Origin of the sequence: Rhizobium sp. BT-226, from assembly GCF_025847085.2 — a bacterium.
In the GTDB taxonomy this organism is placed as follows: Bacteria; Pseudomonadota; Alphaproteobacteria; order Rhizobiales; family Rhizobiaceae; genus Rhizobium; species Rhizobium sophorae.
The window spans coordinates 171850-228388 of sequence record NZ_JAOYTI010000006.1 but is presented as its reverse complement, the minus strand read 5'-3'; the positions used below and the strand labels follow the sequence as shown (position 1 = coordinate 228388).

52 protein-coding genes and 1 tRNA gene (2 of these 53 running past the window's edge) are annotated in these 56539 nt (G+C 61.8%); 35 read left to right on the top strand and 18 right to left on the bottom strand.

The genetic code is table 11. The annotated features are described in order from the left end of the window. The 6 genes from OIU37_RS30270 to OIU37_RS30245 all read left to right on the top strand — a co-directional run. On the top strand, positions 1-75 hold the end of the coding sequence (locus OIU37_RS30270; protein WP_180696315.1) for a 5-(carboxyamino)imidazole ribonucleotide synthase. The gene continues 1002 nt to the left of window position 1, outside the view; only the last 75 of its 1077 coding nucleotides appear in the window; its start codon lies beyond the left edge, outside the window; the stop codon is at positions 73-75. Positions 76-238: 163 nt separating this feature from the next. Further along, on the top strand, positions 239-364 hold the full coding sequence (gene ykgO / locus OIU37_RS30265) for a type B 50S ribosomal protein L36 (protein WP_003566454.1): 126 nt from the start codon (positions 239-241) through the stop codon (positions 362-364). A gap of 112 nt (positions 365-476) precedes the next feature. Continuing rightward, positions 477-1112, top strand: coding sequence for a hypothetical protein (locus OIU37_RS30260; RefSeq protein ID WP_180696314.1), 636 nt, complete (start codon positions 477-479; stop codon positions 1110-1112). 116 nt (positions 1113-1228) lie between these two features. After that, positions 1229-2305 (top strand): alpha/beta fold hydrolase, encoded by a 1077-nt coding sequence (locus OIU37_RS30255; RefSeq protein ID WP_180696313.1) that lies wholly within the window; start codon positions 1229-1231, stop codon positions 2303-2305. A 239-nt stretch (positions 2306-2544) separates the two neighbouring features. Next, positions 2545-4281: a gamma-glutamyltransferase gene (gene ggt / locus OIU37_RS30250; RefSeq protein WP_264259616.1), complete on the top strand. Its 1737-nt coding sequence runs from the start codon at positions 2545-2547 to the stop codon at positions 4279-4281. A gap of 156 nt (positions 4282-4437) precedes the next feature. Continuing rightward, complete coding sequence (locus OIU37_RS30245; protein ID WP_180696311.1) at positions 4438-5412, top strand: threonine/serine dehydratase; 975 nt, start codon at positions 4438-4440, stop codon at positions 5410-5412. A gap of 57 nt (positions 5413-5469) precedes the next feature. On the opposite strand, the gene OIU37_RS30240 is transcribed toward OIU37_RS30245, so the two are convergent. Further along, on the bottom strand, positions 5470-6267 hold the full coding sequence (locus tag OIU37_RS30240) for an SDR family oxidoreductase (protein ID WP_180696310.1): 798 nt from the start codon (positions 6265-6267) through the stop codon (positions 5470-5472). A 127-nt stretch (positions 6268-6394) separates the two neighbouring features. Here OIU37_RS30240 and OIU37_RS30235 point away from each other — a divergent pair, with 127 nt between their 5' ends. Then, positions 6395-7339 carry a GlxA family transcriptional regulator gene (locus OIU37_RS30235; RefSeq protein WP_168308533.1) on the top strand — a complete coding sequence of 315 codons (945 nt, stop codon included), beginning with the start codon at positions 6395-6397 and terminating at the stop codon, positions 7337-7339. Between the two features lie 141 nt (positions 7340-7480). Here OIU37_RS30235 and OIU37_RS30230 read toward each other — a convergent pair whose 3' ends face one another. After that, positions 7481-8287: a phytanoyl-CoA dioxygenase family protein gene (locus OIU37_RS30230; protein WP_180696309.1), complete on the bottom strand. Its 807-nt coding sequence runs from the start codon at positions 8285-8287 to the stop codon at positions 7481-7483. Between the two features lie 229 nt (positions 8288-8516). Beyond that, positions 8517-9413, bottom strand: coding sequence for a LysR substrate-binding domain-containing protein (locus OIU37_RS30225; RefSeq protein WP_171605547.1), 897 nt, complete (start codon positions 9411-9413; stop codon positions 8517-8519). 117 nt (positions 9414-9530) lie between these two features. Here OIU37_RS30225 and OIU37_RS30220 point away from each other — a divergent pair, with 117 nt between their 5' ends. Then, the gene (locus tag OIU37_RS30220) at positions 9531-9950 is read left to right on the top strand and encodes a tautomerase family protein (protein WP_180696308.1); all 420 of its coding nucleotides are present in this window, start codon (positions 9531-9533) and stop codon (positions 9948-9950) included. A 31-nt stretch (positions 9951-9981) separates the two neighbouring features. Then, complete coding sequence (locus OIU37_RS30215) at positions 9982-10539, top strand: DUF4865 family protein (protein WP_180696307.1); 558 nt, start codon at positions 9982-9984, stop codon at positions 10537-10539. Between the two features lie 2 nt (positions 10540-10541). Here OIU37_RS30215 and OIU37_RS30210 read toward each other — a convergent pair whose 3' ends face one another. The 3 genes from OIU37_RS30210 to OIU37_RS30200 all read right to left on the bottom strand — a co-directional run bounded on the left by OIU37_RS30210 (position 10542) and on the right by OIU37_RS30200 (position 13232). Next, positions 10542-11177, bottom strand: coding sequence for a LysE family translocator (locus OIU37_RS30210; RefSeq protein ID WP_180696306.1), 636 nt, complete (start codon positions 11175-11177; stop codon positions 10542-10544). 130 nt (positions 11178-11307) lie between these two features. Further along, on the bottom strand, positions 11308-12747 hold the full coding sequence (gene pyk / locus OIU37_RS30205; RefSeq protein ID WP_171605544.1) for a pyruvate kinase: 1440 nt from the start codon (positions 12745-12747) through the stop codon (positions 11308-11310). Continuing rightward, positions 12747-13232, bottom strand: coding sequence for a DUF1036 domain-containing protein (locus tag OIU37_RS30200; RefSeq protein ID WP_020051593.1), 486 nt, complete (start codon positions 13230-13232; stop codon positions 12747-12749). Before OIU37_RS30200 ends, pyk begins: the two co-directional genes overlap by 1 nt. Before the next feature lie 201 nt (positions 13233-13433). Here OIU37_RS30200 and OIU37_RS30195 point away from each other — a divergent pair, with 201 nt between their 5' ends. The 3 genes from OIU37_RS30195 (at position 13434) to OIU37_RS30185 (ending at position 14915) form a co-directional block, all read left to right on the top strand. Then, a complete protein-coding gene (locus OIU37_RS30195) occupies positions 13434-14222 on the top strand; it encodes an N-formylglutamate amidohydrolase (protein ID WP_129419593.1) in 789 nt (262 codons plus the stop codon). Positions 14223-14254: 32 nt separating this feature from the next. Then, positions 14255-14560 carry a DUF1244 domain-containing protein gene (locus OIU37_RS30190; protein ID WP_003542852.1) on the top strand — a complete coding sequence of 102 codons (306 nt, stop codon included), beginning with the start codon at positions 14255-14257 and terminating at the stop codon, positions 14558-14560. A gap of 91 nt (positions 14561-14651) precedes the next feature. Then, on the top strand, positions 14652-14915 hold the full coding sequence (locus OIU37_RS30185; protein WP_003542853.1) for a DUF2312 domain-containing protein: 264 nt from the start codon (positions 14652-14654) through the stop codon (positions 14913-14915). Positions 14916-15068: 153 nt separating this feature from the next. Here the strand turns inward: OIU37_RS30185 and OIU37_RS30180 are convergent, their stop codons facing one another. Together OIU37_RS30180 and OIU37_RS30175 are read right to left on the bottom strand one after the other, a co-directional pair. Beyond that, the gene (locus OIU37_RS30180) at positions 15069-16919 is read right to left on the bottom strand and encodes a DUF882 domain-containing protein (RefSeq protein WP_180696304.1); all 1851 of its coding nucleotides are present in this window, start codon (positions 16917-16919) and stop codon (positions 15069-15071) included. 178 nt (positions 16920-17097) lie between these two features. Next, entirely contained in the window at positions 17098-18639 is a 1542-nt protein-coding gene (locus OIU37_RS30175; protein WP_171605541.1) for a sigma-54 dependent transcriptional regulator, read from the bottom strand. A 325-nt stretch (positions 18640-18964) separates the two neighbouring features. On the opposite strand from OIU37_RS30175, the gene OIU37_RS30170 reads away from it, so the two are divergent. From OIU37_RS30170 to OIU37_RS30145, 6 genes are all read left to right on the top strand, one after another. Then, positions 18965-20818 carry a M3 family oligoendopeptidase gene (locus tag OIU37_RS30170; RefSeq protein WP_180696302.1) on the top strand — a complete coding sequence of 618 codons (1854 nt, stop codon included), beginning with the start codon at positions 18965-18967 and terminating at the stop codon, positions 20816-20818. Positions 20819-21153: 335 nt separating this feature from the next. Continuing rightward, positions 21154-22308, top strand: coding sequence for an aminodeoxychorismate synthase component I (locus OIU37_RS30165; RefSeq protein WP_264259612.1), 1155 nt, complete (start codon positions 21154-21156; stop codon positions 22306-22308). Then, positions 22305-22934 (top strand): aminotransferase class IV family protein, encoded by a 630-nt coding sequence (locus OIU37_RS30160; RefSeq protein WP_264259611.1) that lies wholly within the window; start codon positions 22305-22307, stop codon positions 22932-22934. The genes OIU37_RS30165 and OIU37_RS30160 overlap by 4 nt, the downstream gene beginning before the upstream one ends. Positions 22935-22936: 2 nt before the next feature. Beyond that, positions 22937-23221: a YciI family protein gene (locus OIU37_RS30155; RefSeq protein WP_171605537.1), complete on the top strand. Its 285-nt coding sequence runs from the start codon at positions 22937-22939 to the stop codon at positions 23219-23221. Positions 23222-23238: 17 nt separating this feature from the next. Then, a complete protein-coding gene (locus tag OIU37_RS30150) occupies positions 23239-23604 on the top strand; it encodes a DUF4440 domain-containing protein (RefSeq protein WP_171605536.1) in 366 nt (121 codons plus the stop codon). Positions 23605-23801: 197 nt separating this feature from the next. After that, on the top strand, positions 23802-25253 hold the full coding sequence (locus OIU37_RS30145) for a homospermidine synthase (protein WP_180696299.1): 1452 nt from the start codon (positions 23802-23804) through the stop codon (positions 25251-25253). Here OIU37_RS30145 and OIU37_RS30140 read toward each other — a convergent pair. Beyond that, on the bottom strand, positions 25250-25492 hold the full coding sequence (locus tag OIU37_RS30140; RefSeq protein ID WP_180696298.1) for a hypothetical protein: 243 nt from the start codon (positions 25490-25492) through the stop codon (positions 25250-25252). The two genes, OIU37_RS30145 and OIU37_RS30140, sit on opposite strands and share 4 nt — an antisense overlap. A gap of 54 nt (positions 25493-25546) precedes the next feature. Between OIU37_RS30140 and omp10 the strand changes: the two genes are divergently transcribed. The 6 genes from omp10 (at position 25547) to OIU37_RS30110 (ending at position 31264) form a co-directional block, all read left to right on the top strand. Further along, complete coding sequence (omp10, locus tag OIU37_RS30135) at positions 25547-25915, top strand: outer membrane lipoprotein Omp10 (RefSeq protein WP_012758937.1); 369 nt, start codon at positions 25547-25549, stop codon at positions 25913-25915. Between the two features lie 27 nt (positions 25916-25942). Further along, positions 25943-26263 carry a hypothetical protein gene (locus tag OIU37_RS30130; RefSeq protein WP_264259610.1) on the top strand — a complete coding sequence of 107 codons (321 nt, stop codon included), beginning with the start codon at positions 25943-25945 and terminating at the stop codon, positions 26261-26263. 173 nt (positions 26264-26436) lie between these two features. Further along, positions 26437-28425, top strand: a complete 1989-nt coding sequence (locus tag OIU37_RS30125; RefSeq protein ID WP_264259609.1) for a 5'-nucleotidase C-terminal domain-containing protein — start codon at positions 26437-26439, stop codon at positions 28423-28425. A gap of 124 nt (positions 28426-28549) precedes the next feature. After that, positions 28550-29584, top strand: coding sequence for a ferrochelatase (hemH, locus tag OIU37_RS30120; protein ID WP_264259608.1), 1035 nt, complete (start codon positions 28550-28552; stop codon positions 29582-29584). A gap of 180 nt (positions 29585-29764) precedes the next feature. After that, the gene (locus OIU37_RS30115; protein WP_180696295.1) at positions 29765-30805 is read left to right on the top strand and encodes an SPFH domain-containing protein; all 1041 of its coding nucleotides are present in this window, start codon (positions 29765-29767) and stop codon (positions 30803-30805) included. Positions 30806-30808: 3 nt separating this feature from the next. Next, positions 30809-31264: an NfeD family protein gene (locus OIU37_RS30110; RefSeq protein WP_168308555.1), complete on the top strand. Its 456-nt coding sequence runs from the start codon at positions 30809-30811 to the stop codon at positions 31262-31264. Between the two features lie 14 nt (positions 31265-31278). Here OIU37_RS30110 and OIU37_RS30105 read toward each other — a convergent pair whose 3' ends face one another. Next, complete coding sequence (locus tag OIU37_RS30105) at positions 31279-32274, bottom strand: SIS domain-containing protein (RefSeq protein ID WP_182209223.1); 996 nt, start codon at positions 32272-32274, stop codon at positions 31279-31281. Between the two features lie 159 nt (positions 32275-32433). Here OIU37_RS30105 and OIU37_RS30100 point away from each other — a divergent pair, with 159 nt between their 5' ends. Then, positions 32434-33975 carry an outer membrane beta-barrel protein gene (locus tag OIU37_RS30100; protein ID WP_264259607.1) on the top strand — a complete coding sequence of 514 codons (1542 nt, stop codon included), beginning with the start codon at positions 32434-32436 and terminating at the stop codon, positions 33973-33975. Between the two features lie 69 nt (positions 33976-34044). On the opposite strand, the gene galU is transcribed toward OIU37_RS30100, so the two are convergent. Then, positions 34045-34932 (bottom strand): UTP--glucose-1-phosphate uridylyltransferase GalU, encoded by an 888-nt coding sequence (galU, locus tag OIU37_RS30095; RefSeq protein WP_003542870.1) that lies wholly within the window; start codon positions 34930-34932, stop codon positions 34045-34047. A gap of 204 nt (positions 34933-35136) precedes the next feature. Between galU and OIU37_RS30090 the strand changes: the two genes are divergently transcribed. Both OIU37_RS30090 and OIU37_RS30085 read left to right on the top strand, forming a co-directional pair. Continuing rightward, positions 35137-36360, top strand: coding sequence for a lytic murein transglycosylase (locus OIU37_RS30090; protein ID WP_264259604.1), 1224 nt, complete (start codon positions 35137-35139; stop codon positions 36358-36360). A gap of 181 nt (positions 36361-36541) precedes the next feature. Further along, a complete protein-coding gene (locus tag OIU37_RS30085; protein ID WP_180696291.1) occupies positions 36542-37780 on the top strand; it encodes an SGNH family hydrolase in 1239 nt (412 codons plus the stop codon). A gap of 130 nt (positions 37781-37910) precedes the next feature. On the opposite strand, the gene OIU37_RS30080 is transcribed toward OIU37_RS30085, so the two are convergent. Then, positions 37911-39365 (bottom strand): glutamate synthase subunit beta, encoded by a 1455-nt coding sequence (locus tag OIU37_RS30080; RefSeq protein WP_026188524.1) that lies wholly within the window; start codon positions 39363-39365, stop codon positions 37911-37913. A gap of 226 nt (positions 39366-39591) precedes the next feature. Beyond that, positions 39592-44316: a glutamate synthase large subunit gene (gene gltB, locus OIU37_RS30075; RefSeq protein ID WP_264259603.1), complete on the bottom strand. Its 4725-nt coding sequence runs from the start codon at positions 44314-44316 to the stop codon at positions 39592-39594. 539 nt (positions 44317-44855) lie between these two features. Between gltB and OIU37_RS30070 the strand changes: the two genes are divergently transcribed. Beyond that, positions 44856-45908, top strand: a complete 1053-nt coding sequence (locus OIU37_RS30070) for a low specificity L-threonine aldolase (RefSeq protein ID WP_240604486.1) — start codon at positions 44856-44858, stop codon at positions 45906-45908. 42 nt (positions 45909-45950) lie between these two features. Here the strand turns inward: OIU37_RS30070 and OIU37_RS30065 are convergent, their stop codons facing one another. Continuing rightward, on the bottom strand, positions 45951-46805 hold the full coding sequence (locus OIU37_RS30065) for a LysR substrate-binding domain-containing protein (protein WP_264259601.1): 855 nt from the start codon (positions 46803-46805) through the stop codon (positions 45951-45953). 45 nt (positions 46806-46850) lie between these two features. Here OIU37_RS30065 and OIU37_RS30060 point away from each other — a divergent pair, with 45 nt between their 5' ends. After that, on the top strand, positions 46851-47900 hold the full coding sequence (locus OIU37_RS30060) for a bile acid:sodium symporter family protein (protein WP_264259599.1): 1050 nt from the start codon (positions 46851-46853) through the stop codon (positions 47898-47900). Between the two features lie 60 nt (positions 47901-47960). Here OIU37_RS30060 and OIU37_RS30055 read toward each other — a convergent pair whose 3' ends face one another. After that, positions 47961-48431: an Hsp20 family protein gene (locus tag OIU37_RS30055; RefSeq protein WP_003542878.1), complete on the bottom strand. Its 471-nt coding sequence runs from the start codon at positions 48429-48431 to the stop codon at positions 47961-47963. A gap of 404 nt (positions 48432-48835) precedes the next feature. Between OIU37_RS30055 and OIU37_RS30050 the strand changes: the two genes are divergently transcribed. Then, positions 48836-49810: an alpha/beta fold hydrolase gene (locus OIU37_RS30050; protein WP_024322335.1), complete on the top strand. Its 975-nt coding sequence runs from the start codon at positions 48836-48838 to the stop codon at positions 49808-49810. A 65-nt stretch (positions 49811-49875) separates the two neighbouring features. Here OIU37_RS30050 and hisN read toward each other — a convergent pair whose 3' ends face one another. Continuing rightward, on the bottom strand, positions 49876-50649 hold the full coding sequence (hisN, locus tag OIU37_RS30045; protein WP_171605521.1) for a histidinol-phosphatase: 774 nt from the start codon (positions 50647-50649) through the stop codon (positions 49876-49878). A 270-nt stretch (positions 50650-50919) separates the two neighbouring features. After that, on the bottom strand, positions 50920-51801 hold the full coding sequence (locus OIU37_RS30040) for an N-formylglutamate amidohydrolase (RefSeq protein WP_171605520.1): 882 nt from the start codon (positions 51799-51801) through the stop codon (positions 50920-50922). A gap of 187 nt (positions 51802-51988) precedes the next feature. Between OIU37_RS30040 and cpdR1 the strand changes: the two genes are divergently transcribed. The 4 genes from cpdR1 (at position 51989) to OIU37_RS30020 (ending at position 55283) form a co-directional block, all read left to right on the top strand. Beyond that, the gene (gene cpdR1, locus OIU37_RS30035) at positions 51989-52351 is read left to right on the top strand and encodes a response regulator CpdR1 (RefSeq protein ID WP_003542883.1); all 363 of its coding nucleotides are present in this window, start codon (positions 51989-51991) and stop codon (positions 52349-52351) included. Between the two features lie 84 nt (positions 52352-52435). Continuing rightward, positions 52436-52510, top strand: a tRNA-Val gene (locus tag OIU37_RS30030). A 770-nt stretch (positions 52511-53280) separates the two neighbouring features. Continuing rightward, on the top strand, positions 53281-54324 hold the full coding sequence (locus tag OIU37_RS30025) for a porin (protein WP_180696284.1): 1044 nt from the start codon (positions 53281-53283) through the stop codon (positions 54322-54324). A gap of 464 nt (positions 54325-54788) precedes the next feature. After that, positions 54789-55283 (top strand): hypothetical protein, encoded by a 495-nt coding sequence (locus OIU37_RS30020; protein ID WP_264259564.1) that lies wholly within the window; start codon positions 54789-54791, stop codon positions 55281-55283. A 6-nt stretch (positions 55284-55289) separates the two neighbouring features. On the opposite strand, the gene OIU37_RS30015 is transcribed toward OIU37_RS30020, so the two are convergent. Beyond that, positions 55290-56003, bottom strand: a complete 714-nt coding sequence (locus OIU37_RS30015) for a hypothetical protein (RefSeq protein ID WP_264259562.1) — start codon at positions 56001-56003, stop codon at positions 55290-55292. 232 nt (positions 56004-56235) lie between these two features. Here OIU37_RS30015 and OIU37_RS30010 point away from each other — a divergent pair, with 232 nt between their 5' ends. Continuing rightward, positions 56236-56539, top strand: the 5' portion of a protein-coding gene (locus OIU37_RS30010; RefSeq protein WP_180696281.1) for an MgtC/SapB family protein. It continues 209 nt past the right edge of the window; 304 of the gene's 513 nt are visible here — the first part of the coding sequence; it begins with the start codon at positions 56236-56238; the stop codon falls past the right edge of the window.

Genomic DNA, 56539 nt, shown 5'->3' with positions numbered 1-56539 from the left:
AAGACCGAGTGGCGCCCCGGCCGCAAGATGGGCCATGTCACCACCTTGACGCCGAAATCGCCGGTTTTAGCCTGAGAAAACACCGCGACGCCTTGGGAAAAACACCTTCATGTGGTTGACACGGAAAAGGTGAAGAGGTATCTGCTCCCCACCTAAACAGCGCGCCCGATGGCGCGCTTTTGATTGTTAAAGATACGGGCGAATGTGAATTCCCCCATAGAGATCGCGGATCAGAAAAATGAAGATCAAGAATTCGCTCAAGTCGCTCAAGGCTCGTCACCGTGACAACCGTCTGGTTCGCCGCAAGGGCCGCATCTACATCATCAACAAGCTGAACCCGCGCTTCAAGGCTCGTCAGGGCTGATTTCGCGCGTCCGGATCGCCCTGCCGCGTGCGCTTGCGCCGGCGGATATATCCGGTGGGTCGCTGCGGTGATCACGTCAAATTTGTTTGATCTTCAGCGCTGGCGGGCTAATATGTCCGCCATGCGCTTTTTTGCTTTGACATTCGCGGCGCTGCCGCTCGCCCTCATTTTTCTCACCTCCTCCTTTCCGGCCGCCGCCGCGGAAGAGCCCGTTGCCGCCGCGAAAAAGGACGTCATCGTCGAGCAGGCGGATGCCAACTCTTCGCCGAAGCAGCACATCGACCAGCTCTTCAGCCAGCTGAAGCGCGAACGCGATCCCGAAAAGGCCAGCGGCATCGCCAATGAAATCCGCATGGAATGGAACGATTCCGGCAGCGCCACCATCAATCTGCTGATGCAGTGGGCCGACAAGGCGATCGAGGAAAAGCGCAACCCCGCGGCCCTCGATTTCCTCGACGAGGCAATCGCGCTGAAGCCCGATTATGCCGAAAGCTGGAACCGCCGCGCCACGCTGAATTTCGTCATGGGAAATTATCGCAAGTCGATGTCCGACATCGAACGTGTGCTCGATCTCGAGCCGCGCCATTTCGGCGCGCTCTCCGGCATGGCGGCGATCCTCAGCAATTCCGGCAACGATCAGCTGACCTTGAAGGCGTGGGAGCGTTTTCTCGATATCTATCCCGCCGAACGCACCGCGCAGGAACAGGCCAACACGCTTGCGGAAAAACTTGCCGGCAACCGCACCTGATTCTCGACCGGTAACCTTGATGTCGGATCGCGCCGCGCAATTTTGGAATATGGAGGGAAACGATGTAGCGGTCTGTCCGCCCGCAAGTGATCCCGCAATTATCGCTCGTTAAGATCATGCTTGCAGAAGTTTCCGCTCTTCTCGTCCCGCTCGCCGCCGCCATCGGTTACTCATCCTATAAGGCGCGGCAATTCGAACAGGCCTATCCGAATATCGGCGAACTGACGGATGTCGGCGGCTACCGCATGAATGCCGTCCACATCGAACCTCCCGAAAATGCGGATCTGCCGGCGCTGGTCTTCATTCACGGTGCCAGCGGCAATCTGCTCGACCAGGTCGTTGCCTTCCGCGCCGCACTCGAAGGCCGAGCGGAAATGCTGTTTGTCGATCGTCCCGGTCATGGCTATTCCGAACGCGGCGGCCCTGAGAACGCCGTCCCCTCCGGCCAGGCAGATGCGATCGCCAGGCTGATGGAGAAGCGTGGCATCGAGAAGGCGATCATCGTCGGCCATTCCTTCGGCGGCGCGATCACCGCCGCCTTCGGCCTGCGCCATCCTGACAAGACCGCCGGCCTGCTCTTCCTCGCGCCCGCCACCCATCCTTGGCCGGGCGGCATCGACTGGTACTATCACGTGGCGACAGTGCCGATCGTCGGCTGGCTCTTCAACCATGCGATCGTCGTGCCGCTCGGGCTGAGCCGGCTGGAGCGCGGCACGCTGAATGTCTTCCGTCCCAATCCTCGCCCGGCCGACTACATCGAAAAAACCGGTCCGTCGCTGGTGCTGCGCCCCAGCGCCTTCCACAACAACGCAGCCGACTTCAAAAGGCTGCTCGCCTATGTGAAGGAGCAGTCGCTGCTCTATTCGCAGATCACCGCGCCGACCGTCATCATAACAGGCGACCGCGACGAGATCGTCTGGGAACACCTGCATTCGCGCGGCCTTGCCCGCGATATATCAGGTTCCGAGCTCATTACCGTCAGGGGCGTCGGCCACAAGCCGGATTACCTCGCAACCGATGTCGCCATCGCCGCCATGGAGAAGATATCAGGCAAGCCGCGCGACCTGCAGGCAATCGCCCGCAACGCCGAAGAGAGGCTTGCCGCCGCCTCACGCGATCGGACGGTCGCAACCGCGCCGTCGTTGGCGCCTGCTGCGCCGCGTGTCTTTTCAGACGCGCAAAACACGCTGTAGCACGTTGAATTGTATCGCTATCCAGCCAAGGGCCGCATGTCCTTCGACCGCGGCTCTGACGACGACACCAACCGGAAACTCGCCGAACTCCTGACGCTTTAGTTTTTGTTTTTACGCATGTCGTCGTCGCAAGCCGCTGCACAGTTTTGCGCGACATGATTTAAAGCCAACCCCTTGCATTGCCTCGGGCCCAGGCAGTCCCATATGTTTTTCCATCATTGTCCATAGGAGGGGAAATCATGGGCCGCCTGCATATCGGGACGATCTCCGTCTTCACAGCACTTTCGCTGAGCTTGACTCCAGCCTTCGCCGCTTCGCCGGCGCCAGTCGAAGCCGAGCACGGCATGGTCGTCACCGCCCAGCATCTGGCGACCGATGTCGGCGTCGAGGTCCTGAAAGGCGGCGGCAACGCCGTCGATGCGGCGGTCGCCGTTGGTTATGCGCTGGCGGTGGTCTATCCCTCGGCCGGTAATCTCGGCGGTGGCGGCTTCATGACCATCCGCCTGAAGGACGGCACCAAGACCTTCCTCGATTTTCGCGAACGCGCGCCGCTTGCCGCAACCAAGGCCATGTATCTCGACGCCAAGGGCGATATCGTGCCCCGCGCCAGCCTCGACGGTTATCTCGCCGTCGGCGTGCCGGGTTCTGTCATGGGCTTGGAGACCGCGCGCGAGAAATACGGCACCAAATTGCGCCAGGATCTGATCGCGCCGGCACTTCGCTTCGCCAAAGAGGGTTTCACGCTGGAACAGGGCGACGCCGCAAGCTTTGCCGGCAGCGCCAAGCGCCTCGCCAAGGATGAGGCGGCGGCAAAGATATTCCTGAAACCGGACGGCAAACCCTATGCATCGGGAGAAAAACTCCAGCAGCCGGACCTTGCTTCGGTCCTGGCAGGCATCTCCGAAAAAGGCCCCGACGCCTTCTACAGGGCCGCGCCCGCTGAGGCGATCGTCAAGGCGAGCCAGGCCAAGGGCGGCATCCTCGCCAAAGAGGATTTCGAGCAATATGCCGTGCGCGAATTGAAGCCGATCGAGTGCAATTATCGCGGCTACGACATCATCTCCTCGCCGCCGCCCTCCTCCGGCGGCGTCATCATCTGCGAGATCCTCAATGTTCTCGAAGGCTATCCGCTCTCGTATCTCGGTTATAACTCGGCCGAAACCGTGCACATCATGGTCGAGGCGATGCGTTATGCCTATGTCGACCGCAATGCAGCACTCGGCGATCCCGACTTCGTCGAGAACCCGGTCACAAAGCTGCTCGACAAGAAATATGCTCTGGAAATTGCCGCCAAGATCGATCCCTACAAGGCCGGCACTTCGGCGAACCTGAAACCGCTCGGCGGCAAGGAAAGCAACGAGACGACGCATTATTCGATCATCGACGACGAGGGCAATGCGGTCGCCGTCACCTATACGCTGAATGGCTCCTTCGGTGCCGGCGTCGTAGCGCCCGGCACCGGTGTGCTGCTGAACAACGAAATGGACGATTTCACTTCCAAGCCCGGCGTGCCGAACCTCTACGGACTGGTGCAGGGCGAGGCCAATGCCATCGCCCCGAAGAAGACGCCGCTCTCCTCGATGAGCCCGACAATCGTCACCCGGGACGGCAAACCCTTTATGGTGATCGGCAGCCCCGGCGGCTCGCGCATCATCACCATCACACTGGAAGCGATCCTCAATGTCGTCGATTTCGGCATGGATATCAGCCAGGCGGTCAATGCCCCGCGCCTCCACCACCAATGGCAGCCCGACAAAGTCTTTCTCGAACCCTATGCGCTTTCGCCCGATACCGAAAAGACGCTTGCCGCCATGGGCTACAGCTTCGATGGCGGCAATGACGCGCCGCAATGGGGCCAGGCCGCCGGCATCCTCGTCGGCGGCAAAAGCCTTGCCGCCATCGAAAAGGGTGGCGGCGCCCGCTACAACGGCGCCATGGATAGCCGCGCAGTGGAAGGGTCGGCAAGCGGTTACTGACGCTTCGGGGATGGCCTGATCAAACTGTCGGCGGAAGCGCGACGCGGTTCAAGACGCAGCGGTGGCACCATTCATGTCACCGTGACAAAGTCGCCGTTCACAATTACCTTGCCTCGCCCTATGCATGGGCGAACCCGCAAGCAGAAAGATTCCCGAATGGCCAGCATTGAAATGATTGTCGCAGCCCGCGCCCGTCTGCGCGGTCATATCAGGCGCACGCCGCTTCTCTCCTCCCCCTTCCTCAATGAGATTGCCGGCCGGCGTCTCTTCGTGAAGGCGGAATGCCTGCAGCATTCCGGCTCGTTCAAGTTTCGCGGCGGCTGGTCGGCGGTCTCCGGCCTCGATCCGGCGGTGCGCTCGAAGGGCGTCATCGCTTTCTCCTCGGGGAACCACGCCCAGGGCGTTGCGCTTGCGGCCAAGCTGCACAATATCCCCTCCGTGATCATCATGCCGAGCGATGCGCCGAAGCTGAAGATCGACAATACCCGCGCCTTCGGCGCCGAGGTGGTGCTTTACGACCGCGTCAACGAGGATCGCGACGAGATCGGCGCGAGGCTTTCGGCCGAACGCGGCCTGACACTGATCAAGCCCTTCGACGAACCGCTGGTCATCGCCGGTCAGGGCACGACCGGTCTTGAAATCTCCGAACAAGCCGAAGAGGAAGGCGTGACATCAGCCGAAGTCCTCGTTCCCTGCGGCGGCGGCGGATTGACCTCCGGCATTGCGCTCGCCCTTGAAGCCAGCGCCCCCGGCTTTCGCGTCCGCCCTTGCGAGCCCAAGGATTTCGACGACACCACCCGCTCGCTCGCCTCCGGCAAGATCGAACGCAACGCGGCGGTATCAGGCTCGATCTGCGATGCGATCGTCACGCCGCAGCCCGGCAACATCACTTTCCCGATCCTCAAACGCCTCGCCGGCGCCGGCATCGTCGTCACCGACGAGGAGGCGCTGCGCGCCATGGCACTCGCCTTCACACGGCTAAAGATCGTCGTCGAGCCCGGCGGCGCCGTTGCGCTTGCTGCCGCCCTCTTCCATGGCGACGCCCTGGAAAGCGACACGATCGTCGCCGTCACATCGGGCGGCAACGTCGATGCCGATACTTTCTCCACCGCCTTGGAACGCTTCGGTTGAGGTAAGTGCCCCAACCATCCGCAGCATATGCCGCGGATGGTTTTTGTCAGCAAACCATTATGCCAGCTTGTAACGCTTGGCCGGCACACTGCGAGACAGGTTCGGAATCAATGCCTGGCGCGCCTGCTCGTAAGCAGAAAGCAAGCCTGCATCCTCAAGCGCCGGAATCGTTGCGAACTCACCCTGCTTAAGGCCGGCGAGCGAGGCATCGACCATGTCTTCGGCCGACATTACGATCTCGTTCGGCAGATGCTCTATCGGCGTGCCGGCAATGCCCCAGAATTCCGTCGCTGTGGCGCCCGGTAGCACGGCCTGTATACGGATGTTCTTCTCCGTCAGTTCATGCTTCAGCGACTGGCTGAAGGCGAGCACGAAGGCTTTCGTGGCGCCATAGACGCCGTTCAGGCGCTCTGGCGCGATCGCGACGATGGAAGCAATGTTAATGATCGTGCCACCGCCGCGGGCAACGAAACCGGGAACGGCGGCATAGGTCAGTCGCATCAGCGCCGTCACGTTGAGTTCGATCATCTTCTGCATCTTGTCGACATCGGTGGCGAGCAGCGGCGCCGTTCCGCCAACGCCGGCATTGTTGACCAGAAGCGTGATGCTCCGGTCTTGCTTCAGCACGCCTTCGACACGGGCGAGGTCGGCCGTGTTGCCGAGGTCAGCCACAACGGTCTCGACCGTCCTGCCCGTCTCCTCAGTCAGTCCGCTTGCCAAGGCCTTCAGCCGCTCACCGTTGCGGGCAACGATGATCAGGTCATAACCCTGCTTTGCCAGCCTGTGCGCATAGACTGCTCCGATGCCCGAGGATGCGCCGGTGACAAGCGCCGTGCCCATATGTTCCTGTATCATGATCTATCTCCTCGCATGCGCCGGCCCGATGCCTTGCGCTTGAGGAGAGTCTTACGCTCGATTGCGTGCGTCCTGAATGTCATATATACCACTTTTCAGGACATCCTCTTTTTCGAAGGTGATGATCGTGCAGCAAATCGGCTTTCTGCTCTATCCCGGCTTCCAGATCATGAGCCTGGCGGCCGTCTCCGCCTTCGAGTTCGCCAATCTCGAGCTTGAGGAAAAGGTTTACGAGATCCGCTACCTCTCCGAAAATGGCGGGCCGATTGCCAACTCGCTTGGCATGATGATGGAGACGGAAGCCTTTGGCGACCCCGAGCTCGACACGCTGATCGTGGCAGGAGCGCCCGGTATCAGGCTGCCGAATGCCGCAGAAGCCGACTTCATCCGCGCAGCCCTGCCGGCCGCGCGTCGTCTGGCCTCGATCTGCACCGGTGCCTTCTTTCTCGCTGAAGCCGGCATCCTCGATGGCCGCCGCGCGACGACGCACTGGTATGTCTCCCGCGAACTGCAAAGCCGCTATCCCAAGATAAAGATGGAAGAGGACCGGATCTTCATTATCGATGGTTCCATCTGGACCTCGGCCGGCATGACGGCCGGCCTCGATCTGGCTTTGGCGATGGTCGAGAAGGATCATGGTTTCGAGGTAGCGCGCGCCGTTTCCCGCAAGCTCGTCGTCTATCATCGCCGCGCTGGTGGCCAGTCACAATTTTCCGCCCTGCTGGAACTGGAGCCTAAATCGGACCGCATCCAGAAGGCGCTCGCTCACGCCCGCAGCAATCTGAAATCGGCGCTTTCAGTCGAGGAGTTGGCGGAAGCCGCTCATCTCAGCCCCCGCCAGTTCAGCCGCGCTTTCCGCGCCGAAACCGGACAATCGCCGGCCAAGGCCGTCGAGAATCTGCGGCTGGAAGCGGCCCGTCTGATGATGGAGCAGGGCCGCCACCCGATCGATATCGTTGCCCGCGAAACCGGCTTTGCCGATCGCGAGCGCATGCGCCGCGCCTTCCTTCGCGCCTTTGGCCAGCCGCCCCAGGCAATTCGACGTGCCGCCGTGCAGGAACAGCAGATCTGATGCACCCGGCCTGCTGCCTAATTCCTTAAATCGGATTGGATTTAAGGATAAAATTATGCAGCAATTCAAAGCGCTACAGCGTCCTTAGCGCGTCTGAAACGACGCGCGGCGCTGTCGGCGGCCGGATGCATCATGTCCCGACTACTGCTCCTGAAGCGCCCGGCGGATCGCGGTCTCGACCGGCGAATAGGCGCCGTCCTTCCGTTCAAGCCGAAGAGGTTCGGCGGGTGCAAGGCCGGGCTGCGCCATGAAACGCGGCTCCTTGCCGCGATGCATCTGCGCTGCATGGATGAGGAACGGATGGCACAGATAGACCGTGCCCGCCAGGCCCGTCGCTAACGCCAGCGGACGGTCTTCTCCCACATGCTCCAGCCAGAGATGCGCCATCCCCGCTTCCCCCGCCGGCGCTAGAAGACGAGCAATATCCTTGTGAGAACCGACGCGGATACGGGTCGGCGCATCCTCCTCTCCGACATCCGAAAACAGGAAGAGCATGAGGAGCGCCCGCCCGCGCGAGGTGATGTTCACCCGCCAGGCAGAAAAATCCCGCTGCTCGTCCGGATCGGAACCCTTGCCGGGAAAGCTCAGATCGACATGCCAACCGGCATCGCCGGGATCATCGGGATGGGGAAAGCGGACCGGGAAACTGCCAAGCCCACTGCGCGGCTCCCAGCGCCCGGTGCCGACGAGCTGATCGAAGGCCGAATGCAATACCGGCGTGTTGACGGCTTTCTCGAAAGGTCCGCCGCCATAACCGGCAAGCCGCACCACTGGCTGCGTCCACGTCCTTGGATCATCCGCATCGAAGGGAATATCGCGCCACATGATGGCACGAGCTTCCTTGGCCAATTCGCGGGAAAAAGCATCGTCGATCCTGACGAAACCATCCTCGATGAATCGCTCGATCTGCGCAGCACTCAGTGCCGGCGGGTAAACATTTGATGTCATGACATATCTCTCTATCGCCAAACCTGCCGGCCCTTTCCTTGGCCAGATGCAGGGTGGTTACATCCACGGCAACGCGCCAGCCACGACGGCTGGTCAGCGGCCGCATCTTCTGATGCCCGAAGGCAGAGCCTTAGAGGCTCAAGAAGAAGACCGAAGCGATATTGAGGGTGAACGTCTTCATAGCGGTTCGAGGCTACAGGCTTGCGCCCGAGGGGTCAATGCAGAGATGTCAAGCCAACACCTCGCGCAACGCGCCATGCACCGACTGAAGCACGAGCTCGGCAAGGCGGGCCGCAGCCGGTTGCGGTTCGGCTTCCGCCCGATGTAGAACCAAACCGAGCTTCGGCAAATCCGGCAAGCCGATTGTCTCCGGCGCGAGCGGCCGGACCTTCGCCGGCAGGCCGATCGGCGTGCGGATGGTGAGGCCGAGGCCCGCCGCCGCCGCGGCCCAGAGACCGCCGAGACTGGGACTGACGAAGGCGAGCCGCCAGGAAATGCCCGCCTCATCAAGTGCCTTGGTCGCCGCGCTGCGCAGCAGGCACGGCGCCTCCAGCGAAGCGAGCGGCATCGGCTCGCCGCTTGCGGCTTGCCAGCCCGGCTGCCCCTCGGAAGGTCCGATCCAGCGCATCGGCACTTCGCCGATCCGCTCGCAATGCGCCGTCAGTGTGCCGTCGCTCCAGGCAAGCGCCAGATCGAGCTTGCCTGATGTGACACGCTCGAGCAATTCGGCATTGCGCACCACCCGCGCCTCGATGCGGACCTTCGGATGGGCACGCGCGAAGCGGCCAAGCACCTCCGGCAGCAAGGTCTCGCCGAAATCCTCCTGCAGGCCGAGCCGCACCCAGCCTTCCAGCTCGACGCTGTTGACGGCCGCAGCCGCCTCGTCGTTAAGCTCCAGCAGCCGCCGGGCATAACCGAGCATCGTCTCGCCGGCATCGGTCAGCGCCAGCCCGCGCCCTGCCTTGCGGAAGATCGGCGTGCCGGCCTGTTCCTCCAGCTTCTTCAGCTGCGCACTCACTGCCGAGGTCGAACGCCCGAGCCGCTCGGCCGCCTTGGCGAAGTTGCCAAGCTCCATGCCGGTCGAAAAGGTTCGAAGCACGTCGAGATCGAAGTTCGTCCGTCGCATTTCATAATCCCGTTTTTAAGGATCATTAATCCATAAAATTCTGATTTTCAGCATCATCGTGCCGTGCGATGGTTCTGCTGTCAAGGCCGACCGACGGCCCGAACCATGGAGATTCCGATGCCCTTCGTTCGCATTTCCCTTCGCAAAGGCAAGTCGCCGGACTACCTCATGGCACTGGCCGACAACATTCAGCGCGCCCTGGTCGAGACCTTCGACGTGCCCGAAAGCGACCGCTTCCAGACCATCCACCAGCATGACGAGAACGAATTGATCTTCGACCGCAGCTATCTCGCCGGCCCGCGCTCCGACGATTTCGTCTATATCTCGATCACGATCGGCAGGCCTCGCACCGGCGAGATGAAGGCTGCGCTCTATCGGCGGCTCGCCGATCTCCTGGCGCAATCGCCGGGCCTCCGGCCTGAGGATGTGATGATCGTCATCAGCACCAGCGCACCGGAAGACTGGTCCTTCGGCGACGGCATTGCCCAGATGACCGACCCAGACTGGCGGCTTCGTGTGGCTGGAGGTAGGCAATGAGGAAACGGCTGCAGCCGGTGGAGGGACAGTCATGATCACCATGCAGTACGGCTTCACCCTGCCCGCCGATTACGACATGTCGATCATCGATCGCCGCATCCGCGACAAGGGGCCGATGCTCGACGGCTTTCCCAATCTCGGCTTCAAGGCCTATCTCAGCGCCCGCAAGGGGGAGTTCGGCAGCCACGACAATCTCTATGCGCCCTTCTATCTCTGGCGGAGGCCGGAAGGAGCAAGCGACTTTCTGTGCAGCCCAGGTTTCGAGGCTCTCACCAGCGCCTTCGGCTGGCCACAGGTGAGAACGTGGATCGTCTGGCAGGCAGAAATCTCGCCTGATATCGCCTCAGCCCGGTTCGCCACACGCCATATTCTGCAAACGGAGCGTTACGCGCCGCTTGCCGATATCCGCCGTACCGAAAGCGCAGAGGCCACAGCCGCCGTTGCGACAGGCGCCGCACTCGCCTCCGTCTCCGGCTTCGAACCGACGACCTGGACGCGGGTGCGCTTCAGGCTCTGGCGGGAGATTTCCGAGATCGGTGAACAAACGCAAGCCTATCGCGTCGGTCATCTATCCCTGGCTCGACCCTGAACTCAGACGGTCGCCCGGCGATAGAATGCGAGCGAGCCGGCAAGCGCCAGCAGCGCGCCACCGCAGGCCCGCTCCAGCCACATGGCGCCCGAGGTTTTCAGGAAACGCACCGCCTGCGAGCCGAAGAAGGCGTAGCCGAACATGATGAGGAAATCGAGCGCGGCAAAGACAAGGGCGAGCAGCATATATTGCATCGCCTGCGGCATGGTCGGATCGATGAATTGGGGCAGGAAGGCCGAGAAGAACAGGTAGCCCTTCGGATTGGTCGCCGCGACCATAAAACTCTTCAGTCCGATCGAGAAGGGCGATGTCGCACTCGCAGGCGCTCCGGACTTCAACGCCGCATCGATCGTGCCCTTCGAACGCAGCAGCATGATGCCGAGAAAAGCGAGATAGGCGGCGCCTGCCCATTTCAGCATCGAGAACCAGAATTCCGATGCCGCCAGCAGCGCACCAAGCCCGATCGCGACGGCGCCGATCAGCACGAAATCGGACAGCACCGCGCCGATCATGCCGGCAACGGCCCGGCGCAGACCGTGCCGAGAGCCGTTGGTCAGCGCCAGCAGCACCGTTGGCCCCGGCGTCGCGATGCCAACGAAGGAAACGGCCGCAAAAGCCAGAAGCGTGACGATATCCATGATGCTCCTCCGAACCCTGCCCTAGGGACCGAAACTTGCACGCGCCGCCAAGCTTGGCAATGCCGATCCGTCAACGAAAAAGCCCACCGCCTCTCCTCAGGCAGCGGGCTTTCGAAGGGATGCAATTGGATCAGACGCCGCTCTGGCCGTCGGAGCCGATATAGGCAATGCGGATCATGTTGGTGGCGCCGGGCGTGCCGAGCGGCACACCGGCCGAGATGATGATGCGATCGCCCGGCTTGCCGAAGCCTTCGTCCGCGACGATGCGGCAGGCGCGGTTGACCATGTCGTCGAGGTCGGTCGCGTCATGGGTGACGACGCAATGCAGGCCCCAGACGACGGCAAGACGGCGCGCCGTCTTGATGATCGGCGACAGCGCCAGGATCGGCACCTGCGGACGCTCGCGCGAGGCACGAAGGCCTGTCGTGCCCGACGAGGTGTAACAGACGATCGCCGACAGCTTCAGCGTTTCGGCGATCTGGCGGGCGGCAAGCGAGATCGCATCGGCGCCGGTCGCTTCCGGCTGGGCACGCTGGGCATAGATGATGCCGGGGTAATGCGGCTCGCGCTCGATGGCGGTGGCAATCGACGCCATCGTCGAGACGGCTTCGACGGGATAGTCGCCCGAGGCAGATTCGGCCGAGAGCATGACGGCATCCGCGCCTTCGAAGACGGCGGTCGCGACGTCGGAAACTTCGGCACGTGTCGGCACCGGCGCTGAGATCATCGATTCCAGCATCTGGGTGGCAACGACCACCGGCTTGCCCGAACGGCGGCAGGCGCGGATCAGCTGCTTCTGGATGCCGGGAACCGATTCGAGCGGCATTTCGACGCCGAGATCGCCGCGGGCGACCATCAATGCGTCGGAAAGCTCGATGATTTCCTCGATGCGCTCGAGAGCCTGCGGCTTTTCGATCTTCGACATCAGGCCGACGCGGCCGCGGGCGATCTTGCGCACTTCGGCAAGGTCGTCGGGACGCTGGACGAAGGAAAGCGCCACCCAGTCGACATCGTCGGTGGCAAGCACGGCGTCAAGATCGGCGCGGTCCTTGTCCGTCAGCGCGCCGACGCCGAGCAGCGTGTCGGGAAGGCTGACGCCCTTGCGGTCGGAGATGCGCGTGCCCGAAATAACGGTGGTGACGATGCTCTTGCCGTCGCATTTTTCTGCGCGCAGGGCGAGCTTGCCGTCATCGATCAGCAGACGGTGGCCGGGCTGCACCGACTCCAGGATCTCGGGGTGCGGCAGATAGACGCGGTTCTGATCGCCGAGCGCTTCGTTGTTGTCAAGCGTGAAGGTCTGGCCGGGTTTCAGATCTACCTTGCTGTCGACGAACTTGCCGACACGCAGTTTCGGTCCCTGCAGGTCGGCGAGAATGCCGATCGGCCGGCCGGAGCGGGCCTCGACCGAGCGAATGCGCTGAATAAGCGTACGCATCAGGTCGTGGCTCGCATGGCTCATATTGATGCGGAAGACATCGGCACCGGCCTGGTGCAGCTTCTCGATCATCGATTCCTCGGAGGAGGCTGGCCCGAGGGTGGCGAGGATTTTAACTTTGCGATTACGCTTCATCAATTCTGGCTTTCTTGCGTCCCTGGGGTGTCGGAGAGCTGAACCATCCAGCTACCCTGGCGGCCCGTATCATATTCCTTGAATCCCATCTTCTGGTAACCGCGGGCATAACAATCCTGCACACCCGCGATCTTGAATTCGTTTTCCGCCACGCACATCTGCACGTCACCCGTCCATCGTCCTCCCCGGGCGGCGTCCTCTGCGTAGAGATAATAATAACGCGACTGCAATTCTCCCTCGATCAACGTGGCGCAGGTCGTTGCCGGCACCTGCCACCAGCCCTCCGTCACCCAGCCATCCTTGGCCCGGTATCCGATCGCGACGCCGACGAGATTCTGTGTTCCGTTGCAGACGCGAAAATCGGCGCGTGCGGCATCTGCGATGAAAAACGGCATGGCGGCTGCAAGAGCGAACAAAGCGAGACGGACCAGGGGTCCGGACCGCGTGAGGAAACTTGGCGCGGCTTGGATCAACACGGCTCCCAAATAGCTCCACGGTTATTCGTATCCGTGTCTTCTTGCGCCGCCGTCAAGCGAAAGTCAACGCAATGCTAATCGATTATATTTCCTTTCATAATCCACCTGTCGAGGGTCCGGCTCAACCTCTCCCCGCCTGCCACGCTTGAACCCGCCGCAGGTGCATGCGATCACTGCGCCCGACGGCGCAATGACGAACGGCAATTCCTGATGGACGACTTCCAATCCTTCGAAATCCTATCCGGCAAACATGACAAAGGCATGGTGATCCTCGCAGATCACGCGATGAACCGCCTTCCCGCGCGATATGGCCGGCTCGGACTGCCCGACGCGGCCTTCGCCCGCCACATCGCCTATGACATCGGCATCGAGGGCCTGACGCGGCAGCTTTCGGCGAAGCTCGGCGTTCCTGCCGTGCTCGGCGGCTTTTCGCGTCTGCTGATCGATCCGAATCGCGGCGAAGACGATCCGACGCTGATCATGAAGATCTCCGACGGCGCCGTCATATCAGGCAATCATCCGATCACACCGCAGGAATGGGACTACCGCATCGAAACCTTCCATCGCCCCTATCACGACGCTGTCGCCGCAACGATCGACAGCGTGGCGAATGCCACTGGCAGGGCGCCGCTGGTGCTGTCGCTGCACTCCTTCACGCCGGCCTGGAAAGGCATTCCCCGTCCCTGGCACGCCGCTGTGCTTTGGGATAGCGACCATCGCGCCGTCGGCCCGCTGCTCGACATGCTGCGCGCCGACCCCGATCTCGCCGTCGGCGACAACGAACCCTATGACGGCGCACTGAAGGGCGATACCATGTACCGCCATTGCATGATCACAGGCATCCCGCATGCGCTGCTCGAAGTGCGGCAGGACCTGATCGCAGACGAGACCGGCATATCGGCATGGGCCGAACGCCTGGCGCCGATCTTTGCGGCGATGAATGCCGATCCCGCCTTGCACGGATACGACGTTCATTTGTCGCGCACCGGCCCCTATTGAACGAAGGCCCGATTTTAACGAAAGGAAGCGAGATGACCGCGCTCAGCAAGGAACAACAGACCGAATTCGAAGCTGCCGCCTTCCGCCGCCTCGTCGCACATCTTCGCGAACGCAGCGACGTTCAGAACATTGATCTGATGAATCTGGCCGGCTTCTGCCGCAACTGCCTGTCGAACTGGTATCGCGAAGCCGCCGAGGCCGAAGGTGTCCCGGTTACCAGGGACGAATCGCGCGAAATGGTCTATGGCATGTCCTATGAGGACTGGAAGAATCTTCACCAGAACGAGGCCTCGCCTGTGCAAAAGGCTGCTTTTGAACTGAACAACCCACACAAATAGCTCGGGCGGCCGCGAACAGGCTTGACCGTGACGCCGCTTCGCGGCAGTCACTGGCATCCAAAATTGATCACCGAAAAATCAGGAGAACACGATGTCTGATGCTCATGGCGTCGCCCGCGATCAGCTTCGCGCTTTCATCGAGCGCATTGAACGGCTGGAAGAAGAAAAGAAGACCATCGCCGACGACATCAAGGACGTCTATGGCGAGGCCAAGGGAATGGGCTTCGATACCAAGATCCTGAAGAAAGTCGTGGCGCTGCGCAAGAAGGACGAGCAGGAGCGCATGGAAGAGGAAGCAATCCTCGACACCTACCTGCTCGCGCTCGGCATGATCGAGTCGCCGCCGGAAGGCTGATCCGCCGACATCGCCTATCTCGATAAGCCGTCGGGCCTTCCGGCGGCTTTTCTTTTGCGCGCAAGGCGGAACGGCCATCTCGCTCCATCGAAACAGCAAAAAGAAAAACCGCCGGATCGCTCCGGCGGTTTCGACATTCCGTAATCGGCAGGCTCAGTTCGTGTTGAACTTGCGCACTTCCATGAAGTTCACAGCCGTGCCGCTGAAGCGGGCCGGGTCGACCGAAGCGGTCTTGACGTTGAAGCCCTCGGCATAGACGGCGGTCGGCTGGGCGCGCATCGTCTGGCTGACGAACCGCGGCGCCTTGACCTGCTTGGAAGCCATTTCCAGGCGGGCATTGGTGAGCGCCCACTGCGAGATCATCTTTTCCGTTAGCTTCGGCTCGGTGCGCACCGTCGTGCGGCTGGCATCCGCTGCCGCGGCTTCCTTATGCGTCGGGCGACCACCCTTGGCAGGAAGCCCCTGCGCCACGGCGCTTTCGACAGCCGGTTCGTCGAAGCCGTCGCCAAAGCTTGCAGATTTGGTCATCGGCGCCAAGGCGGCGAGTTCGAGCGGCGGCTTTGCGGCAGGCGCCTTTTGCGTCATCGCGGCGTTGATCGCCTGCTCAACCGTTTGCGGCGGCGCCTTCGACGCGATCTGGCTTTCCGCATCCTCGTTCCGCTGCTGGTCGAGCGCATCGGCAAGGGCAGGAGACAGCGCGTCCTGATCGGCTTCGTCGGCCTCTGCTTCCGGATCGGCATCGGCCGCGGCAAGAAGGTTCTCGGCAACGGCAGGGCGTTCGATCGGCGTCGGAACCGGCAGCGCATTCGCGCCCGTCAGCATGGGATCGGCCAATGCCACCTCGGCGTCGCCAGGCGCCCGGCGCTGGCCGAGAAGCGAGGGAACCGGAATGCTGTAGGCGCTGAGATCGGCGAACTGCTTCGGCTGGGCCTGATCGGCCGGAAGGGCCGCCGCAAGAGCCTGCTGTGCGGCATTACCCGAAGGCGGCGCGACGAGCGCGCTCGCCACTTCGCTGCCCGTCGGCTGGTTGCTGAATGCCGGGCGAACCTGCGGTACCGGCGCGTTCAGGTCGGCGACTTCGGTCTGCTGCGGCTCGGCAGGAGCGGGCTCGGCCTTCGGCGGCGTCGCCTTGGCGACGGCAACAGGCGTGGAATCGTCCGACTCGTCTTCCTGCTCGTCCGCTCCGCCGCCAAAGAGCGCGGCAAACAGCGTCTTATGCTTCGGCGCCGCCGATTCGGAAGCGCTGGCGATCTGGATCTGCGGGCCGCTGCCGCGGCGCTTATACTCGGCCATTGCCTGCTGGTAGCCCGGCAGCGGCTTACCGTCGGCCGGAATATGGATGGTATTGCCGTTCGGGAAGAGCCGAACCAGTTCGTCGCGGCTCATGCGCGGCCAGGCGCGAACGCCGCCGACATCCATATGCACGAAGGGAGAGCCCGATTTCGGATAGAAGCCGACGCCGCCGACCTGCATTTTCATGCCGATGGCGCGCAAAGTCGCCAGCTTGACGTCGGGAATGAAGAAGTCCATCGCCTTGCCGAGCATATGCTGGCTCTTTTCGGCGACACCGGACTTGCGCGAGCGGCCGCGCAGCATCTCGTTGGTTCCCGGCGAACGGAAACCGCAGACGACGTTGATGTAATCCCTCGAACCGCTCTGGCGATAGACTTCCCAGATCAGGTCGAACAGGCGCGGGTCCATCTTCGTCGGCTGGTTCTTGCGCCAGTCGCGCAGAAAGCGGTTCAGCTGCTCCAGACCCTTGGGGTCGAACTTGCCGTTACGCTTGTAGGTGATGACGGCTTTTTCGCCGGTATGAATGAAATAGAGCTTGAGGCTGCGGGTGTCGCCCGCTGCCTGCGAAGGCGTACCAACGAATACCGGTGAGGAAACCGCGAGCGCAATAAGGGCGGCCGCTACCGTCCTCATTGCCTTTCCGCAAATGTCGGCGCACAACAAACGCCAGCTCAAGCGCGAAGGCTTGGAATTCCCATTCAGATTCGGCAACTCGATCCCCGTCAGACAGACAATGTCCCGTACTGTCTCAGATGACTGTCAAATGCGGTCACACGATGGCAAAAATGCCACACATGATCAACCTTTTCTTTACATAGTGAACGCGCCACTAACAAGTGGTTTATGACTAGTAACAAAACGCGGTTGCCTTAATCTTAATGAAAAGCGCTTAAGCCGCATCTTTCTGGGGATTGTCAGGGTCTATGCCGTAGTCCTTGAGCTTGCGATAAAGTGTGGATCGGCCGATGCCGAGCTTGCGTGCTACTTGACTCATCTGCCCGCGATAGAATTTGAGCGCGAATCGGATGAGTTCCTCCTCGACATCGGCAAGCTTGCGCACGTCTCCGGCAGGATTGACGCTGGCGATCGCATTTTCCGAGGTCTCGGACAGGCGGTGGTGCACCTCACCCATCGACGCCCTGAAGTCCTCGCCATAGCCATCGTCGGGATCGAGGCCGGTGTTGTCGGCAACGAGCGCCAGGTGATCTATCACTTCATATTCGGGAAGCTGGGCGGCGATCTGCGGGAAATCCGCCTCGGTCAGCTCCGGTCCTTCGGCCAGGACGACCGCACGGAAGATCGCGTTTTCGAGCTGGCGGATATTGCCCGGCCAGTCATAGGCGGTCAGCAAAGCCAGCGTGCCGGCATTCACCGTCATGCGGCGGCCGTTCTTCTGCTCGCTGGAGAAGCGGTCGGCAAAGACGCGCACCAGATGCGGAATGTCTTCCTTGCGTTTGCGTAGCGCCGGAATGGTGATCGGGAAGACGTTGAGGCGATAGTAGAGATCCTCGCGGAAATGGCCGTTCTTGACCTCCTCGATCAGATCCTTGTTGGTCGCAGAGATCAGCCGGACATTGACCTTGTGCGCGGTGCGCGCACCGACTGTCTCGATCTCGCCCTGCTGCACGGCACGCAGGAGCTTCACCTGCACGTCGAGCGGCAGATCGCCAATCTCGTCGAGGAAGATTGTGCCGCCGTCGGCTTCCATGAATTTGCCGATATGACGCTCGGTCGCGCCGGTAAACGCACCCTTCTCGTGACCGAAGAGAATGCTCTCGACCAGATTATGCGGGATCGCCCCGCAATTGACCGTGACGAAGGGCTTGTTCGAGCGGTCGCCGCCGGACTGGATGGCGCGCGCCACCAGTTCCTTGCCGACGCCGGATTCGCCTTCGAGCACGACGGGAATGTTGGACTGAGCCGCCCGCTGGGCGAGATCGATGACGCGGAGCATCGCCGGGCTTGCCGAGACGATGTCGTCGAAGCCGACCGAGCCTGAGCGCGACCGGCGTCCGGCCCGCGCCTTCACCTCGCGCTGGTCGAGCTTCATCGCGTTCGAGATCGAAGTGGCGATGCGTTCGGGCGAGACCGGCTTGACGACGAAATCGAAGGCGCCGGCGCGCATCGCCTGCACCACCGTCTCGATGCCGCCCTGCCCCGTCTGCACGATGACGGGGATCTGTGTGCCGAATTCATGAAGCGCATCGAGGAATTCGAGGCCGGTCATCTCCGGCATCATCAAGTCGAGCACGATGACGTTGAAAAGGCCGCTGTCGCGTTTGACCATTTCCAGGCCGATGCGGCCATTTTCCGCCTGGTGCACGACATGGCCGTGACGCTCGATTGCGTTCTTGAGCAGGCGGCGCTGCACGGGGTCGTCCTCGACCACGAGGATTTGCCCTGCTCCCTTGAGCTCATTGTAACCGGTCATTGTCGCCTCACTTCATGCGAAACCATGAAGCGCACTCTGACAGCAAGGCTTGAACATCCAGTTTTGAGAAACAATTGCATTTTAACGATTGCAACGGGTCGTTTTCGTGCCGAAGCGAGGCCTTTCATGCGCCGAAAACCCCTTGATGCGGGGCGTTAGCACGCTTACAGCGCCGCGCGTCTTTTCAGACGCGCAAAGGACGCTGTAACACTTTCAATCGACGCATCGTGCTTTCCGAAAATCGATTCCGATTTTCGGGCCGATGCGGTAGACAAGCTGACCTGTTACGGCAGACCTGTTATAAAAGTGGAGAGGAATTGCGCTCATGAAAAACAAGCTCCCGCACGCCGGCCTTCTTCTATCGGCGGCAGCGCCAGCTGGGGCCGCCGATGCGGCGCTCGGCGATCTGCCGGTCTGGAAGCTGCAGGATCTTTATCCCTCCGCCACCTCCACCGCCTTCGTCGCCGACATGGAAAAGGCCGGCAAGGCCGCGATCGCCTTTGAAGAAAAGTGGAAGGGCACGCTCACTGAGGCGGCGACGAAGACCGGCGCTGAGGGCATCGGCGCGGCGCTGAAGGAATATGAGGCGCTGGATGACATCATCGGCCGTCTCGGCTCCTTCGCCGGCCTCACCTATTTCTCCGACACCATCAACCCGGCAAACGGCAAGCTCTACGGCGACGTACAGGCCAAGATCACCGAATTCTCCGGCCATCTCCTATTCTTCGCGCTGGAACTGAACCGCATCGACGACGCGGTGATCGACGCCTGCATGGCGAATGATCCCGCCGCCGGACATTATCGCCCATGGCTGCTCGACCTCAGGAAGGACAAGCCCTACCAGCTCGACGACAGACTGGAACAGCTCTTCCTCGAGAAATCGATGACATCGGCCGCAGCCTTCAACCGCCTCTTCGACGAAACCATGGCGGAACTTCGCTACGATATCGATGGCGAAAAAGTGCCGCTCGAAGTGGCGCTGAACAAGCTGCAGGAAAAGGATCCGGAAGTGCGCCGCAAGGCAGCCATGGCGCTTGCCGAAACCTTCAAGACGAATATCCGCACCTTCACGCTGATCACCAATACACTTGCCAAGGACAAGGAGATCGCCGACCGCTGGCGCGGCTTCGAGGACATCGCCGACAGCCGACACCTGGCAAATCGCGTCGAGCGCGAGGTCGTCGATGCGCTGGCCGCAGCCGTCCGCGAAGCCTATCCCCGCCTTTCGCATCGCTATTACAAGATGAAGGCGAAATGGCTCGGCATGGAGCAGATGAATTTCTGGGACCGCAATGCGCCCCTTCCGGAAACCTCCAGCGCCACCATCTCCTGGCCGGAGGCGAAGGACACGGTGCTTTCGGCCTATGGCAATTTTTCCCCCGAAATGGCTGATATCGCCAGGCGGTTCTTCGACGAACAGTGGATCGATGCGCCGGTCCGTGCCGGCAAGGCGCCCGGCGCCTTCGCCCATCCGACGGTTCCCTCGGCCCATCCCTACGTGCTCGTCAATTACATGGGCAAGCCGCGCGATGTGATGACGCTCGCCCATGAACTCGGGCACGGCGTGCACCAGGTTCTCGCCGGTGCGCAGGGGGCACTGATGTGCCAGACGCCGCTGACACTTGCCGAAACCGCTTCCGTCTTCGGCGAAATGCTGACCTTCCGCGCCCTTCTGGAAAAGACCACCGATACGCGCGAGCGCAAGGCGATGCTTGCCCAGAAGGTCGAGGACATGATCAACACGGTCGTGCGCCAGATCGCCTTCTACGAATTCGAGCGCAAGCTGCACACCGCCCGCAAGGCTGGCGAACTCACAGCCGACGACATCGGCGAACTCTGGCTCTCCGTCCAGTCGGAAAGCCTTGGGCCGGCGATCAACATTTCCGAGGGCTACGAGACCTACTGGGCCTATATCCCCCACTTCATTCACTCGCCCTTCTATGTCTACGCCTATGCCTTCGGCGATTGCCTGGTGAATTCGCTCTATGCCGTCTACCAGAAGGCCGAGAAGGGCTTCCAGGAGAAGTATTTCGAACTGCTGAGGGCCGGCGGCACCAAGCATCACTCGGACCTGCTGAAGCCTTTCGGCCTCGACGCCACCAATCCGTCGTTCTGGAGCCAGGGCCTGTCGATGATCGAAGGGCTGATTGATGAGTTGGAGGCTTTGGATAGAGGCTGAGGCTCGGCCACGACCAGAAAAGCGAGTGCCACGATAGGCTCAACCGCATTCTGCAACGTCCATGAGGATCCATGACGGCACCCCACTCTCCCTCATTCCTGTGCTCGTCACAGGAATCCAGCGCGCCCAAGTCCTTGGGCGCCGGGGACTCCTTGTTTGCCGAAAATAGATCATTCACGGCGCGGACGCGCCGTGGCTGGATTCCTGTGACGAGCACAGGAATGAGGGAGGTGGGTGCCACTGCGGTCTCGGCCTACCGCAGCAAAACCACGAGTTTCGCATCGCCCGGCATCGCAGACGCGACCGTCGGATAACCAAGCAATATGCCGCGAACAATGTCTGACCCCTACATTCTCTTCCGCGACGACACATCAGGACAGGTGATGCTTTTTGCCGAGCCGGCAGAGATCATCGTTGCCAGGACGCGCGCCGAGTTCTTTGCGGGCCTTGCCCGTATGCAGCAGGCAAAGGCCGCAGGCAAATGGCTTGCCGGCTACATGGCCTATGAGGCCGGATACCTCTTCGAGGAAAAACTTGCTCCCTTCGCCGGGGAACATCGCGAGACCCCGCTCATCTGTTTCGGCGTGTTCGACGCTCCGCAGGCCGATACGCATCCGCTTGCCCAGCCAAAACAGCGCCTCGAAAACGAGGAATTCCTCACCGCTCCGAAAGCTGCCTGGGATTTCCCTATATATAAAGAGCGCTTCGACCGTCTCCACCAGCACCTGCGGCTCGGCGACGCCTATCAGGCGAACCTCACCATGCCGGTCGAGGCTCGCTGGAACGGCGACCCTCGGGCCGCCTTCTGGTCGCTGATCGAACGCCAGCCGGTCAAATACGGCGCGCTGGTCGATCTCGGCGGCCCGATCATCCTTTCGCGGTCGCCCGAACTTTTCTTCCGCACCGATGAAGAGGGCTGGATCGAGACCCATCCGATGAAGGGCACGGCGAAACGCGGCGCTACCGCCGCCGAGGATGCCGAAATCATCGAGACCATGCGCCGCGATATCAAGACGCAGGCGGAAAACCGCATGATTGTCGATCTCCTGCGCAACGATATCTCCCGCATCACCGAGGTCGGCACGCTCGACGTCCCGAAGCTCTTCGACATCGAGACCTATCCGACCGTCCATCAGATGGTGAGCCATGTCCAGGCAAGGCTGCAACCCGATCTTTCGATCCGCGACATCTTCTCCGCGCTCTTCCCCTGCGGTTCGATCACCGGCGCGCCGAAGATGCGGGCAATGGAAATCCTCCATGCGCTCGAGGATGTCCCGCGCGACGCGTATTGCGGCGCGATCGGCATGATCTCGCCCACCGGTGCCATGCGTTTTTCCGTCGCCATCCGCACCATCACGCTTTTTGAGGGCGGCAGGGCCGTCTTCAATGTCGGCGGCGGCATCGTCTTCGATTCGACCGCCGAGGCCGAATATGAGGAATGCCTGCTCAAGGCCCGCTTCGCTATCGGCGACCAATGGATTGCGCGATGATCGATTTTTCGCTGATCGAGACGCTACGCTGGCAGCCCGGCGAGGGCTTCATCCGGCTGCGGCTGCATCTCGCCCGGCTTTCCCGCTCCGCCCGCCGCCTTGGTTTCCCCCCACCGATCGAGGCGGAAGCAAAGCTCGAAACGGCCGTTGCAGGTGCCGCCGGTCCGCGGCGCATCCGCCTGACTTTCAACGCGCAAGGCCATATCGAGGTGACGAGTGCAGCTTTCGTCCCGCTGGGACAGGATACGGTCTGGACCGTCCGCATCGCCAAGACCCGCCTCGATTCCTCTGACAGGTTGCTGCGCGTCAAGACTACGCGCCGCGCTATCTATGAGAGCGCCCGCGGCGAATATACGGCAGCCGAAGCCGATGAGGTCATCCTTTTAAATGAGCACGGCGACGTCTGCGAGGGCACCATCACCTCCATCTTCCTGGACGACGGAACCGGCATTCTGCGCACCCCTCCCATCTCCTGCGGCCTGCTCGCCGGCGTGCTGCGCACCGAACTCATCTGCAGCCGCAAGGCCCGCGTCGGCCGTATCACGCTTGCCGATCTCGATGCCGGCACGCTTTATATCGGCAATTCGCTGCGCGGTCTGATCCGCGCAAACCTCGTCAGGAGCTGACCATGTTCATTCTCTCCCTCACCTATGTGAAATCCAACGACGAAGCCGACAGGCACATGGAGCCGCACATGGCCTGGGTGAAGGAGGGCTACGCCAAGGGCTGGTTCCTCGCCTCCGGCCGCAAGGTGCCGCGCACCGGCGGCATTGTCCTGGCAATCGGCGATCGCGCCGCAATCGAGGCCTATGTCGCCGCCGATCCCTTCACCATCCACGGCGTCGCCGAATACGAAATCACCGAGCTTGCCGTGACGACGGCGGTCGAAGGACTGGAAATCCTGAAGCGCTGAATTCGCAGGAGCCGATCATGGATGATCTAGCAGCCCATCTGAAAGAGCTCGAAGAAAAACTCTTCGATCCGTCGGTTCGCGCCTCGCGGGACATGCTGACCGCGCTGCTCTCGCGCGATTTCCGCGAAATCGGCAGTTCCGGACGGCTCTATACCTTTGAAGTCATTGTGCCCAGTCTCTTGGCCGAGCAACGGACGGGAACGTCCCGCGGCGAGCATTTCGAAACCCAAAGACTTGCCGAGCACATCGCGCTCGTCACCTACCGCGCCATTTACACAGACACCGACGGAAGCGAAAGGCGGACGCTGCGCAGTTCCATCTGGCGGCTGGAAGAGGACGGGCACTGGCGCATGCTCTTCCACCAGGGCACCGTCATCGGTTAAGCCAATCCATGCGGCCTGCCGATCCCCAGGACGGTTTCGCCGGCCCCTATCGCCGCTCGATATTTGGGCTTTCCCCGTCAACGCTCTTTATTGTGACGCCATTTTATGATTAGAGCCGGTCACCTCGTACTCTCTGCGGCAATTTCAAAATAATTCTTCGGGCTGAACGCCTTCGTCCCCTTCCACAGGAGAAAAGAATGACGGAACAGAACTATCCGGTATATGCCGAAATTACCGGTCCGATCGTGATGATCGGCTTTGGCTCCATCGGCCGCGGCACCCTGCCCCTGATCGAGCGCCATTTCAAATTCGACAAGAGCCGGATGGTCGTCATCGACCCTCGTGAAGAGCCCTCCGACATGGAGATCCTGAAGAAGCACGGCGTTCGCCACATCAAGGAATATGTCACCAAGGACAATTACAAGGAACTGCTGAAGCCGCTGCTGACGGAAGGCGAAGGTCAGGGCTTCTGCGTCAACCTTTCGGTCGACACCTCCTCGCTCGACATCATCAAGCTCTGCCGCAAACTCGACGTTCCCTATATCGACACGGTCGTCGAGCCCTGGCTCGGCTTCTATTTCGACAAGAGCATGAGCAATGCCGACCGCACCAACTATGCGCTGCGCGAAACCATGCGCAAGGAAAAGGCGAAGAACCCGGGTGGCGCCACTGCCGTCTCCACCTGCGGCGCCAATCCCGGCATGGTCTCCTGGTTCGTCAAGCAGGCGCTCGTCAACCTCGCCAATGACATCGGCCTCAAATTCGAGGAACCGGACCAGCACGACCGCGAAGGCTGGGCAAAGCTCATGAAGAAGGTCGGCGTCAAGGGCATCCACATTGCCGAGCGCGACACCCAGCGCACCAAGCATCCGAAGCCGCTCAACGTCTTCTGGAACACTTGGTCCGTCGAAGGCTTCATCTCCGAAGGCATGCAGCCCGCCGAACTCGGCTGGGGCACGCACGAAGAGTGGATGCCGAAGAATGCCAAGAAGCACAAGAAGGGCAACAAGGCGGCGATCTACCTGGAGCAGCCGGGCGCCAACACCCGCGTGCGGACCTGGTGCCCGACGCCCGGCCCGCAATATGGCTTCCTCGTCACCCACAACGAGTCGATCTCGATCGCCGACTTTTTCACGGTCCGCGACAAGGACGGCGAAGTGACCTTCCGCCCGACCTGTCACTATGCCTACCATCCGGCCAACGACGCCGTTCTCTCGCTGCATGAGATGTTCGGCAATGGCGGCACGCCGCAGCCGGTCCATCACGTTCTCGACGAGGACGAACTGGAGGACGGCATCGACGAACTCGGCGTCCTGCTCTACGGCCATGAGAAGAATGCCTATTGGTATGGCTCGCGCCTGTCGCTGGAAGAAACCCGCCGCATCGCGCCCTACCAGAACGCCACCGGCCTGCAGGTCACATCAGCCGTCCTGGCCGGCATGGTCTGGGCGCTGGAAAACCCGAATGCCGGCATCGTCGAGGCCGACGAGATCGATTACAAGCGCTGCCTCGAAGTGCAGATGCCCTATCTCGGCCCGGTCGAAGGCCACTACACCGACTGGACCCCGCTCGACGGCCGTCCGGGCCTCTTCCCCGAGGATATCGACACCAAGGATCCCTGGCAGTTCAGGAACATTCTGGTTCGCTAGAGCAATTCCAGGAAAAGTGCGCAGCGGTTTTCCCAGGCAAGGCGCGAAGCGCTTTTGCCGGGAATTGCGTGATAAAAACTTAGAGCGGTTCTGCGTTTCCATGAAAAGCTGCACCGCTCTAAGATCGCCTGCACGACTTCGACAATGCCCGCCGCAAGGCGGGCATTTTTGTAACGCCGGCTGTCTAAATGCCGCCCGCCGCCCTTCCAAGGCTTGCCTTCATGCCGGGCGCGCGCCATGTTTTGCCCGAACTTGGCGGCTGTCCGCCGCGCCGATTCGCCGGGAGAAGCCTTATGAAAATCAGAACTGGTCTTGTTCTTGTCGGTGCAGCGGCCGCTCTTGCCGCCTGCGTTTCATCGGAGCCGCGCCGCTTGCCGGTTGCAACCGCGCCCGCCGCCACCGGCGTCGAAGGCAACTGGAGCGATCCGAACGGCATCGTTTCCACCTTCCAGGGCGGTAGTTTCACCACCCGCACGACCGACAGCAACCAGCTCCTTGCCTCGGGCACCTATATCAATACCTCACCGACCCTGGTGGAAATCAACATGACCTCGCTGGTGCGCAAGACCCAGTCCAAGGTCAATTGCGCGCTCGTCAACCCGAGCCAGCTCAATTGCACGTCCGATTCCGGCGCACAGTTCACGCTTTCCCGCCGCGGCTGAAAGATAAGGCGATAGGCTAAGCACGCCATGCGGGCCTTCGCCTCTTATTTCGTCCTGCTGCTCGCGATGCCGCTTGCGGCACTTGCGGTCGTTTTGCCGGCCAATGTCTATCGTGCCCAGGGTATCGCCTCTCCCGATTGCGACGGGCCGCTGCAGGTGCTGATCTTCGCCGTGCCGGCAGTCTTGATCTATGGTGCGGGCGCGCTCCTTGTCTATCGGGCCGGCCGGCGCTTTCATCGCCTCGTTTCCCTTCTCTGCTTGATCATCGCGCTCGCCACGGTTCCGAATATCGCGGAGGCCATGCACGAACTCTATCGAAACACCGGCGACGGCGAATGCCTGGGATAGGCAACCCGGCTTTTTTGGCCTGCCCCCTTGGAAAGCGCCTCGCCTGGCCCAGCTTTCTCTTGCGGTCGTGCATCGTCTGATGGAACATCCGCAGGCCGGGAAACCGCCCCGGCGCACGATGAAAGGGTCGGCGAGGATCAGGGGGATCTTTCGCCTCAATCAGGAGAACAGGGATGACGAAGTCTTTCAGCTTCGGTCTTTTGACCGCGTCCATGCTGGCGCTGAGCGCGGGCGCCGCCTTTGCGGATTACGAACTCAATATTCTTCATATCAACGATTTCCATTCGCGCATCGAATCGATCAACAAGTTCGACTCCACCTGCTCGGCCGAGGAGGAAGGCAAGAAGGAATGCTTCGGTGGTGCTGCCCGCCTGAAGACCGCGATCGACCAGCGCCGTCAGGCGCTATCCGGCAAGAACATCGTCCTCCTCAACGCCGGCGACAATTTCCAGGGCTCGCTCTTCTACACCACCTACAAGGGGGCAGCCGAAGCCGAATTCCTGAACCTGATGAAGTTCGACGCCATGACCGTCGGCAACCATGAATTCGACGACAGCGAGGACGGGCTCGCGACCTTCCTCGACAAGGTGCAGTTCCCTGTCGTGACCGCGAACGTCAAGGCGACTGCCGCCTCCAAGCTCGGCGACCGCATCAAGCCGTCGCTGGTGCTCGATATCGGCGGCCAAAAGATCGGCATCGTCGGCGCCGTCACCAATGATACGGCAGAGCTTTCCTCCCCCGGCCCGAACGTCACGATCGCCGACGACGTTGAGACTATCACAGCGGCCGTTCAGGATCTGAAGGGCCAGGGCGTCAACAAGATCATCGCGCTGACCCACGTCGGTTACACCCGCGATCTCGCCCTGATCGCCAAGATCCCGGATGTCGATGTCGTGGTCGGCGGGCATTCCCACAGCCTGCTCTCGAACACCGACCCGAAGGCCGAAGGCCCGTACCCGACGATGGTCGACAATCCCGGCGGTTACAAGGTGCCGGTCGTCCAAGCCGCCTCCTACAGCAAATATCTCGGCGATCTCGTCGTCAATTTCGACGATAGCGGCGTCGTCAAGGATGCCAAGGGCGATCCGATCCTGATCGATTCCACCTTTACGCCCGATCCTGCCGTCGTCGCCCGTATCGCCGAACTGGCAAAGCCGATCGAGGAACTGCGCAAGAAGGTGATCGGCTCTTCCGAAAGCCCGATCGAAGGCGACCGCAAGGTCTGCCGCGTCAAGGAATGCTCGATGGGCAATCTGGTGGCCGACGCCATGCTCGATCGCACCAAGAACCAGGGCGTCACCATCGCCGTCCAGAACGGCGGTGGCCTGCGCGCTTCGATCGACGGGGGCGAGATCACCCAGGGCGAGGTCATCACCGTCCTGCCTTTCCAGAATACGCTCGCGACGTTTGAGCTGACCGGCGCAGACATCGTCAAGGCGCTCGAAAACGGCGTCAGCCAGATCGACCAGGGCGCCGGCCGCTTCCCGCAGGTCGCCGGCCTGAAATTCTCGTTCGACCAGTCGAAGCCAGTCAATAGCCGTGTCAGCGACGTTCAGGTGAAGGACGGCGACAATTTCGCTCCGATCGACCCGGCCAAGACCTACAAGGTCGCCACCAACAACTTCATGCGGGCCGGCGGCGACGGTTACTCGATCTTCAAGGACGGCAAGAACGCCTATGACTATGGTCCGGACCTTGCCGACGTGACCGCCGAATATGTCGCAGCACATTCGCCTTACAAGCCCTACACGGATGGCCGCGTCACGGAACTGGCGCAGGCAGCGCCTGCTCCCTCCGCTTCCGAGCCGGCGCCTGCCGCACCGGCAGCTCCGACCCCTTCTACAGAACCCACACCGGCTGCTCCGGCCCCCGCCCCGGCAACACCGGCACCTGCCACCGAGCCCGCCCCGGCTCCCGCACCCGCCGCACCGGCACCGGCAGCACCCGCACCCGCTGCGGAACCGACGCCGGCACCGGCAGCCTCCACACCTGCCGCGACGACGCCTTCCACCCACGTCATCGCCGCGGGCGACACCTTCTGGGATCTCGCCGTGACCTTCTATGGCGACGGCACGCTGTGGCGGAAGCTTTCGGATGCCAATGGCAAGCCGAACCCGCGTCACCTGACGGTCGGCAAGGAGATCGAGGTCCCCGCCAAGTAAGACGATTTGTCTCGATGCCACTGGCCGGTCCGGGGTTTCCCGGGCCGGCTTTTCTTTCTATAGGGTGAACCACGATCTCCAGGCTGCGTATGAGCCGACGGGACAAATGAACGTTGGGACCAGAATGACAGCAGATATTTCACTCCGCCCGGCCGATCATCCGGCCGTCAAATTTGGTAAGGTCGGTGTGCTGCTGGTCAATCTCGGCACGCCTGACGGCACCGATTATACCTCGATGCGCCGCTATCTCAGGGAATTCCTGACCGATCGCCGCGTCATCGAATGGTCGCCCTGGAAGTGGTATCCGATCCTGTTCGGCATCGTGCTCAACACCCGCCCGCAGAAGGTTGGCAAGGCCTATGAGCTGATCTGGAACAAGGAGAGGAACGAAAGCTTTCTGCGCACCTATACCCGCAACCAGTCGGAGCTGATGGCCGAGCGCCTGAAGGATCTTGATAACGTCAAGGTCGACTGGGCGATGCGCTACGGAACGCCGTCGATTGCCGCGCGCATCGACGCGCTGAAGGAAGAAGGCTGCGACCGGATCGTGCTCTTTCCGCTCTATCCGCAATATGCGGCGGCGACGACCGCCACCGTCAACGACAAGGCCTTCCAGAAGCTGCTCACGATGCGCTGGCAGCCGGCGCTACGCACCGTTCCCGATTACCACGACGACGAGACCTATATCGAGGCGCTCGCCACGTCTATCGAAAGGCATCTTTCGACCCTCGACTGGAAACCCGAGATGCTGCTCGCCTCCTTCCACGGCATACCGATGTCCTATTTCAAGCAGGGCGATCCCTATTACTGTCAATGCCAGAAGACCGGGCGGCTGCTGCGCGAGCGGCTCGGGCTCACCAAGGAAAACTTCATGGTCACCTTCCAGTCCCGCTTCGGGCCGGAGGAATGGCTGCAGCCCTATTCCGACAAGACCGTGGAGAAGCTCGCCAGGGACGGTGTCAAGCGCATTGCAGTCATCAATCCCGGCTTCGTCTCCGACTGTCTGGAGACCCTGGAGGAGATCGCCGAACAGGCCGCCCACTCCTTCCACGAAAACGGCGGCGAGAAGTTCGCGCATATTCCCTGCCTCAACGACAGCGAGGACGGCATGAAGGTACTGGAAAAGGTCGTCCGCCGCGAATTGCAGGGCTGGATCTGAGAAACTTTTCAGAAAACATCGCCGCACGGACCGCTGGCGAAGACTCGAATAACTCAGCCCAGACGAAACCTCCATCTCCCACAGATGTGGGGCATCCGTGTGGCATTTCTTCCTCGCAAAGAACATGCTAACCCACCACATCAGTGTATGGGGCGCATGCGCCGATAGGAGGAATTCTTCATGCTGTTCGGCGGCTTCGACATCGTCGTGATCGTGCTGGTCATCTTCGTCATCCTGGTGCTCTTTGCCGGGATCAAGACCGTGCCGCAGGGCTACCGCTATACGATCGAGCGCTTCGGGCGTTATACCCGCACGCTGGAACCGGGCCTTAACCTCATCACCCCCTTCATCGAGCGCGTCGGCGCCAAGTTGAACGTGATGGAGCAGGTGCTGAACGTGCCGACACAGGAGGTGATCACCAAGGATAATGCCTCGGTTTCGGCCGATGCCGTTTCCTTCTATCAGGTGCTGAACGCCGCCCAGGCTGCCTATCAGGTCTCCAACCTCGAAAACGCCATCCTCAATCTCACCATGACCAACATCCGTTCGGTCATGGGTTCGATGGATCTTGATGAACTGCTCTCCAACCGCGATGCGATCAACGACCGGCTGCTGCGCGTCGTCGACGAGGCCGTGCATCCCTGGGGCATCAAGGTCACCCGCGTCGAGATCAAGGACATTCAGCCGCCGCGCGACCTCGTCGATGCGATGGCCCGCCAGATGAAGGCCGAGCGCGAGAAACGCGCCCAGGTGCTGGAAGCCGAAGGCTCGCGAAACGCACAGATTCTGAGGGCTGAGGGCGCCAAGCAATCCGCCATCCTGCAGGCCGAAGGCCAGCGCGAAGCCGCCTTCCGCAACGCCGAAGCCCGCGAACGCCTTGCCGAGGCCGAAGCCAAGGCGACGAGGATGGTCTCTGAGGCCATTGCCGCCGGCGACATTCAGGCGATCAACTATTTCGTCGCCCAGAAATACACCGAGGCGCTGACCTCGATCGGTTCGGCGCCGAATTCGAAGATCGTGATGATGCCAATGGAAGCCTCTTCCATCCTGAGCTCGCTCGGTGGTATCGGCGCCATTGCCCGCGAGGTCTTCGGCGATGCCGGCAACAGCCCGTCAACGCCGCTGCCGGTACCGCCGCGTCCGCGTCCTGCTCCGGCGCGCTCGACGCCGCCGATCAATCCGTCGACCCCCAATCCTTTCAATCCCGAGCAGGAGCGTTAAGCCATGCTGGCGAAGATCGTCGCCGAACTCGGTCCGTGGAGCTGGTGGGTCGCGGGCCTCGTGCTGCTCGCCGCGGAAATGATCGTTCCCGGCTTCTTCCTGGTCTGGATCGGCCTTGCCGCCCTGATCGTCGGCGCGCTGTCGCTGCTCTTCTGGGACAGCGCCTTCTGGGTCTGGGAGTTGCAGGCGATCCTTTTTGCGCTTCTCGCCGTTGCCGCGACCTTCGCCGGCCGCCGGCTGACGTTGCGCAATGCGACGACCGACGAGCCTTTCCTCAATCAGCGCGGCGAGAGCCTCGTCGGCCGCACGGCAACGCTGCACGAGCCGATCCGCGAGGGCCGGGGCCGCATTCGCCTCGACGATACGCTATGGCAGGTGATGGGACCCGACCTTCCCGTGGGAACGCAGGTGAAGGTGGTTTCGTGTCACGGCCGCGACCTGAGGGTCGAGCCGATCTGATCAGACAAGCCTGATCAGGCGACGCCGATCCGCAGCAGGTCGTGGAAATGCACCAGCCCGACCGGCCGGTGGTCGTCGTCGATGACGATCAGCGCGCCGATATGATGCTGGTTCAGCAGCGCCAGGGCCGCGGTCGCCAGCACCGTCTGCTTCACCGTCTTCGGCGTCCGCGTCATGATGTCGTCCACGGCAAGTTCAGAGAGATTGCGCGTCAGGTTGCGCGCCATGTCGCCTTCGGTGACGATGCCGCAGAGCCGCCCATCCTCGTCCAGCACGCCGACGCAGCCGAAATGCTTGCGCGACAGCACCGTGATCGCCTCCGGCATCGGCGTACCCTTGGCAACGAGCGGCAGCCGCTCGCCGGTATGCATGACATCGGCGACATGCATCAGGCTCGCGCCCAGCTTGCCGCCCGGATGGAAGACGTGGAAATCCGTGGCGGTAAAGCCGCGCGCCTCCAAGAGCGCCACCGCCAGCGCATCGCCGATAGCAAGCTGCATCAGCGTCGAGGTCGTCGGCGCCAGCCCATTGGGGCAGGCCTCCTGTTCGTTCGGCATCAGGAGGACAATATCTGCGGCGGCGGCAAGCGAGGAACCTTCGCTGCAGGTAATCGCGATCAGCGGAATGGAGAAGCGTCGCGTGAAGGAAATGATGCTCTTGAGCTCGGCACTCTCGCCGCCTTTGGAAATCGCCAGCACGACGTCGTCGCGCGCGATCATCCCGAGATCGCCGTGATTGGCCTCCGCCGCATGTACAAAAAAGGCAGGCGTTCCCGTCGAAGCGAATGTCGCCGCGAGCTTGGCGCCGATATGCCCGCTCTTGCCGACGCCGGTGACGATCACGCGCCCGGAGATGTCGCCGATGACTTCGACGGCCCGTGAGAAAGGACCGGCCAAGCCATTGTCAAAAGCCTGTTCGAGTGCTTGAAGACCGCGTCTTTCGGTCTCTATCGTGCGTTTTGCCGACTCGAGAACGCTGTTCTCAACGAGGTTGATCGCTCTTCTGTTCATGAAATTGCGTTAGACCTTTTCACTTTCCAAGTCCACCCCGCACTCTTTCCGACCCGCACTCTTTCCGAATTGTGAACAGCGCCCGCCGCCGGCAACGAATGGTTAACCACAAGGCTTTACCTTTGGGTAAGAACCGAAAGCATGTCAGGCGCGAATTGCATGGGCCAAGCAAAACAGACGAGCAGTGTGACGCCGCTCCGCGCCATGAGCCGTGCCGTCTCTTTTGCCGTGCTGGGTAGCCTGCTTCTCAGCCAGACGGCGGCCTTCGCGCAGTCCGCCTCGCCGCAGCCGGCCAACAGCCGCTCCACCGCCTCTCAGGACAATCGCGCCACCAACAATGCCGCATCCGCCGCCGGTTTCGATGACGAGACCGGCGATACCGCCACACCTGCGGCAAACGGCGCGACTGCGAACGCGGACGATGCTCAGCAGCAGCCCGCCATACCGGATGCGCAAGCCGGCGACGACATTACCGGCTCCATCCTCGACGAGGACATACGCCGGCTGAACACCCGCGAGGCGCCGATCGATGAGACGCTGCCGCGCCGCAGGGCTGCCGAGAGCGCCTCGACGGCAGAAACGCCAGGAATCCCGATCGGCACTTTCGTGCTCCGCCCGAGCGTCACCCAGAGCATCAATACGGAGACCACCAAGGACGGCAATACCAGGCAGCGGCGCGCCTTTCTCGAAACGGATGCGGCAGCGACCCTGACGTCCGACTGGGGCCGGCACCAGCTGACCGTCACCTCGGAAGGCGCCTGGCAGAGGAATATCAGCGGCGAGGGCGAGGAGCAGCCTTCCTTTAAAGTCAACGGCGATCTCAGGCTGGATCTTCCCGACGATACGACCGCGCACCTGACCGCTGGCTATAATTTCTACCGTGAGGATACGGACGATCCCGACGCCATCGCCGACGCCGCGCAACAGTCCGACGTGCAGGAATTTTCGGCCGGCGCCTCCGTCCAACGCGATTTCGGCATCCTGCGCGGCACGACGGCACTGGCACTGACCCGCTCGATCTATTCGGATGCCAAGCTTGCGAACGGCACCACCGTCGCCCTCAGCGACCGCAACCAGACGACGGGCACGCTGCGCGGCCGCGTCGGCTACGAGCTGTCTCCCGCGCTCATTCCCTTCATCGAGGCGACGATCGGCCGCTCGGTCTACGATGAAACCCGCGATTCCGCCGGTTACGAGCGCTCCGGCCACACCTATGGCGCCAAGGCAGGCGTCGAGGTCGATCTCGGCGAAAAACTGAAGGGTGAAGTCGGCGTCGGCTACGAGATGGCGGATTTCGAAGACAGCCGGCTTTCCTCGATCGATACCGCCACGCTCGATGCGAGCCTTCTCTGGTCGCCGATCCGCGGCACCGATGTCATTCTCGACCTGCAGACGAGCATCCAACCCTCGACCACGGCAGGCGAGAGCGGCTACGTCTCGCACGCGCTGACGACGACGGTCACCCACCAGCTGCGCGACAACCTGGTCGGAACGATGATCGGCGGGGTCATATGGCGCGATTATCCCACGGACAGCACCATCAACGACGAGCTCGTCTATACCGCCGCGACCGGCCTGACCTGGAACATCAACCGCTATCTCGATCTGACCAGCACGCTCGGCTACGAGCTGACGACGCGCAAGGAAGGCAGCGATTCGCAGCAATGGCGCGCCGGCGTCGGCCTCAAGCTGAAACGCTAAGAATGACAGAAAATAGTGCGCCGCGCATCTGTTGGGACACGCGGCGCTCTATCACGTTGAATCTACACCTTACTTCAGGCCGGCAAGCAGTTCCCTGAAGCCGCCTTCGACCGAGGGACGGATATCGGCGCGTTCGAGGGCGAAGGCGACGTTTGCCAGGATGAAGCCGTCCTTGGCGCCGCAGTCGTAAGTCGCGCCGCGGAAGTGGTAACCGGCGAAATCCTGTTCCTTCAGCAGCTTCAGCATGCCGTCGGTGAGCTGGATCTCGTTGCCGGCGCCGCGCTCCTGGGTTTCGAGGATCTTGAAAATCTCGGGCTGCAGGATATAGCGCCCGTTGATGAAGAAGTTGGAAGGCGCCGTCCCCTTGGCAGGCTTTTCCACCATGCCGGTGATGCGGAAGCCGTCGCCGATCGCTTCGCCGACGCCGACGATGCCGTATTTATGCGCCTGGTCCGGCGCGCATTCCTCGACGGCGATGATATTGCCGCCGCTCTGGGCATAGAGGTCGATCATGCCCTTCATGCAGCCCTTGTCACCCTTCATGATCATATCGGGCAGCAGCAGCGCGAAGGGCTCGTCGCCGACGATCTCACGGGCGCACCACACGGCATGACCGAGGCCGAGCGGCTCCTGCTGACGGGTGAAGCTCACCGTGCCGGCCTTCGGCAATTGCTGGGCGAGAAGCGTAATTTCCGCCTTCTTGGCGCGTTCGCGCAGCGTCTGCTCCAGCTCGAAATGAATGTCGAAATAATCTTCGATGACGTGCTTGTTGCGTCCGGTGACGAAGACCAGATGTTCGATCCCCGCCTCGATTGCCTCGTCGACGACATATTGAATGATTGGCTTGTCGACGACGGTCAACATTTCCTTCGGAACAGCCTTTGTCGCCGGCAGGAATCGCGTTCCCAACCCGGCAACCGGAAATACTGCTTTACGAACTTTGTTGTGTTGAGCCACACCCGGCCTCCTGCTTCGATCATATCGCTTTGGAAATAGAGCTTTTTAGCTTTAACTAGTATAGAATTGCTACTGTTTTGCAAATGGTGACCGCAGCGGGCCGCCATGGTAAAGAATTTGTTGACTCCGTTCCTGTAGTCTCGGGTCTGGGCGGACGTGATGCCCCATTGCACCAGAAACTAAAGATGACGGATACGACTGTCGATGACCCAGAATCACAAAAACTCCCTTCGTGGTCTTGCTCTCGCCCTCGTTGTCGCCGTCCAGGTGGCACTGGTCCCCGACAACGCGAAAGCTGATTCCCGCTTCCAGAAATGGATCGCGGATTTCTACCAGACTGCCGCTCAGAGTGGCATCAGTAAGGCAACCTATCAAAAGGCCTTTTCCGGGGTAAGCGAGCCCGATCCGACCGTGCTCGAAAAGGCGGCCTACCAGCCGGAATTCACCTCGAAGATCTGGGACTATGTCGATTCCCGCGTCAACCCCTATACGGTCAAGATCGGCCGCGAGATGGCCGCCAAGCACGCAAGGACGCTCGCTGCGATCGAACAGCGCTTCGGCGTCGACAAGACCATTCTGCTGGCCATCTGGTCGATGGAATCGAATTACGGCGCGGTCCTCGACAAGGACGACCGGCTGCATTACGTGCCGCGCGCCCTGGCAACGCTTGCCTATGCCGATCCGAGCCGCGCCAAATTCGCCAAGAAGCAGCTGGTCGCCGCGCTGAAGATCCTGCAGAACGGCGATGTGCCGGCACGCGAGATGACCGGCTCCTGGGCCGGCGCCATGGGCCACACCCAGTTCATTCCGACTAGCTACCTGCTTTATGCCATCGATGCCGACGGCAACGGCCATCGCGATATCTGGAACTCGATCCCCGACGCGCTGGCGACCTCGGCCAATCTCCTGATGAAGAACGGCTGGGATACCGGCAAGACCTGGGGCTACGAGGTCGTCGTTCCTCCAGCGGCCGCCAAGCAGGCCGGCAAGACCCATACATTGGCCCAATGGGCGGCACTCGGCCTGACGCGCCCGAACGGCAAGGCCTTCCGCGAGAGTGCTACCAAAGCCGTCTTGAAGATGCCGGCCGGGCCCAGTGGCCCGGGCTTCCTTATGACCGCCAACTTCTTTACCATCAAGAACTACAATGCCTCGGATAGCTACGCGCTTGCCGTCGGCCTGCTGGCCGACCAGATCGCCGGCTACGGCGGCATGCAGCAGCGTTGGCCGCGCCCGAAAGGCGCACTCGACATCACCGAGAAATTCGAGCTGCAGACGCGTCTCAAGACGCTCGGCTATTACAATGGCGAGGTCGACGGCAATTTCGGCTCGGGTTCGAAGGCGGCGATATCAGCCGTGCAGTCTCGCATCGGCATGCAGCCGGACGGCGAACCCTCGCTGCCGCTGCTGAATGCACTTCGTCGCTAGAGCATTTCCGTTTTTCTTCGAATCACGAAAATGCTCTATCTTTTTTCCGAACGCAAAACCGCTGCACACTTTGGCTGGAATTGCTCTAGAGCAGACGCCAAAAAGCAAGTGCTGATTGGAAGCGGCAGAACCGTGACCTAGATAATAGCGGGAGTGGACGCTGGCCTACCCCGCGTGCAAGATGCCGGCAGATGCGGAACTGCCCATGACGAAGAAAACAGATCGGACCCGTAAAATCCGTTGGCTTGTGCTCGCCCTGGCGGTGGCTTCGCTATGCCTTGGCGTGTCTGCGCCGGTGCATGTCGCCGAAGCCCAGGAGCAGCGCTATCAGCGTCGTTCGATCCTCGATTTCTTCCTCGGCCGACGCTACCTCGACGACGGCCCGCAAGCCCCCGACGTTCAGCAGCCGAGACGCCAGCAACGCAAACGCCCGCCGGCGCAGAAAGCCATCGTCAATACCCGCACGGCACCGCCGGTCCGCGCTCCCGTACAGGAGGAGCCGGTCGTACAGAAACTCGGCGACGCCCGAAAGATCCTGATCGTCGGCGATTTCCTGGCCAGCGGCCTCGGCGACGGCCTCACCGCCGCCTTCGAGACATCGCCGGGTGTCGTCGTCGAAGCCCGCGGCAACGTATCATCAGGTCTTGTCCGCGACGATTATTACGACTGGCCCGAACAACTGCAGAAGATGATCGACGAGCTGAAGCCGGCAATGGTCGTCGTCATGATCGGCGCCAACGACCGCCAGCAGATGGTGACCGACACCGCCAAGGAAAAATTCCGCACCGATGGCTGGTTCACCGAATACCGCCGCCGCGTGCTTTCTTTCGGCAAGGAAGTCACCGATCGCAAGATCCCGCTGCTCTGGGTCGGTCTTCCCGCATTCGAATCCGACCAGATGACGGCCGATGCCGTCCAGATGAACCAGCTCTACCGCAACCAGGTCGAAAGCGTCGGCGGTGAATTCGTCGATATCTGGGATGGTTTCGTCGACGAAAACGGCAACTTCATCGTCACCGGTTCGGATGTGAACGGCCAGCAGGTGCGCCTGCGCACCTCCGATGGCATCAACCTGACCCAGGCCGGGCGGCGCAAGCTCGCCTTCTATGTGGAAAAACCGGCGCGGCGTCTTCTCGGCACGCAGGCAAGCCCCGATCTGGTCCGCCTCGACGAAAGCAATCTGCCCGGTCTCGGCCTTCCCGCCAATCCGGTCGAACATACCGTACCGATCAGTCTCTCCGATCCCAATCTGGACGGCGGCGCCGAGCTTCTCGGCGCCAGGCCGCCGCCTATAGCTTTGACGCGGTCGCCGCGCGATCTCCTCGTCGAGCAGGGCGAAATGATGCCGGCGCCTCCCGGCCGCGTCGATGATTACCGCCTGCCGGTGGCAAAAGCGCCGGCCGAAGTCTCGGTCAAGTGAAAAGGCCGCGCGAGGCGGCTCGCCGCTTCGAGGAGGTCGCTCCCGCGTCCTGTCGGACACGGCGCACCATGAAAAACTCCGCCGAAGGGGGCGGAGTTCATGTCTTCGGAAATGTGTCGGCGGCCGACGGTCAGTTCGGCAGGACGGTCGAGCCCATCAGTTCCTCGTCGATGGCGCGCGCCGCCTGGCGGCCTTCACGGATCGCCCAGACCACCAGCGATTGGCCGCGGCGCACGTCGCCCGCCGTCCAGAACTTGTCGACCGAAGTCTTGTAGTCGCGGTCGTTGGCGACGACATTGGTCGAGCCGCGTTTGTCGGTGTTGAGCGTCAGCTTGCCCTCGAGTTCCTTCAGCACGCTGCCGGTGAACGGTCCGCGGAAACCGATGGCGATGAAGGCGAGATCGGCGCGGATGACGAATTCCGTGCCTGGAACCGGCCGCCGGCGCTCGTCGACCTCACAGCATTTGACGCCGGTCAGCACACCGTCTTCGCCGACGAATTCAAGTGTAGCCACCTGGAATTCACGCACGGCGCCCTCGGCCTGCGAGGAAGAGGTGCGCATCTTCGTCGCCCAGAAGGGCCAGACGGCAAGCTTGTCTTCCTTCTCCGGCGGCTGCGGCCGGATGTCGAGCTGGGTGACCTTGACGGCTCCCTGGCGGAACGCCGTGCCGACGCAGTCCGAAGCGGTATCGCCGCCGCCGACGACGACGATATGTTTGGCGCCGGCAAGGATCGGGTCCGACGGCCAGCCGACGCTGTCGATGTTCTCGCGCCCGACGCGGCGGTTCTGCTGCACCAGATAAGGCATCGCATCATGCACGCCCGCAAGGTCGGTGCCCGGAATGCCCGCCTCGCGCGGCGTCTCGGAGCCGCCGCAGTAAAGCACGGCGTCGTGATCGGCGAGCAGTTGCTCGACTTTGACGTCGACGCCGACATTGACACCGCAATGGAAGGTGACACCCTCGCCCTTCATCTGCTCGACGCGGCGGTCGATGAAGTTCTTCTCCATCTTGAAATCGGGAATGCCGTAACGCAGCAGTCCGCCCGGCTTGGTCTCGCGCTCATAGAGATGCACCTCATGGCCGGCGCGGCCGAGCTGCTGGGCGGCTGCCATGCCGGCGGGGCCGGAGCCGATGACGGCGACCTTCTTGCCGGTATGGACCGTGGCCGGCTGCGGCCGGATGAAGCCGAGCTCATAGGCCTTGTCGGCGATCGCCTGCTCGACCGTCTTGATGGCGACCGGCGCATCCTCGAGATTCAACGTGCAGGCTTCCTCGCAAGGTGCCGGGCAGACGCGACCGGTAAACTCAGGAAAGTTGTTGGTCGAGTGCAGATTCTGGATCGCCGCTTCCCAGTTGTTGTTGTAAACGAGGTCGTTCCAATCGGGTATCTGGTTGTGAACAGGGCAGCCGGTCGGGCCGTGGCAATAGGGGATGCCACAGTCCATGCAACGCGCGGCCTGTTTCTGCACTTCCGGGTCCGACATCGGGATCGTGAACTCGCGGAAATGACGGATACGATCCGACGCCGGCTGGTACTTCGCCACCTGCCGGTCGATTTCCAGAAACCCTGTTACCTTACCCATGTTTTCGTCCCTTACCCTCATGACCGCCTCACCGCAGCCAATCTGTCTATCGTCAGTCCCGGTACCCGGGGCAAGTTGCTTGTCTTGACCGTCATTGGACCATATCCCCTGCGAGACATCCGTGCGGTCTAGCCAGCTTTCGCCGTCGGCGTGATCGTCACGGGTCATCGAGATATTTTCGTCATCCGTCACCTGCAGTCGGCAGGTGACGGATGTCCGGTGCAATTCATTCCGCGGCGATGCCCATCCGGCTGCGCTCCATTTCCTCGAGCGCACGCCGGTATTCGACCGGCATGACCTTGCGGAATTTCGGGCGGTAATCGGCCCAGTTGTCGAGGATCTGCGTAGCGCGGGCCGAGCCCGTATAATGCAGATGATTGGAGATCAGCTGGTAAAGGCGCTCCTCGTCATGGCGCGTCATGTCGCCAGAGACGTCGACGCGTCCCTTGTGCATGAGGTCACCACCGTGATGATGCAGCTTCTCCAGCATGTCGTCCTCCTCGGGCACCGGCTCGAGCTCGACCATTGCCATGTTGCAGCGGCTGGCGAAATCACCGGTTTCATCGAGCACGTAGGCGACACCCCCGGACATGCCGGCCGCGAAGTTGCGGCCCGTGGCGCCGAGCACGACGACGACGCCACCGGTCATGTATTCGCAGCCATGGTCGCCGACACCCTCGACGATGGCGATCGCACCCGAGTTGCGCACGGCGAAACGTTCGCCCGCCACACCACGGAAATAGCATTCGCCCTCGGTCGCGCCATAAAGCACGGTGTTGCCGACGATGATCGAGTCCTCGGCCACGATCCTCGAATTCTCCGGCGGCCGGATGATGATCTTGCCGCCCGAAAGGCCCTTGCCGACATAGTCGTTACCGTCGCCGATCAGGTTGAAGGTGACGCCGCGTGCCAGGAAGGCGCCGAAGCTCTGTCCCGCCGTGCCGCGAAGCGTCACATTAATCGTGTCTTCCTTCAGCCCGCGATGGCGATAACGCTTGGCGACCTCGCCGGAAAGCATCGCGCCCGTCGACCGGTCGACGTTCTTGATGCCGACCTCGAAGGCGACGGGCGTCTTGGCCGTCAGCGCCGGCTGCGCCCGCTCGATCAGCACGCGGTCGAGAATGTCGTCGATCGGGTGCTTCTGCCGGCTCGTCCAGAAGGTCTCTTCCTTGGGAGCGTCGACCTTGTGGAAGATGCGGCTGAAGTCGAGGCCCTTCGCCTTCCAGTGGTTCAGCATCTCGTCCTTCTCCAGAAGCTCCGAGGCGCCGATGATCTGGTCAAGCCGGGTGAAGCCCAGCGAGGCGAGGATTTCACGCACTTCGTTGGCGACGAAGAAAAAGTAGTTGATGACGTGCTCCGGCGCGCCCTTGAAGCGCTTGCGCAGCACCGGATCCTGGGTCGCCACACCCACCGGACAGGTGTTGAGATGGCACTTGCGCATCATGATGCAGCCGGCGGCAATCAGCGGCGCGGTGGCAAAACCGAACTCGTCGGCTCCAAGCAGCGCCCCGATAATGACGTCGCGGCCGGTCTTCAGGCCGCCGTCCACCTGCAGGGCGACGCGCGAGCGCAGCCCGTTCAGCACCAGCGTCTGCTGGGTCTCCGCAAGGCCGATTTCCCAAGGGCTGCCGGCATGTTTGAGCGAGGTCAGCGGCGACGCACCGGTGCCGCCGTCGAAGCCGGCGACCGTGATATGGTCGGCGCGCGCCTTGGCGACGCCGGCAGCAACCGTGCCGACGCCGACTTCCGAGACCAGCTTGACCGAAACATCGGCGGTCGGGTTGACGTTCTTCAGATCGTAGATCAGCTGCGCCAGATCTTCGATCGAATAGATGTCGTGGTGCGGCGGCGGCGAAATCAGGCCGACACCCGGCGTCGAATGGCGGGTCTTGGCAACCGTCGCGTCAACCTTGTGACCCGGCAGCTGGCCGCCTTCGCCAGGCTTGGCGCCTTGCGCCACCTTGATCTGCAGCACGTCGGCATTGACGAGATATTCGGTGGTCACCCCGAAGCGGCCGGACGCGATCTGCTTGATCGCCGAACGTTCGGGGTTCATCGAACCATTGGCCAGCGGTATATAGCGGTCGGATTCTTCGCCGCCCTCGCCGGTGTTCGACTTGCCGCCGATCCGGTTCATGGCGATCGCCAGCGTCGTATGCGCCTCCCTGGAGATCGAGCCGAAGGACATCGCCCCGGTCGAGAAACGCTTGACGATATCGGCCGCCGGCTCGACCTCGTCGATCGATACCGGCGTACGGCCGAGTGCTTCGGCGCTCTTCATCTTGAAGAGCCCGCGGATCGTGTTCATGCGCAGCGCCGAATTGTTCACCATATCGGCGAATTCGCGGTAGCGGTCCTCGGCATTGCCGCGCACGGCATGCTGGAGGGCAGCGACCGCATCCGGCGTCCAAGCGTGGCTTTCGCCACGCATGCGGTAGGCATATTCGCCGCCGATGTCGAGCGTCGTGGCAAGGAGCGGATCCGTGCCGAAGGCCGCGTTGTGGCGGGCGACGGTCTCTGCGGCGATCGCCTCGAGGCCGACGCCTTCGATCATCGTCGCGGTGCCGAAGAAATACTTGTCGATCAGTTCGGACTGCAGGCCGATCGCATCGAAGATCTGCGCGCCGCAATAGGACTGGTAGGTCGAAATGCCCATCTTCGACATGACCTTGAGGATGCCTTTGCCGACCGCCTTGATGTAGCGGTAGACGATTTCGGAAGCATCCACTTCCTTCGGGAATTCGCCCTTGGCATGCATGTCGAGCAGCGTGTCGAAGGCGAGATAAGGGTTGATCGCCTCGGCGCCGTAGCCGGCGAGCAGGCAGAAATGATGGACTTCGCGCGGCTCTCCGGTCTCGACGACGAGACCGACCGAGGTGCGCAGCCCCTTGCGGATCAGATGATGATGCACGGCAGCTGTGGCGAGCAATGCGGGAATCGCGATCCGGTCCGGCCCGATCTGGCGGTCGGAGAGCACGATGATGTTGTAGCCGCCCTTGACGGCCGCTTCCGCGCGCTCGCAGAGCCGGTCGAGCATCTCGGGCATGCCTTCGGCGCCACGCTCGATATCATAGGTGAAATCGAGCGTCTTGGTGTCGAAACGGTCTTCCGTGTGACCGATCGAGCGGATCTTTTCGAGATCGCCATTGGTGAGGATCGGCTGACGCACTTCGAGCCGCTTGGCGTTCGCCGCGCCTTCGTGGTCGAGAATGTTCGGCCGCGGCCCGATGAAGGAAACCAGGCTCATGACCAGTTCCTCGCGGATCGGGTCGATCGGCGGGTTGGTCACCTGCGCGAAGTTCTGCTTGAAATAGGTGTAGAGCAGCTTCGGCTTTTCCGACATCGCCGAGATCGGCGTATCCGTGCCCATCGACCCGATCGCTTCCTGGCCCGTCGTCGCCATCGGCGACATCAGGATACGAGTATCCTCCAGCGTGTAGCCGAAGGCCTGCTGGCGGTCGAGCAGCGACACGTCGCGGCGCAGCGCCCGCGGCTCCACCGGCTTCAGGTCTTCGAGGATGAGCTGGGTGCGGTTGAGCCAGCTGCGATAGGGATGCGCCGTCGCAAGCTGCGACTTCACCTCGTCGTCGGAGATGATGCGGCCTTCTTCCATATCGATCAGCAGCATCTTTCCGGGCTGCAGGCGCCACTTCTGGATGATCTTCTCCTCCGGAACCGGCAGCACGCCGGCTTCGGACGCCATGATGACGCGGTCGTCATCGGTGACGAGGTAGCGCGCCGGCCGCAGGCCGTTGCGGTCGAGCGTCGCGCCGATCTGCTTGCCGTCGGTGAAGGCGACGGCAGCCGGCCCGTCCCAGGGCTCCATCAGTGCGGCATGATATTCGTAGAAGGCCTTGCGTTCGGCCGCCATCGACTGGTTGCCGGCCCAGGCTTCCGGGATCAGCATCATCACCGCATGCGCCAGCGAATAACCGCCGCGCACCAGGAATTCGAGAGCATTGTCGAAGCAGGCCGTGTCCGACTGCCCCTCGTAGGAGATCGGCCAGAGCTTGGAGATGTCCTCGCCGAACAGCGGCGAGGAGACCGACGCCTGGCGCGCCGCCATCCAGTTGACGTTGCCGCGCAGCGTGTTGATCTCGCCGTTATGGGCGACCATGCGGTAGGGGTGCGCAAGCTTCCACGACGGGAAGGTGTTGGTCGAGAAGCGCTGGTGCACCAGGGCGACCGCGCTTTCGAAACGCGGATCCGACAGGTCCTTATAGTAGACGCCGACCTGATAGGCCAGGAACATGCCCTTGTAGACCACCGTCGCCGACGACAGCGATACCGGATAGAAATTGCTCTCCTCGCCGTCGAACTCGTCATAGATACGGTTGGAGATCACCTTGCGCAGCGTGAACAGCCGACGCTCGAACTCGTCGTTGTTTTCGGCATCCTCGCCGGCGCCGATGAAGACCTGCACATGATGCGGCTCCGTTGCGGCAATGGCCGGCGCCTTGGAGAGCGACGAATTGTCGACCGGCACGTCGCGGAAGCCGATGAAGACCTGACCTTCCTCGGTGATGACGTCCTCGATCACCTTCTTGAAGTGTTCGATCTGCTTTTCATCGCGCGGCATGAAGATATGGCCGACGCCATATTCGCCGACCGGCGGCAGGGTGATACCCTGCTCGGCCATTTCCTCACGGAAGAAACGGTCGGGGATCTGCACCAGGATGCCGGCGCCGTCGCCCATCAGCGGATCGGCGCCGACGGCGCCGCGATGCGTCAGGTTCTCGAGGATGAACAGGCCATCCTTGACGATCTGGTGCGACTTCTGACCCTTCATATGCGCGACGAAGCCGACGCCGCAGGCATCATGTTCGTTGCGCGGATCGTAGAGACCCTGCTTCTTCGGCAGGCCGGAGGCGGATTTGGAGACATTGGCCGTCGCGCGCAGCTTAGCAGCAGCAAACCGGTCAACTTCCATGGATGGCGTCTTCGTCATCATCTTTCCTCCTGTCGAAGCCCGCGGGGCCGCGGGCGGCTTTTCGTCCCGCGCCGTAACCCGAAGATAGGTTCGGCGCATGACAGCGCTGTTGCATTGTGAAGATCGGCCGCAGACATCTGCTTTAAAGGAAAGCAAACCGTCGCGTTCCGCGCCTGCCATTCGCCTCCGCGCGCCGCCCCTTGAGGCTTGACGCTCGGAAGAACTATAGCGTGAAAGCCGGTCTGTTCCAGGGCTTTCGGCGCCTCTTCGGTCATAAAGGCCAAAATAGGACAGCAACACTGTCCTAATTCATCAGTTCTATGCCAGAAAGCGTTCGGCTCTGCAAGAGCGCTCCGGCAAAAAACGTCAATTTGCGACGGAAGATTGCCTAGGTAGCGGCGATGACGAAATAAAATTACGCCCAGATGTACTATTTTGTTTATTGATTGCGTAGTTCAATTTCCGTGATGTGTCGCGGGCGACAACCTTGATCCTGTGAAGCTTTGGCGTAATGTCCGCTGCGGACTTGCCAACCCCTTCCTTTCTCACGGTTTCCCCACATGTTCTTTGCTTCCGATAACTGGGCCGGCGCCCACAAATCCATTGCCGAACGTCTGCTGACGGAATCGACCGGCTTTGCCGCCGCCTATGGCGCCGGCGATCTCGACAGAAAGGTCGAAGCCCGTTTTTCCGAGATCTTCGAGCGTGAGGTTTCGATCTTCTTCGTCGCCACCGGCACGGCCGCCAACTCCCTGTCGCTGGCAAGCGTCCAGCGCCCCGGCGGCATCACCTTCTGCCATTCGGAGGCCCATGTGATCGAGGATGAATGCGGCGCGCCGGAATTTTTCTCCGGCTCCGCCCGCCTCGTTGCCGTTGACGGCGAAGCCGGCAAGATCGATCCGGCAAAGCTCTCGGCGAAGATCGCAAGCTTTCCCGAGGATGCCGTCCATCACGGCCGCGCCAGCGCGGTGACCATCACCCAGGCGACCGAGATCGGCACCGTCTATTCCCTGCCGGAGATCGGCGAGATCGCCGCCATATCAAGGAAGCGCAATCTGCCGCTCCACATGGATGGCGCCCGCTTCGCCAACGCCCTGGTCGCACTCGGCGCCACCCCGGCCGAAATGACCTGGAAGCGCGGCGTCGACATGCTATCCTTCGGCGGCACCAAGAACGGCTGCTGGTGTGCGGAAGCGATCATCTTCTTCGATCCCGATCGGGCCCGGGAAATGCCGTTCATCCGCAAGCGCGCCGCCCAGCTCTTCTCCAAGTCGCGTTTCATCGCCGCCCAGTTCGATGCCTATTTCGAAAACGGCCTCTGGCTCGATCTCGCCCGCCATTCGAACGGCATGGCCGACCGGCTTCGCGCCGGCATCGCCACCAGTAACTCCGCCCGCCTCGCCTGGCCGACCGCATCCAACGAAGTCTTTGCCGTCGTCAGCAAAAGTGCCGCAAAAATTGCGGAGGAAAAGGGTGCGAAATTTTACGGATGGCCAGTCCCGGCGGCAACGCCCGAACTTGTTTCCGAAACCGAAACCCTGATCCGTCTCGTCACCAGCTTCGCGACAACAGAAGCGGATGTCGATGGCTTCTTGAAATGCCTGGCCGCCTGATCGCCTGCCGGCCCGGCAGGCCCTTCGGTAACGGGCAAGGACTCACGCCGATCGCAGTCCCCTCACCTTTTGCAGAATATCCTCGGACAGTGCTGAAACCAGTGCCTGGTCCGCGCCCTTGCGCGGCACCAGCACGAATTCCACATCCTCCAGCACCGGAAGTCTTCCCGCGGCGATCTCCTTCAGACCGGACGGCGCCATGCTGCGCGGCTGCACCAGCACGCCCATCCCGGCTCGCGCCGCCGCCGTCAGCCCGCTCAGGCTGCCGCAGGTGCAAACGATCCGCCACGGCACCCCGTTTCGCCCGAGTGCTTCGAGCGCGATCACCCGTGTGACGCTCGGCGGCGGAAAGGCGATCAGCGGCAGAGGGCCGGAGGCGAGCACACGCTCGGGATCGCGCGCCAGCCAGACGAGCGGCTCGCGATAGACGAGTTTTCCGCGCGCATCGCCGAGCCGGCGCTTGGCGAGCACCAGATCGATCTCGCCATTGTCCTGCATCTCGTAAAGGACGCCGGAAAGCGCCACTGTCAGTTCGAGGTCGACCGAAGGGTGGGAACGAACGAAATCCTCGAGCACCGCCGGCAGCTGGCTGGTGACGAAATCCTCCGACACGCCGAGCCGCAGACTGCCGCGCAGGCTGTTGTTCTTAAACAGCGACTGTACCTGTCCCTCGATCGAAAGCATGGCGCGCGCATGCGACAGCAGCGCCTCGCCATCGCCGGTCAGCATCAATTTATGCGTGTCGCGTGCCAGCAGCCTGCGCCCGAGCACTGCCTCCAGCCGCTGGATGTGCTGACTGACCGTCGACTGCCCGAGGCCCAGCCTCTCCGCAGCAAGCGTGAAACTGCCCATCTGTTCGACGGCGACGAAACTGCGCAACTGCGAAAGGTCCAGCATGATCCAGCTTCTCGATAACTGTTATTCCTTGCATCCTGGATCATAATGGACGACAGAACAATGACTGTTTTATCATGCCGCGAGACCGCCATGCGCCGCTTTCTGCCCGATACATTCACCATCCTGCTCGTCTGCACCGTCATCCTTGCCTCGTTGCTGCCGGCAAGCGGCACCTTCGCGGACTGTTTCGGCATCGCCACCGATCTCGCTATCGCGCTGCTGTTTTTCCTGCATGGCGCCCGCCTGTCGCGCGACGTGGTCATATCAGGCCTACTGCACTGGCGCCTGCATATCGTCATCCTGCTGACGACCTTCGGCATCTTCCCGCTGCTCGGCATGGCGCTCGGACTGATCCCCGACACGATCCTGCCGCAGCCGCTTTATCTCGGCATCCTCTTCCTCTGCGTGCTGCCGTCGACGGTGCAGTCATCGATCGCCTTCACCTCGATGGCAGGCGGCAACGTGCCCGCCGCCATCTGCTCAGCCTCGGCATCCAACATCTTCGGCATGTTCCTGACGCCGCTGCTCGTCGGCCTGCTGTTTTCCGTCGGCGGCCATGGCGGCTTCTCCTTCGACGCATTAGAGCAGATCCTGCTGCAGCTGCTTGCCCCCTTCATCGTCGGCCAGGTTCTGCAGCCCTGGATTGGCGACTGGATTCGCGCCAAGAAGAAGATCCTGATGCCTGTCGACCGCGGCTCGATCCTGATGGTCGTCTATCTCGCCTTCAGCACGGCGGTCGTCGAGGGACTGTGGCACACCTTCTCGATCGCCGATATCGCCGTCGTCATCGTCGCCGACATGGTTCTGCTGGCGATTGTCCTGGTGCTGACGATGTTCGGCAGCCGCTGGCTGGGCTTCAACAAACCCGACCAGATCACCATCACCTTCTGCGGCTCCAAAAAGAGCCTCGCAAGCGGCGTGCCGATGGCAAACGTCATTTTCGCCGGCCAGTCGATCGGCGCGATCGTGCTACCGCTGATGCTCTTCCACCAGATCCAACTGATGGTCTGCGCCGTCATCGCCCAGAAATACGCCGCCGCCGCGGCCCGCCGTGCCACGGAAAAAGAGATGAAAGAAGCCGGCAGCCCGGCCTAAGCAACAATAAAAACGGCGCCCCGATGGGAGCGCCGTCCGTTTTATCCGATAAGGATCTGATTAGCCGTTGATGATCTGCGCTTCGATGGCCTTCGGAGCTTCGACCGGTTCTGCGGCAATCGCAATCTTGCGGGGCTTCATGGCCTCGGGAATATTGCGCAGAAGGTCAATGTGCAGCAGGCCGTTCTTCAGCGAAGCGGCGGTCACCTCGACATGATCGGCAAGCTGGAAGCGGCGCTCGAAGGCGCGCTTGGCAATGCCGCGGTAGAGGAATTCGCCGCTTTCGGCAGGTTCCTCGTTCTTTTCACCCTTCACGGACAGGACGTGAGCATGGGCTTCGATCGAAAGTTCGGTCTCGTCGAAACCGGCAACCGCCATGGTGATGCGATAGGTGTTTTCACCGGTGCGCTCGATATTATAGGGCGGATAGGTCTGCGCCTGCTCCGGCTGGGCAAGGCTGTCGAGCATGGTGAAGAGCCGGTCGAAACCGACGGTCGAACGATAAAGGGGAGAGAAGTCTACGTGACGCATGATGTCCTCCAGTGGAAGCGACGTGTTGCGATGAAATGCCCCTGAGACCCCATCTTTGGCGGCCTTGGGACGGTTGCGCAGGCCCTGTTCGGCACCCGCAGAAAGGAGATGGTGATGGGATTCGAGGAGTTCAAGACCTTTCCGGAATCGCCTTGATCGCCCCGTGAACCCCGCATGAACGACCGGTTCGGAGCGCGTTCAGGCGCATTCGCTTAGAGATTTAGGCGTCGGGTGAATCTGGTCCCGATGGCTGAAGTGCATCGTCCCTTCTTCTTCAGTCTCAACTTCGGCCGGCCGCGAGCACCCTCATGCTCCTGCCGGCCCTTTTCCCCACCGCTTTCCAAGCCGGATGCCATGCGCTATCCCTGATGCGAAGCAGTCAGCAGCGGCGCATTGGCAAAGTCATGGATCAGGTTCTCTATTCGACGCCCGATAATCCCGCCCCGGAAAACCGCACGGAGGGGTTCTTCGAAACCCATGACGGCCAGCAGCTGCGTTACGCCGTCTTCCGCTCGAGTGGCCAGATAGCCAAAGGTACCGTCGTCATCCTGCACGGCCGAAACGAATATATCGAGAAATATTTCGAGACGATCCGCGACCTCACGGCCAAGGGTCTCTGGGTCGCGACCTTCGACCTGCGCGGCCAGGGCCGTTCGTCACGGCTCATGAAGCGCCGCAACCACGGCCACATCCGCCGCTTTGCCGATTACGAGCGTGATCTCGATACCTTCCTGGAAAAGGTGGTGCTGCCGGATACCCGCCTGCCCTTCTATCTGCTTGCGCATTCCACCGGCGGCCTGATCGCACTCTCCGCCGCGCCCTATCTCACCACCCGTATCGATCGCATGGTGCTGTCGGCGCCCTTCATCGGCCTGACCGGCCAGTCGGCCTCGCCCCGCGTCATCCGCGCTCTCGCCGGCACGCTGACTGCCGTCGGCCTCGGCTTCCTGCCGCTGACCTCGAAACTGAAGGAGCCGAACTTCAGCGACAACCCGCTGACCTCGGACGAACACCGCTTCGAGCGCAATGTCGCAATGATGAAGGCCTATCCGGAATTGACGCTCGGGCCGCCGACGGCCCGCTGGCTGATCGAGGCTTTTCGCACGATGGACCGGGTCACCTCACCCTACCATCTCTTCTCGATCACCATCCCGACCATCGTCATCGCCCCGACGCGCGACGGCGTCGTGCCCTATACGGCGCAGGAGCGGCTTTCGCGTTATTTCCGCGCCGGTCAGCTGGTGCCGATCAACGGCGCCCGTCACGAGATCTTCCAGGAGCGCGATATCTATCGCGCCGCCGCCCTTGCCGCCTTCCACGCCTTCATTCCGGGCAGCGATGCTGAAGAAAACCAGGACGTCGCCGCCCTCGGCACCTGACCGGCTAGCGCTGCTGATCGGGGAATCGACGCTGCTGACCGGGATCAGCACAGCTGACCCTGGGATCAGCGCTGTAGGATGGCGATCGCCTGTTCGTAGACTGCCCGGCTGCCGGCAGCGATGATCGAGCCGCCGTTTTCCGGCCGTCCGCCGTCCCAGGTGGTGATGATGCCACCCGCCCCCTCGATGACGGGAATGATGCCGCCGACATCATAGGGCTTGAGGCTGTTTTCGACGACCAGATCGATATGGCCGGCGGCAAGCAGCGCATAGGCATAGCAGTCGCAGCCGTAGCGGAAGAGCCGCACCTGGCTCTCGATCTCGCGGTATTTCTCCATCTCCTCGCCGGCAAAGAGATGCGGCGAGGTGGTGAACAGGATGGCGTTCGAAAGCGCATCGCACTGGCGCGTCGCCAGCCGCCGCTCGCCCTCCGGGCCGGTATAGATCGAGCCGTTCTGGTCGGCGAAATAACGCTCGCCGGTAAAGGGTTGTTCGATCATGCCCATGATCGCCCGGCCCGCCTTCTGCAGGCCGATCAGCGTTCCCCATACCGGCACACCGGATATGAAGGCGCGCGTGCCGTCGATCGGATCGATCACCCAGACATATTCGCGGTCGAGCCCGACATTGCCATGTTCCTCGCCGAGAATGCCGTGGCCGGGGAAATTCTCCTCGATCAGCGCCCGGATGGCGAGTTCGGCCGCCCGGTCGCCCTCCGTCACCGGATCGAAACCGGAGGAAAGCTTGTTCGTGACATCGAGGCCGGAGCGGAAGCGCGGCAGCGTCTCGGCCCGAGCGGCTTCCGCCAGGCGATTGAAGAACGAACGGTCAGGAAACATGATGACACCGTTTGGCTGGCGGGAGTGGCGCTTTTCATAGCGAAAAGCAACGGGAATGCAAATGAAGCAGGCAATTTGGATTTAACTGCCCAAAGATATCGCAACGCAATATATTGCTTGACATTTGTGCAATGCAATAGTAGCTTCTTCATACAGTCTTCTGACTGTAAATACCCTCCTTGGGTGTTTCCTCCCTAGACTTAGCCGCGCTCACAAGCGCGGTTTTTTTTGGCCGGGAAGGCCAGACGTCAGCGACATCGAAAAAGAGAGCTATTCGGCGGCCAGCGCCCGCTCGCCGGCAAATTTCTCGACGTATTCCGCCATCTGCTGCATGAAGTCCGTGACGGCGTCGGCCACTTCGGCGAAATCCTCGCGTTTCTCCAGCGTCACTTCATCGACATAGATCGCCCGGTTCACTTCGATCTGCAGCGCGTGCAGGCCGCGCGAAGGCCGGCCGTAATGTTCGGTGATGAAGCCGCCGGCATAGGGTTTGTTGCGGATCGCCGCAAAGCCCATTTCCTCGAGGATGGCGATGGCAGCGCGCGACAGTTCGGCCGAAGCGCTGGTGCCGTAGCGATCACCAATGATGAAATCAGGTCGCGCCGTGCTGCCGGCGACGCGCACATTGCCGGGCATCGAGTGGCAGTCGATCAGCACGCCGAAGCCGAACTGCACATGCGTTCGCGCGATTAGACGGCGAAGCGCCGCATGATAGGGCTTGTAGACCGCTTCGACGCGGTCGAGCCCCTCCTGCACCGGCAGGCGCCGCGCATAGATCTCCATATTCTCGGCGACGATGCGCGGAATGGTGCCGAGCCCGCCGGCGACCCTGAGCGAATTGACATTGGCATAGGGCGGCAGCAACCCGTCGAACATCCGCGGATCGAGCTCGTAGGGCTCGCGATTGACGTCGAGATAGGCGCGCGGGAAGTTGGCCGCCAGCAGCGGCGCGCCGAGTGCGACGGCCGAGCCGAAGAGCTCGTCGACATAGTGATCCTCGGAACGGCGGATGGCGATGCCCTCCAGCCTCGACTGGGCAATAAATTCCGGTGGATAAATGCGGCCGCTATGGGGGGAGTTGTAGACGAAGGGAATGGTCTGCGACACGGGCTCATGAACCTCAAAAAGCTCGTATTCGCGTATTTCCGGCACTTTCGGCCCTCTTTACCATGTCATGAACTGACTGCTTGGCCCATGTTGCCAGTTGCCCGGCCGCAAGTCCATACTATGTAGACGGGATGGCGGTCACGCACAGGCAATTCACCGGTTGTTTACCGGGTAAAGACTAGTGTAAACGGCTGGCAGCCCACCAAAAACCTATGGATCGCGGTCTGGATTGATGACTCAGAAGATACTTCTCGCCGAAGACGACAACGACATGCGCCGCTTCCTGGTGAAAGCGCTCGAAAAGGCCGGCTACAAGGTCCTTTCCTATGACAATGGCGCCAGCGCCTATGACCGGCTGCGCGAGGAGCCGTTTTCCCTGCTGCTGACCGATATCGTCATGCCCGAGATGGACGGCATCGAGCTGGCGCGCCGCGCCACCGAGCTCGACCCCGACCTGAAGGTGATGTTCATCACCGGTTTTGCCGCCGTGGCGCTGAACCCCGATTCGAAGGCGCCGAAGGATGCCAAGGTCCTTTCCAAGCCTTTCCACCTGCGCGACCTCGTCGACGAGGTCAACAAGATGCTTGCCGCATAAGGCTTGCCGGCCGGCGCGTCACAAAACTGAAAAAAGCCTATTGACGGCTCCAAAGGTTTTGTGATCTATGCGCCGCCATCGGATGGGCGTGTAGCTCAGCGGGAGAGCACTACGTTGACATCGTAGGGGTCACAGGTTCAATCCCTGTCACGCCCACCATCCGATCTCCCTGACATTGTTGACAAATCCCCGCCTTGGGGAATCTCTCACGCCAGCGCCTGGCGCACACTCTCGACCCGGCCCTTTGCGCAGCGGGGGTTTGTCCATGATCGGATCAACCATGATCCGGGGCTGGGATTTCGATGACTGTGGGATGCCCCGCGCGCAGGCCTGGTTGGGGCTGGCCTCTTCGGTTTCGGCTATATGCAGTTTCATGTCGTGGAGCCTATCAGCATCAAGATTTGGCTGATCCCGGTCACGATATTCGCAGCCGGGGCAGCGATCCTCTGGGACGACTTCAAAAATCCCTAGCGAGGTGATTGCCGTCTCCGTTTGAGCGTGTCGCCATCGGTCAGATCCGTTGCCCTGCTCCGATCGATCGGCATGCCCGGGCAACTTGGTTGCCTGTCCTACTTCCGACTCGCGCAGCAGATGGCAGTTATGGCATGCCCGCATATGAGGACACGCTCATTCGAGCATCAATTGCATACCGCTACCGAACGCTCAGCCCCTCGTTGCTCGCCGCGGATTTGTGACGGACAGATGACGGGTTTATGACAACATACGTGTGATTTCAGCAACATAGCCGCGCCAGCCTGCTGTCACGATCGACAATTTCGTTGCGGCGCAACATCCCTTATGTAACTTCCGCGGCGAGGCAGGCACCGTGTCAAAACGGTGCCGCTTCGGTCACACGGGTTGAAGACACGTAGGGACCTGCCGAGGGCAGACGGTCTTCATCCTCTTGCATCTGAACTGGAGGTTATTCCATGAACATCAAGAGCCTTCTTCTCGGCTCCGCTGCTGCACTTGCAGTAGTATCCGGCGCTCAGGCTGCCGACGCTATCGTTGCTGCCGAGCCGGAACCGGTTGAATACGTTCGCGTCTGCGACGCTTACGGCACCGGCTACTTCTACATCCCGGGCACCGAAACCTGCCTCAAGATCAACGGTTACATCCGTTTCCAGGTTGACGTTGCTCCGAACGCCAGCTCTATCAACGCTGCGGGCGGCGGTTCTGTTGCCAACGACTCGGACTGGGACGCGCGTACGCGCGGTCAGGTTCAGTTCACGGCCAAGAGCGACACCGAATACGGCCCGCTCACCGGCGTGATCGTCATCCAGGCTAACGCCGACAACGCTACGAACCAGCAGACCAAGCTCGACTCCGCTTACATCGACATCGCCGGCTTCCGCGCTGGTCTGTTCTACTCCTGGTGGGACGATGGTCTCTCCGGTGAAACGGACGATATCGGTTCTCCGGTCACGCTGCATAACTCCATCCGTTATCAGTACGAAACCGACGCTTTCTACGCTGGCATCAGCGTTGACGAGCTGGAAGACAGCCCGTTCTACAATGGTGAAACCGCCAACAACGTCGGCGTTGCCGTCGGTCTCGGCGGCAAGGCTGGTGCATTCAGCTACCAGATCACTGCCGGTTACGACACCGACAACGAAGAAGGCGCCGTCCGCGCTATGGGTACGGTTGCGGTCGGTCCGGGCACGCTCGGTCTCGCAGTTGTCTACGCCAGCAACCCGAACGCCTACTACAACAAGTCTGAATGGGCTGTTGCAGCCGAATACGCCATCAAGGCGACTGACAAGCTGAAGATCACCCCGGCTGTTCAGTACTACAACAACTACGGCATCACTGCTGGCGAGTTCAACGACGACAATGATGCTTGGAAGGTCGGCCTGACGGTTGATTACCAGATCGTCGACAACCTCTCCACCAAGATTTCGGTTCAGTACCTTGATCCGGACAATGCTAGCGACGTTACCTCGGGCTTCTTCCGCCTGCAGCGCGCGTTCTGATAAAAGGCTGCCGGCTAGAACAGGATGACGTCCGAAAACCGTTCACACTTTTCGGCATCGTGCTCTAAGCCGGCAGCTACAAATTCCTGATCTGACTGACCTCCGATCGGGAAAGAATGGGCCTGGACTTCCCTGCCTGGGCCCATTCCCCTTTACCAGACCTGCGCCCAGGACGGCACGCTCGATGAGTGCCTGCCACTGTCGTGTCACATCGGTTCATTGCCGATGCCCGGCAGCCTATGTCGTTGCTGAACCTTGTAACCGGCAAGCTCAACCAACTTTTCATTCATCCGCCGCCGATCGCCGAGCTAGCCCGGCGGCTGACAAAATTTTTGCGCCTCGGCAATAACGGCGCCAAATTCGGACACAGAACCATGCCATGGCGAACGACGGTGAGGTAGTGATTCGCTTCACCAGGACATGGGGCCACGACATGGGGCCATGACATGGGGTTTGAGATCGAAATGAAGTTATCCGCGTTTGCCGCTGCCGCCCATTTTTCCGCCGTCCTCGCCTTGCCGGCCTCTGCCGCGCCGGCCGCGCCCGCCGAGACCTTTCCTGGTGCTCCCGGCGTCATTACGCTTTCCGGCAAATGCGCCAAGCTGGTCGTCGCCAAATTCGACGCCACCAAGGGCTGCAAGAACGAGCTTGCCAGCGTCACGCTGGCCAATGGTGTGGTGACCTTCATCTTCACCTCGGATGGCAAGGCGCTGGGCTTTCAGGGCGACGGCAGCGGCATCAAGCCTGCCTCCAATGGCAATGCCCGCCTGCCGCTCAGCCTCGTCACCACGGGTGTCGGCAACAAGATGACCGGAGAGGTCAAGGTCGCCGGCTTCTGCACCTTCGGCAATCCCTATGCCGGCAAGCCGATCGCGATCGAATGCACCGCCGAAAGCAAGGACTCCTCCTTCACCGGCAGCTTCCGCACCGGCGGCAAGCTGGTGAAGAAGGGTAAGTAGCCGTCCTCAGGCGCACCAGGCATTGCCGGCAGCCCCTGGCTTACGTGCCAGGCCCTCATTGATCAGCTGCGCGCCGAAAGAGCGCCCATTGCGCGCGACGACGCGCGGCGCGCCAGAGGGGTCGGCTTTACCCGCCGCATTCATGGTGAAGGGTCCGGCGTTCAGAAGCGCCAGCAGCCGCGACTTGGCGGCAAAGGCCACCCGGCGCTCGCCGTCACAGCGCGCCTGATCGACCACCGGGCTGGCCATGTCGGCAATCACGATCTTCTCGCCTTTGTACCAGAAGACGCCGCCGTCGCCGACGCAATTGATATGGGCTCCCTGCCCGCAATAGCCGAAGGCGACTGTCCCGGTTTCCGAAATGGCAGCGGGGGCCGGCGACGGTACCGCCTTTATCGGCTGGATCATCGGCGTCGGGATCGTGGCTGGCGGCAGCGGCTTCGGCACTGCGACTTTCGGCGTGGGAGCGGCAAGCGCCACCTGCTTCGGCGGCGCGTCCTTCCTGACAACAGCCCTCGGCTCCGCCGTGTCCCGTGTGATCGGCGGCGATTGCCTTGCAAGCATCGGCGGGATGCTCTTCCAATGGTCGTGGGCGACGATGCCGCCGATCGCGGCAATGCCGATCACCGCCCAGGGCAGCAATCCGCCACCGCTGCTGCGCGCTTTGCTCTTTCCTCTCGCCGGCGCCTTGCGGCGGCCGCGTGTCGCTGTCTTGGCCATCTGTCCGATTCCCGTGAGACCGGGATTATCGCTGCCCAATCCTTTCCGAAAGGTTGGCGCGGCGACAGGATGATGCTTGGTTCGCCGAACTTTCCTTCGAATGTGATGAACGCGCCGGTGCGCGCCGGAGAGGCGGAAGGGACCGCCGAAACGCACGCGGGGAAAAAGCTGAACAAATTCCGCCTTCAGACGTTAGCCAGCGAAAAATTCCATCTTTCTGGGGGAAAAATCCATGGATCTTATTATCGCCGACATAATACCGGCGTCGCGTATCCACTATCCCGTCATCTTCGCCCGCCTCTTCGGCGCCATCGTCTTCGGCGGGCTGATCGGCTTCGAGCGTGAGGCACGCGACCGCCCGGCGGGCTTCCGCACCCATATTCTAATCAGTCTTGCCGCTGCCCTCTTCGCCATCATCTCGATCGAGGCGGTGCATATGCCGGGTTTTACCGATGACGAGCAGGTGCGCATCGATCCGCTGCGCGTGATCGAAGCCGTGACCGCCGGCGTCGCCTTTCTTGCCGCCGGCATGATCG

Excerpts from the sequence above, each read along its gene's own strand:
- ykgO (WP_003566454.1), top strand. The coding sequence starts at position 239 with ATGAAGATCAAGAATTCGCTCAAGTCGCTCAAGGCTCGTCACCGTGAC.
- OIU37_RS30260 (WP_180696314.1), top strand. The coding sequence starts at position 477 with ATGTCCGCCATGCGCTTTTTTGCTTTGACATTCGCGGCGCTGCCGCTC.
- OIU37_RS30255 (WP_180696313.1), top strand. The coding sequence starts at position 1,229 with ATGCTTGCAGAAGTTTCCGCTCTTCTCGTCCCGCTCGCCGCCGCCATC.
- ggt (WP_264259616.1), top strand. The coding sequence starts at position 2,545 with ATGGGCCGCCTGCATATCGGGACGATCTCCGTCTTCACAGCACTTTCG.
- OIU37_RS30245 (WP_180696311.1), top strand. The coding sequence starts at position 4,438 with ATGGCCAGCATTGAAATGATTGTCGCAGCCCGCGCCCGTCTGCGCGGT.
- OIU37_RS30240 (WP_180696310.1), bottom strand. The coding sequence starts at position 6,267 with ATGATACAGGAACATATGGGCACGGCGCTTGTCACCGGCGCATCCTCG.
- OIU37_RS30230 (WP_180696309.1), bottom strand. The coding sequence starts at position 8,287 with ATGACATCAAATGTTTACCCGCCGGCACTGAGTGCTGCGCAGATCGAG.
- OIU37_RS30225 (WP_171605547.1), bottom strand. The coding sequence starts at position 9,413 with ATGCGACGGACGAACTTCGATCTCGACGTGCTTCGAACCTTTTCGACC.
- OIU37_RS30220 (WP_180696308.1), top strand. The coding sequence starts at position 9,531 with ATGCCCTTCGTTCGCATTTCCCTTCGCAAAGGCAAGTCGCCGGACTAC.
- OIU37_RS30215 (WP_180696307.1), top strand. The coding sequence starts at position 9,982 with ATGATCACCATGCAGTACGGCTTCACCCTGCCCGCCGATTACGACATG.
- OIU37_RS30210 (WP_180696306.1), bottom strand. The coding sequence starts at position 11,177 with ATGGATATCGTCACGCTTCTGGCTTTTGCGGCCGTTTCCTTCGTTGGC.
- pyk (WP_171605544.1), bottom strand. The coding sequence starts at position 12,747 with ATGAAGCGTAATCGCAAAGTTAAAATCCTCGCCACCCTCGGGCCAGCC.
- OIU37_RS30195 (WP_129419593.1), top strand. The coding sequence starts at position 13,434 with ATGGACGACTTCCAATCCTTCGAAATCCTATCCGGCAAACATGACAAA.
- OIU37_RS30190 (WP_003542852.1), top strand. The coding sequence starts at position 14,255 with ATGACCGCGCTCAGCAAGGAACAACAGACCGAATTCGAAGCTGCCGCC.
- OIU37_RS30185 (WP_003542853.1), top strand. The coding sequence starts at position 14,652 with ATGTCTGATGCTCATGGCGTCGCCCGCGATCAGCTTCGCGCTTTCATC.
- OIU37_RS30175 (WP_171605541.1), bottom strand. The coding sequence starts at position 18,639 with ATGACCGGTTACAATGAGCTCAAGGGAGCAGGGCAAATCCTCGTGGTC.
- OIU37_RS30170 (WP_180696302.1), top strand. The coding sequence starts at position 18,965 with ATGAAAAACAAGCTCCCGCACGCCGGCCTTCTTCTATCGGCGGCAGCG.
- OIU37_RS30165 (WP_264259612.1), top strand. The coding sequence starts at position 21,154 with ATGTCTGACCCCTACATTCTCTTCCGCGACGACACATCAGGACAGGTG.
- OIU37_RS30160 (WP_264259611.1), top strand. The coding sequence starts at position 22,305 with ATGATCGATTTTTCGCTGATCGAGACGCTACGCTGGCAGCCCGGCGAG.
- OIU37_RS30155 (WP_171605537.1), top strand. The coding sequence starts at position 22,937 with ATGTTCATTCTCTCCCTCACCTATGTGAAATCCAACGACGAAGCCGAC.
- OIU37_RS30150 (WP_171605536.1), top strand. The coding sequence starts at position 23,239 with ATGGATGATCTAGCAGCCCATCTGAAAGAGCTCGAAGAAAAACTCTTC.
- OIU37_RS30145 (WP_180696299.1), top strand. The coding sequence starts at position 23,802 with ATGACGGAACAGAACTATCCGGTATATGCCGAAATTACCGGTCCGATC.
- OIU37_RS30140 (WP_180696298.1), bottom strand. The coding sequence starts at position 25,492 with ATGGCGCGCGCCCGGCATGAAGGCAAGCCTTGGAAGGGCGGCGGGCGG.
- omp10 (WP_012758937.1), top strand. The coding sequence starts at position 25,547 with ATGAAAATCAGAACTGGTCTTGTTCTTGTCGGTGCAGCGGCCGCTCTT.
- OIU37_RS30130 (WP_264259610.1), top strand. The coding sequence starts at position 25,943 with ATGCGGGCCTTCGCCTCTTATTTCGTCCTGCTGCTCGCGATGCCGCTT.
- OIU37_RS30125 (WP_264259609.1), top strand. The coding sequence starts at position 26,437 with ATGACGAAGTCTTTCAGCTTCGGTCTTTTGACCGCGTCCATGCTGGCG.
- hemH (WP_264259608.1), top strand. The coding sequence starts at position 28,550 with ATGACAGCAGATATTTCACTCCGCCCGGCCGATCATCCGGCCGTCAAA.
- OIU37_RS30115 (WP_180696295.1), top strand. The coding sequence starts at position 29,765 with ATGCTGTTCGGCGGCTTCGACATCGTCGTGATCGTGCTGGTCATCTTC.
- OIU37_RS30110 (WP_168308555.1), top strand. The coding sequence starts at position 30,809 with ATGCTGGCGAAGATCGTCGCCGAACTCGGTCCGTGGAGCTGGTGGGTC.
- OIU37_RS30105 (WP_182209223.1), bottom strand. The coding sequence starts at position 32,274 with ATGAACAGAAGAGCGATCAACCTCGTTGAGAACAGCGTTCTCGAGTCG.
- OIU37_RS30100 (WP_264259607.1), top strand. The coding sequence starts at position 32,434 with ATGGGCCAAGCAAAACAGACGAGCAGTGTGACGCCGCTCCGCGCCATG.
- OIU37_RS30090 (WP_264259604.1), top strand. The coding sequence starts at position 35,137 with ATGACCCAGAATCACAAAAACTCCCTTCGTGGTCTTGCTCTCGCCCTC.
- OIU37_RS30085 (WP_180696291.1), top strand. The coding sequence starts at position 36,542 with ATGCCGGCAGATGCGGAACTGCCCATGACGAAGAAAACAGATCGGACC.
- OIU37_RS30080 (WP_026188524.1), bottom strand. The coding sequence starts at position 39,365 with ATGGGTAAGGTAACAGGGTTTCTGGAAATCGACCGGCAGGTGGCGAAG.
- gltB (WP_264259603.1), bottom strand. The coding sequence starts at position 44,316 with ATGATGACGAAGACGCCATCCATGGAAGTTGACCGGTTTGCTGCTGCT.
- OIU37_RS30070 (WP_240604486.1), top strand. The coding sequence starts at position 44,856 with ATGTTCTTTGCTTCCGATAACTGGGCCGGCGCCCACAAATCCATTGCC.
- OIU37_RS30065 (WP_264259601.1), bottom strand. The coding sequence starts at position 46,805 with ATGCTGGACCTTTCGCAGTTGCGCAGTTTCGTCGCCGTCGAACAGATG.
- OIU37_RS30060 (WP_264259599.1), top strand. The coding sequence starts at position 46,851 with ATGGACGACAGAACAATGACTGTTTTATCATGCCGCGAGACCGCCATG.
- OIU37_RS30055 (WP_003542878.1), bottom strand. The coding sequence starts at position 48,431 with ATGCGTCACGTAGACTTCTCTCCCCTTTATCGTTCGACCGTCGGTTTC.
- OIU37_RS30050 (WP_024322335.1), top strand. The coding sequence starts at position 48,836 with ATGGATCAGGTTCTCTATTCGACGCCCGATAATCCCGCCCCGGAAAAC.
- hisN (WP_171605521.1), bottom strand. The coding sequence starts at position 50,649 with ATGTTTCCTGACCGTTCGTTCTTCAATCGCCTGGCGGAAGCCGCTCGG.
- cpdR1 (WP_003542883.1), top strand. The coding sequence starts at position 51,989 with ATGACTCAGAAGATACTTCTCGCCGAAGACGACAACGACATGCGCCGC.
- OIU37_RS30025 (WP_180696284.1), top strand. The coding sequence starts at position 53,281 with ATGAACATCAAGAGCCTTCTTCTCGGCTCCGCTGCTGCACTTGCAGTA.
- OIU37_RS30020 (WP_264259564.1), top strand. The coding sequence starts at position 54,789 with ATGAAGTTATCCGCGTTTGCCGCTGCCGCCCATTTTTCCGCCGTCCTC.
- OIU37_RS30015 (WP_264259562.1), bottom strand. The coding sequence starts at position 56,003 with ATGGCCAAGACAGCGACACGCGGCCGCCGCAAGGCGCCGGCGAGAGGA.